General features: G+C 30.5%; 54 protein-coding genes and 1 pseudogene (1 of these 55 running past the window's edge). 1 reads left to right on the forward strand and 54 read right to left on the reverse strand.

Annotated elements, in window-relative coordinates:
• Window positions 1–277 precede the first annotated feature (277 nt).
• The 12 genes from JHL18_RS02325 to JHL18_RS02380 all read right to left on the reverse strand — a co-directional run bounded on the left by JHL18_RS02325 (window position 278) and on the right by JHL18_RS02380 (window position 16,039).
• The gene (locus tag JHL18_RS02325) at window positions 278–1,150 is read right to left on the reverse strand and encodes an SDR family oxidoreductase (RefSeq protein ID WP_200266031.1); all 873 of its coding nucleotides are present in this window, start codon (window positions 1,148–1,150) and stop codon (window positions 278–280) included.
• Window positions 1,151–1,325: 175 nt separating this feature from the next.
• A complete protein-coding gene (locus JHL18_RS02330) occupies window positions 1,326–1,943 on the reverse strand; it encodes a lactate utilization protein (RefSeq protein WP_200266032.1) in 618 nt (205 codons plus the stop codon).
• Between the two features lie 954 nt (window positions 1,944–2,897).
• Window positions 2,898–3,617, reverse strand: a complete 720-nt coding sequence (locus tag JHL18_RS02335) for a geobacillin-26 family protein (RefSeq protein WP_200266033.1) — start codon at window positions 3,615–3,617, stop codon at window positions 2,898–2,900.
• A gap of 308 nt (window positions 3,618–3,925) precedes the next feature.
• Window positions 3,926–4,078, reverse strand: a complete 153-nt coding sequence (locus tag JHL18_RS02340; protein ID WP_200266034.1) for a hypothetical protein — start codon at window positions 4,076–4,078, stop codon at window positions 3,926–3,928.
• 186 nt (window positions 4,079–4,264) lie between these two features.
• Entirely contained in the window at window positions 4,265–4,396 is a 132-nt protein-coding gene (locus JHL18_RS25765; RefSeq protein ID WP_243277764.1) for a C-terminal helicase domain-containing protein, read from the reverse strand.
• Window positions 4,397–4,538: 142 nt separating this feature from the next.
• Window positions 4,539–6,047, reverse strand: coding sequence for a GH39 family glycosyl hydrolase (locus tag JHL18_RS02345; RefSeq protein ID WP_200266035.1), 1,509 nt, complete (start codon window positions 6,045–6,047; stop codon window positions 4,539–4,541).
• 402 nt (window positions 6,048–6,449) lie between these two features.
• Window positions 6,450–7,286, reverse strand: a complete 837-nt coding sequence (locus tag JHL18_RS02350) for a DUF4351 domain-containing protein (RefSeq protein ID WP_200266036.1) — start codon at window positions 7,284–7,286, stop codon at window positions 6,450–6,452.
• A 405-nt stretch (window positions 7,287–7,691) separates the two neighbouring features.
• Complete coding sequence (locus tag JHL18_RS02360) at window positions 7,692–10,406, reverse strand: AAA domain-containing protein (protein ID WP_200266038.1); 2,715 nt, start codon at window positions 10,404–10,406, stop codon at window positions 7,692–7,694.
• Window positions 10,407–10,642: 236 nt separating this feature from the next.
• Entirely contained in the window at window positions 10,643–11,503 is an 861-nt protein-coding gene (locus JHL18_RS02365; RefSeq protein WP_200266039.1) for a DUF4351 domain-containing protein, read from the reverse strand.
• Window positions 11,504–11,719: 216 nt separating this feature from the next.
• Window positions 11,720–14,155: a transcriptional repressor LexA gene (lexA, locus tag JHL18_RS02370; RefSeq protein WP_200266040.1), complete on the reverse strand. Its 2,436-nt coding sequence runs from the start codon at window positions 14,153–14,155 to the stop codon at window positions 11,720–11,722.
• Between the two features lie 15 nt (window positions 14,156–14,170).
• Window positions 14,171–15,238 (reverse strand): HRDC domain-containing protein, encoded by a 1,068-nt coding sequence (locus JHL18_RS02375; RefSeq protein ID WP_200266041.1) that lies wholly within the window; start codon window positions 15,236–15,238, stop codon window positions 14,171–14,173.
• A gap of 465 nt (window positions 15,239–15,703) precedes the next feature.
• The gene (locus JHL18_RS02380; RefSeq protein WP_200266042.1) at window positions 15,704–16,039 is read right to left on the reverse strand and encodes a hypothetical protein; all 336 of its coding nucleotides are present in this window, start codon (window positions 16,037–16,039) and stop codon (window positions 15,704–15,706) included.
• 254 nt (window positions 16,040–16,293) lie between these two features.
• On the opposite strand from JHL18_RS02380, the pseudogene JHL18_RS02385 reads away from it, so the two are divergent.
• Window positions 16,294–16,520 (forward strand): annotated as a pseudogene (locus JHL18_RS02385) (helix-turn-helix domain-containing protein); the annotation flags it as partial.
• A gap of 144 nt (window positions 16,521–16,664) precedes the next feature.
• Here the strand turns inward: JHL18_RS02385 and JHL18_RS02390 are convergent.
• The 42 genes from JHL18_RS02390 to JHL18_RS02595 all read right to left on the reverse strand — a co-directional run.
• Entirely contained in the window at window positions 16,665–16,988 is a 324-nt protein-coding gene (locus tag JHL18_RS02390; protein WP_200266043.1) for a hypothetical protein, read from the reverse strand.
• Window positions 16,981–17,121 (reverse strand): hypothetical protein, encoded by a 141-nt coding sequence (locus JHL18_RS25710; RefSeq protein WP_207752949.1) that lies wholly within the window; start codon window positions 17,119–17,121, stop codon window positions 16,981–16,983. Before JHL18_RS25710 ends, JHL18_RS02390 begins: the two co-directional genes overlap by 8 nt.
• 14 nt (window positions 17,122–17,135) lie before the next feature.
• Window positions 17,136–17,273, reverse strand: coding sequence for a hypothetical protein (locus tag JHL18_RS02395; protein WP_200266044.1), 138 nt, complete (start codon window positions 17,271–17,273; stop codon window positions 17,136–17,138).
• Window positions 17,274–17,290: 17 nt separating this feature from the next.
• Window positions 17,291–17,473, reverse strand: coding sequence for a hypothetical protein (locus JHL18_RS02400; protein ID WP_200266045.1), 183 nt, complete (start codon window positions 17,471–17,473; stop codon window positions 17,291–17,293).
• Window positions 17,439–17,675: a hypothetical protein gene (locus JHL18_RS02405; protein ID WP_200266046.1), complete on the reverse strand. Its 237-nt coding sequence runs from the start codon at window positions 17,673–17,675 to the stop codon at window positions 17,439–17,441. The genes JHL18_RS02400 and JHL18_RS02405 overlap by 35 nt, the downstream gene beginning before the upstream one ends.
• 34 nt (window positions 17,676–17,709) lie before the next feature.
• Window positions 17,710–18,105 (reverse strand): DUF4268 domain-containing protein, encoded by a 396-nt coding sequence (locus JHL18_RS02410; protein WP_200266047.1) that lies wholly within the window; start codon window positions 18,103–18,105, stop codon window positions 17,710–17,712.
• Window positions 18,056–18,271 (reverse strand): hypothetical protein, encoded by a 216-nt coding sequence (locus JHL18_RS02415; RefSeq protein WP_200266048.1) that lies wholly within the window; start codon window positions 18,269–18,271, stop codon window positions 18,056–18,058. The genes JHL18_RS02410 and JHL18_RS02415 overlap by 50 nt, the downstream gene beginning before the upstream one ends.
• 385 nt (window positions 18,272–18,656) lie before the next feature.
• The gene (locus JHL18_RS02420; RefSeq protein ID WP_200266049.1) at window positions 18,657–18,848 is read right to left on the reverse strand and encodes a hypothetical protein; all 192 of its coding nucleotides are present in this window, start codon (window positions 18,846–18,848) and stop codon (window positions 18,657–18,659) included.
• Window positions 18,849–18,876: 28 nt separating this feature from the next.
• A complete protein-coding gene (locus tag JHL18_RS02425) occupies window positions 18,877–19,119 on the reverse strand; it encodes a hypothetical protein (RefSeq protein WP_243277765.1) in 243 nt (80 codons plus the stop codon).
• Between the two features lie 168 nt (window positions 19,120–19,287).
• Window positions 19,288–19,539: a hypothetical protein gene (locus tag JHL18_RS02430; protein WP_200266050.1), complete on the reverse strand. Its 252-nt coding sequence runs from the start codon at window positions 19,537–19,539 to the stop codon at window positions 19,288–19,290.
• Window positions 19,540–19,721: 182 nt separating this feature from the next.
• Window positions 19,722–20,699: a PD-(D/E)XK nuclease family protein gene (locus tag JHL18_RS02435; protein ID WP_200266051.1), complete on the reverse strand. Its 978-nt coding sequence runs from the start codon at window positions 20,697–20,699 to the stop codon at window positions 19,722–19,724.
• A 218-nt stretch (window positions 20,700–20,917) separates the two neighbouring features.
• A complete protein-coding gene (locus tag JHL18_RS26415; RefSeq protein WP_200266052.1) occupies window positions 20,918–22,189 on the reverse strand; it encodes a DUF429 domain-containing protein in 1,272 nt (423 codons plus the stop codon).
• Window positions 22,190–22,895: 706 nt separating this feature from the next.
• Window positions 22,896–23,399, reverse strand: coding sequence for a hypothetical protein (locus JHL18_RS02450; RefSeq protein ID WP_200266053.1), 504 nt, complete (start codon window positions 23,397–23,399; stop codon window positions 22,896–22,898).
• Window positions 23,400–23,431: 32 nt separating this feature from the next.
• Window positions 23,432–24,973: a hypothetical protein gene (locus JHL18_RS02455; protein ID WP_338025435.1), complete on the reverse strand. Its 1,542-nt coding sequence runs from the start codon at window positions 24,971–24,973 to the stop codon at window positions 23,432–23,434.
• A 34-nt stretch (window positions 24,974–25,007) separates the two neighbouring features.
• Window positions 25,008–25,172, reverse strand: a complete 165-nt coding sequence (locus tag JHL18_RS02460) for a hypothetical protein (protein WP_200266054.1) — start codon at window positions 25,170–25,172, stop codon at window positions 25,008–25,010.
• A gap of 98 nt (window positions 25,173–25,270) precedes the next feature.
• Window positions 25,271–25,630, reverse strand: coding sequence for a hypothetical protein (locus JHL18_RS02465; RefSeq protein ID WP_200266055.1), 360 nt, complete (start codon window positions 25,628–25,630; stop codon window positions 25,271–25,273).
• A gap of 53 nt (window positions 25,631–25,683) precedes the next feature.
• On the reverse strand, window positions 25,684–25,980 hold the full coding sequence (locus JHL18_RS26560) for a GIY-YIG nuclease family protein (protein WP_200266102.1): 297 nt from the start codon (window positions 25,978–25,980) through the stop codon (window positions 25,684–25,686).
• Between the two features lie 163 nt (window positions 25,981–26,143).
• Window positions 26,144–27,049 (reverse strand): hypothetical protein, encoded by a 906-nt coding sequence (locus tag JHL18_RS02475; RefSeq protein WP_338025436.1) that lies wholly within the window; start codon window positions 27,047–27,049, stop codon window positions 26,144–26,146.
• Window positions 27,050–27,246: 197 nt separating this feature from the next.
• A complete protein-coding gene (locus JHL18_RS02480) occupies window positions 27,247–28,674 on the reverse strand; it encodes a hypothetical protein (RefSeq protein WP_200266057.1) in 1,428 nt (475 codons plus the stop codon).
• A 386-nt stretch (window positions 28,675–29,060) separates the two neighbouring features.
• Complete coding sequence (locus tag JHL18_RS02485) at window positions 29,061–29,663, reverse strand: hypothetical protein (RefSeq protein ID WP_200266058.1); 603 nt, start codon at window positions 29,661–29,663, stop codon at window positions 29,061–29,063.
• On the reverse strand, window positions 29,660–29,833 hold the full coding sequence (locus JHL18_RS02490) for a hypothetical protein (protein ID WP_200266059.1): 174 nt from the start codon (window positions 29,831–29,833) through the stop codon (window positions 29,660–29,662). Before JHL18_RS02490 ends, JHL18_RS02485 begins: the two co-directional genes overlap by 4 nt.
• 187 nt (window positions 29,834–30,020) lie before the next feature.
• Window positions 30,021–30,212, reverse strand: coding sequence for a hypothetical protein (locus tag JHL18_RS02495; protein WP_200266060.1), 192 nt, complete (start codon window positions 30,210–30,212; stop codon window positions 30,021–30,023).
• Between the two features lie 162 nt (window positions 30,213–30,374).
• On the reverse strand, window positions 30,375–32,195 hold the full coding sequence (locus tag JHL18_RS02500; RefSeq protein ID WP_200266061.1) for an HNH endonuclease family protein: 1,821 nt from the start codon (window positions 32,193–32,195) through the stop codon (window positions 30,375–30,377).
• A 332-nt stretch (window positions 32,196–32,527) separates the two neighbouring features.
• A complete protein-coding gene (locus JHL18_RS02505; protein WP_200266062.1) occupies window positions 32,528–35,011 on the reverse strand; it encodes a hypothetical protein in 2,484 nt (827 codons plus the stop codon).
• A 275-nt stretch (window positions 35,012–35,286) separates the two neighbouring features.
• The gene (locus JHL18_RS02510) at window positions 35,287–35,901 is read right to left on the reverse strand and encodes a hypothetical protein (protein ID WP_207752950.1); all 615 of its coding nucleotides are present in this window, start codon (window positions 35,899–35,901) and stop codon (window positions 35,287–35,289) included.
• 74 nt (window positions 35,902–35,975) lie between these two features.
• Window positions 35,976–36,218, reverse strand: coding sequence for a hypothetical protein (locus tag JHL18_RS02515; protein ID WP_200266064.1), 243 nt, complete (start codon window positions 36,216–36,218; stop codon window positions 35,976–35,978).
• 103 nt (window positions 36,219–36,321) lie between these two features.
• Entirely contained in the window at window positions 36,322–36,915 is a 594-nt protein-coding gene (locus tag JHL18_RS02520) for a hypothetical protein (protein ID WP_200266065.1), read from the reverse strand.
• Window positions 36,916–36,990: 75 nt separating this feature from the next.
• A complete protein-coding gene (locus JHL18_RS02525) occupies window positions 36,991–38,235 on the reverse strand; it encodes a hypothetical protein (RefSeq protein ID WP_200266066.1) in 1,245 nt (414 codons plus the stop codon).
• A gap of 191 nt (window positions 38,236–38,426) precedes the next feature.
• Window positions 38,427–38,777: a hypothetical protein gene (locus tag JHL18_RS02530; RefSeq protein ID WP_200266067.1), complete on the reverse strand. Its 351-nt coding sequence runs from the start codon at window positions 38,775–38,777 to the stop codon at window positions 38,427–38,429.
• Window positions 38,778–38,814: 37 nt separating this feature from the next.
• Entirely contained in the window at window positions 38,815–41,817 is a 3,003-nt protein-coding gene (locus JHL18_RS02535; RefSeq protein WP_200266068.1) for a type I restriction endonuclease subunit R, read from the reverse strand.
• 149 nt (window positions 41,818–41,966) lie between these two features.
• Window positions 41,967–42,194 carry a hypothetical protein gene (locus JHL18_RS02540; protein WP_200266069.1) on the reverse strand — a complete coding sequence of 76 codons (228 nt, stop codon included), beginning with the start codon at window positions 42,192–42,194 and terminating at the stop codon, window positions 41,967–41,969.
• 1 nt (window position 42,195) lies between these two features.
• Window positions 42,196–42,681: a DUF3990 domain-containing protein gene (locus JHL18_RS02545; protein WP_200266070.1), complete on the reverse strand. Its 486-nt coding sequence runs from the start codon at window positions 42,679–42,681 to the stop codon at window positions 42,196–42,198.
• 40 nt (window positions 42,682–42,721) lie between these two features.
• A complete protein-coding gene (locus JHL18_RS02550; protein WP_200266103.1) occupies window positions 42,722–42,949 on the reverse strand; it encodes a DUF3791 domain-containing protein in 228 nt (75 codons plus the stop codon).
• 182 nt (window positions 42,950–43,131) lie between these two features.
• Entirely contained in the window at window positions 43,132–44,406 is a 1,275-nt protein-coding gene (locus JHL18_RS02555) for a restriction endonuclease subunit S (protein WP_200266071.1), read from the reverse strand.
• Complete coding sequence (locus tag JHL18_RS02560) at window positions 44,399–46,114, reverse strand: type I restriction-modification system subunit M (RefSeq protein WP_200266072.1); 1,716 nt, start codon at window positions 46,112–46,114, stop codon at window positions 44,399–44,401. The genes JHL18_RS02555 and JHL18_RS02560 overlap by 8 nt, the downstream gene beginning before the upstream one ends.
• A gap of 481 nt (window positions 46,115–46,595) precedes the next feature.
• The gene (locus JHL18_RS02565; RefSeq protein ID WP_200266073.1) at window positions 46,596–49,019 is read right to left on the reverse strand and encodes a DUF2357 domain-containing protein; all 2,424 of its coding nucleotides are present in this window, start codon (window positions 49,017–49,019) and stop codon (window positions 46,596–46,598) included.
• A complete protein-coding gene (locus JHL18_RS02570; RefSeq protein ID WP_200266074.1) occupies window positions 48,997–50,685 on the reverse strand; it encodes an McrB family protein in 1,689 nt (562 codons plus the stop codon). The genes JHL18_RS02565 and JHL18_RS02570 overlap by 23 nt, the downstream gene beginning before the upstream one ends.
• A gap of 84 nt (window positions 50,686–50,769) precedes the next feature.
• Window positions 50,770–52,344, reverse strand: coding sequence for a hypothetical protein (locus JHL18_RS02575; protein ID WP_200266075.1), 1,575 nt, complete (start codon window positions 52,342–52,344; stop codon window positions 50,770–50,772).
• A 98-nt stretch (window positions 52,345–52,442) separates the two neighbouring features.
• Window positions 52,443–55,610 (reverse strand): DEAD/DEAH box helicase, encoded by a 3,168-nt coding sequence (locus JHL18_RS02580; protein ID WP_200266076.1) that lies wholly within the window; start codon window positions 55,608–55,610, stop codon window positions 52,443–52,445.
• A gap of 405 nt (window positions 55,611–56,015) precedes the next feature.
• On the reverse strand, window positions 56,016–56,453 hold the full coding sequence (hepT, locus tag JHL18_RS02585) for a type VII toxin-antitoxin system HepT family RNase toxin (protein WP_200266077.1): 438 nt from the start codon (window positions 56,451–56,453) through the stop codon (window positions 56,016–56,018).
• Complete coding sequence (mntA, locus tag JHL18_RS02590; protein WP_200266078.1) at window positions 56,443–56,871, reverse strand: type VII toxin-antitoxin system MntA family adenylyltransferase antitoxin; 429 nt, start codon at window positions 56,869–56,871, stop codon at window positions 56,443–56,445. Before mntA ends, hepT begins: the two co-directional genes overlap by 11 nt.
• A 444-nt stretch (window positions 56,872–57,315) precedes the next feature.
• On the reverse strand, window positions 57,316–57,671 hold the 3' portion of the coding sequence (locus JHL18_RS02595; RefSeq protein ID WP_200266079.1) for a metallophosphoesterase. The gene runs 163 nt beyond the window's last position; 356 of the gene's 519 nt are visible here — the last part of the coding sequence; its start codon lies off the right edge, out of view — the gene reads right to left on this strand; it ends in the stop codon at window positions 57,316–57,318.

A 57,671-nucleotide genomic window follows, 5' to 3' on the forward strand; every position in this document is an offset into this window, starting at 1 on the left:
TTAAAAGGATTGGTAGCGAAAGCGGCCGCATATTCTTGGCATATTGTCAAGTGATAATCTGAAAATTAAAAAAAGACCCACACCACGTATTTGTGATGCAAGTCTTTTCTTAACTTAATGACATTGAGATGGTCACTTCAACAACTTTTTTATACCTATGCCTTTCCCAATGTATATTAGGAAAATCCGGCAGACAAATATGATTTATTTTTTTACTTCTTGCCTTAAACAGCTTTTCTAACCCGTATTGATTACTAGATTTAGCTAGCAAAAAGATTTATCCTTTCATATGCAGTGAAAAATCATTAATGCATCTTTTAACTGCTTCTTCAGTATTTGCAAAGCATATATCCTGATCTTTAAGCTTATTATTACATATTCTAAGGTCCCTATTATTTTCCTTATATCTTTCTGTATCCTTTATTAAAAGTTCCTCTATCCTATATTCTAGCCCCATATTTTCTAAGATCACTTTACCAACTTCGTATGTGCTTAGATTACTTTCACTTCCAGCATTGTATATTCCCTTTGGCAGATTAATAATCTTACCAAAATTACTTATTAGATCATAAACATAGGTTATCCCTCTATATTCATTGGCAGGAAGGGTTATTTGTTCATTCTTTAGTGCAGCTTTTACTAAGTTCCAAATTATATTAGAATTTATCTTAACCTTTCTTTCTGGTAAACTAAACAACCAGGTAAGTCTTAATATAACTGGGTCCTCTAGAGTGCCACATATAGCATTTTCAGCTTCAAGCTTATGTCTACCATAAACTGTGTTTGGTAATACTGTGCAGTCTTCCTTATATGGGCCTGCTTCAACATTGCCATTATAAACTTGGTCAGAACTTAAATATATTAACTTTGTGCCAGCTTTAGCGCAGCCCTTAGCAATATTAACTGTACCCTTAACATTTACAGCATAAGATAATTCAGGATTACTTTCGCATTTGCCTGTATCAGATATTGCTGCAGAGTGAATAAGGTATTTAGGTTTAATATTAATAATTTTTTCTATAGTTTTTTCTTGGTCACAAATATCTAAATCCTTATGATTTAGAGCAATTATGTTATATTTATCTTTATAATATTGAATAAATCTGGACGCAAAAAAACCCTCTGCTCCAGTAATTAGTATTGTATCCATTTATAATCCTCACTTTATCTTGTTATTCCAAATGATTTGTCTATTTGTTACTATCTTAATCTATTACTTTCTAATATGTTATAGAATTCCTAGCTGAGCTGCTAATTTATACATGCTAAATTCATAGCGAGTGATTTTCGAGCAAATATAAATTAAGTTTCGCCACATCAACTCTTTAAAAACCGCACTCTTCATTAACTATATATAGTTTCATTCTATTTTTATCATTTTGCCCTTCTATTATTGATAGGCTATTACACACTCTTTCTTTTGACAGGCAATCAACACATCTATTTAAGGTTACACAGGGAGGGTTGAAACCTGCTCTTTTTGCATTCTGTGGGCAAGCTACATTCTTTACTCTTTTTATAGCCTCATCTAAGGTAGCTACAACCTTATTTTTTCCTACTACAATGATTACATGGTCTGGTCCATAGTTAATTGCAGCTACTCTATTTCCACTATGGTCTACATTAACGATTCTCCCATCAAGAGATATTGCATTGGAACCAGTGATATAGTAATCAGAAAGAAGTGCCTTTTTCTTTAACGACTTACACTGTTCTTTATCCTTCCCAAGCTCTTTGTCGTATACAATATTACCCCTTTTTAATAGAGAATCTGTAATATCCATCTTGCCAAGGGTAGCTGAATGTCCTATTCCAACAGTACCTTCAATAGGTACAGTATTTAATATATATGATTTAACATCCTCTAAGGTTTCAAAATACTGAACTTCTATATTTCTAAGTTTAAAGTTTTCTTTCAATTTATTAATGGTTTCACTATTCATATATATCCTCAATCCACCTTATAATTGATTATAAAATACAATGGTTGTTTACTAGTTTTTATATGAAAATTATAACATTTTATTAAGTGTATTGTATAATGTCTTTTTCCGTTTCCTTAGCCACTTCCATATTAGCTTGTACTATTACTAACTGAACAAAAGTGTTAGATCATTGCTTTATTCCTTCTTCCTATTTCATGTTACTGTCTACCTAAGTAAATTGGATCTCACTTAAGAATTCTATAAATTTCTCTATGACAACAATTAATTAAACAAACCGTCAACTTTTTAAACTTGTATCCACAATTATTTATATACTGGCATCATATGTGTAAACTGTAAAAAACACTCATGGAGGTACTTTTTAATTCATTCAATTAACTTTGTACGTCTGAGGCTTATAAGAATTTATAGATAGTTTAGTTGCAAATATTAATAGACTACTTTGCTAATCACCTCCCAGTGGCCTAATTCAAACATCACAATATTTTATTTATCATTTACTTTAAAATTATTTCTCTTCCAATAAGAAAAAGACTAGATTTTGAAATAAAGATTAATCAAAATTTAGTCTTTTTTTGTTTTTGTGAGTTATTTATTTTATATTCAATTCCTATGATTTTAAGCATTTCAAAATCTTTTGTTTATCTGCTTTTCTACCTATTTTGTATATTCAAGAGGCACAACCACATTTTTATAAATTTAGTAATCGTCTAAGCTCAGTTTAAAAACTATTCTACTATAAAAAAACATTAATTGTTTTCATTTACTTCTTAATATAAATCAAATATGATAAAACACATGTTATGATTAGAAGTAATACAAATACTAGAATATACGTATTTTTATATATTTTTTTAAATCTATAGGCTATAAATAAAGCAATAGAGCCACCAACAAATAAAAATATAGGAAATAAATGTATAAACCTCCTGATAATGTCCCTTAAATCCATTACACTCTTGACCAATAAAAATCAGCGTTATCTCTTTGTTTATATGCATTCCATAGTGTAACACCTGCCGAAATTGCCGCTCCTATAGCTACAAGAACGCCTACAATTGCTCCTACCCCTGTTGGAGCTGTTAATACTCCTACAACTGTTGCACATGCCGCAGTACCAACTGACGCGATTGCTGCAAGTTCATACCCAACTTGACTATCTACTGAATTTTTAAAACCTAATAAGTCACTACTGTTAGAGGATGTCTCATATGTTGAATAATAGCTATTACTTGAGTTCCATATAGCCCAACGTTTATCAGAATAATATAAATAAGCATCATCCCATAAAATACTAAATTCAGAATTTACTAAATAAGTTGAAGCTGCTGAAATAGAGTTACTTTTTAGTTGGTTAAGTTTATTAGCAGAACTTTTAATTTTGTTTTCATCAACTTTTTTATCAGTCAAAGTAACTTTTTTTGTTAACTTATCAGTTTGTTTAACATTGATAGTGTTGTTTTTCTTATCATAAGTCGTTAATGTAATAGCCTTGCTATCCTCAGATTGAACAACTTTAGAATCTTTTGTATCAGATAGAACAGAAACCGTAACTTTCTCGCCATCAACATTCAATGTCTGAACATTAAGTGTTGAAGCTTGTACATTAACATTAACAAATATCATAACTGCCAATATACATAAAAATACTCTTGCAATTGAATTTTTCATTAATTCCCCATCCCTTCGAACAAATTGTTATATATTTGAATTGAATATAGTTATATTTTAACATTAAATTCATAACTTGCAACATATTTCTTTAACTAATTTCCAATTTGTTCTATATATTTACATCGATTCATCAATTTCAATGACATGTGCAATGTTATTGCAATAAAGTTTAAACACGCATCATGTATTCTTGTTAATAAAATCAAGTAGAATCTGATTTCTTTATACATATTTTTTATACTCTACTTCATTAAATTTTGAGGTATCACGAAATAGCATTTTAAGTGGCTGATGCATAACTTTATCTAAAGACTTAAACTTATCATCTGATAAGACTTTTCTATTACTGCATTCATAAGATTTTCAGAGGTATGTTCTGAAACCTTTTTATTTCTATTTAATACTTCAAGCAATTTATCTGAGTAGCTGCTATAAAACAGGTCAAAGACAAAATACATATTGCTATCAATAATCTCAAAGTTATTGTAATCTATGTATCTTATTAACTCGCTAATATTTTTACTTCAATTTACTATAACACTATCAGATACTATAAGGATCATTTTTTCCTCAGCACGGGAAACAGCTAAAGGAGCGTAGTTTTCTTCTCCATTTGTTAATATTATTAATTCATCATCGTAAAACTACTTATTACAAAAATCTATTATCTTAGGATGACATCTATAGTGTTCTTTAAGTAGTGTTTTAGGAACATCTTCATATAGACTTTTACATAGAAGAAAGTAAGCTATTCTTTGAGTAATTATAGGCTTCATTTATTAGTTATCCTTGCAAAATTCACAGTTGATTTTTATTCCTACTATAGATAATCCAGTTCTATCTAATAAAACTAAGAGATACTTCTATTAACTATTAATGTAATAGGATTATCAAATATAGATTCTATTTGGAACTGGTTTATCTATATCTTATCAACTTAATAAAATAAACATCATTTTCCTTCATTTGCAACTCTTTTTCAAAGCTTTTATTTTTTTCTATATAACATTCTTCTTCAAAAACTGGTTGTCCAGAAGCTTTCAGCTTTAATTCTTCTACTTGACACTTATTTAAGTATTTAGGTGAACCCATATTAATGTATTCTGTATAAGCGTCATTGCAGGAATATCCTACCCTAAAAACTTGGACTTTGTATTTTCCTTCTGGTATCCCATCAATACCAATATGCACACACTCACCTTTATTTGAAGGCAAATCTTTAGCAAAATAGATCTCATCGCAAGAATCCTGTTCTGGTTTAGTGTAATCCCATAAGAGCAGCTGTATTCCTGTATCATCCATACAAGCCCAGCTGTCAGCATCATTATTCTCAAGTTCAACATCTCCAAGTTCAGCGAGAAATTTATACGAATAAAATGCTGGCTTCTTGATCCCTTGTAGATTTATAAGCCCAAAGCTACCACTAAATGGAGTATCAGGTGGTCCAGATTCTTCAAATATATCTGTAAAGGTCCAGTAGCACATGGAGTCAACAGTTCCCTCCAAGTTTTTTAGATTATATAGTATACATGGTGCCTGTATATAAGATTCATGTATATAATCTTTGTTATACCAAGATGTATTCCATTCTGAATAATGTATTTCAAGATTTGGTTTAGAAGAGGTTCTTACTTGTTCACATATTCTCTTAACATCGTCTATAATAAAATCCTTGTTTCTACCCAAATATAGTAAGTCTTCACCATTTTCCGAAATAGTCTCTATACCATATGTATGAGTAGACACAAAATCTATTGGAACCTCTTTCTCAGCACAGTAATTAATCATCTCTTTTATCCACCCATTACCCGCCGTAGCTGGTCCTCCAACCCGATACCCTTTGCAGACATCTTTTACAGCCTTTACAGTAACCGCATATAGCTTGAAGTATCCATCAATATTTTCTAGATCATTAAACTGCTTTGTTGGTGAGAAAAAACCAGGGTGATTAGGCTCATTCCATACCTCAAAATACCAAGTAAGGACTTCCTCTCTTCCATATCTCTCTTCAAGATGTATTACAAAGTTACTAACCAGTGAGTACCACTTATCATAATCCTTCGGAGGAGTAATATTAGCATTCCACCAAAAAACAGTTTCCTCACCACTTGCCAAAGCCTTCGGCATGAAACTTAACTCTACAAAAGGCTTAATCCCTTTATCAATAAGACTGTCATACACAACATCCACATACTGCCAGTTGTAATTTGCAGACCCATCAGAATTCTCTTTATATACACCCATTTCATCATGGAAAATCCCATGAAATCTCAAATACTTAAACTTACACGCTTCCTTTACAATATCAAGCTGATCTTGAAAATCTTTTCTAAGCACTTCTCCTGCTCGTCCTGCTCCTACGCATAAAGAAAAATACTTGTTGTGCTTACCCTTTACTTTATTATAATTCAAGTTAATATTTCTCACAGTTACCTCTCCTCCTCATTAATCCTCACTAATCTACCATAACGATTTCACCCAAATTAGTTTAATAAAATTATTTTGTTATAGACTTAATTTCATCTACATTTCGTAGCACTTTTTATTCCATAAGAACATTAAACGCTTACAAATGCCAATTTATTTTTCTTTTATTTTAGAATATGATAATATTTTACCATATTATTCTACGCAATACATATTATCTACGACATGTAAAAAGGTAGTTAAATAGAAATTCTTTAACTACCTTATATACTAATATATTTGATTAATTGCATTTATACTTTAGATTAACTGTATTACATATATATTGGTCTTGGTTTAATAGAAATATAAAATCAAAAAATCACTAAATATTATACATTTATAAAAATCAAATCTATGTTATTAAAAATACTTTTCTAAATCCTCTACTTTTTCTAAATCAAATATATCATTCGCTATTAACTCTATATTTTCTGAAGGTAGATTCTTTATCTTTTCCTCATATTCTTCAGAAAGTTTCTTAAACTTTTTATTTAATAACTTTATGAGAATTTCAGCTTTTCCTTCATCTCTTATCATCTTTCCTATTTCTGTCACACTAAATACCTCCTTAAATCTCTTTTTAGATATTTTATCTCCAAATTTATCAAACAACGCATACAGCAAAGTTAAGCATTTCAGTTTAACTTCACTATCTTGAATTGAGTTTGCTAGTTCTATTCCTTCTAGAGTTCTTTCACTTTTACTAATATTACTACTCATTAATGGAATAAAACTCAGTGTTAATATATCTTCACTTGTTAGCTTTTCATTATTTCTAATTTTATTTTTTAACATTTCAAGCTTTTTATCACCATCTAAATTTTTCATGTAAAAAGCTTCAATGTTATAATTAATACTTCCTGCATCAATATGTATTTCAGCATCTTCAATGTCTGCTGAATATATAACCACTGTCCTTATCTTGCGCTTATCTTTATAAAATAATGAAGCATCGTAATATAAAAACCGCTTAATGTCTTCCTTTTTGTCTGTAGTCTGAAACTCAAAATGAAGATAATTACCATCCGCTGTGTAAAACAAATAGTCTGTATAATTGGTTTTGATATCGACATTTTTTATTTCTGTTTCTGCTGGAGCAACTATCTTTGTATCAATACCAAAGAACTGTACTGCATTATCTTTAAAAAACTCCATAGCCTTTTTAAAGACTGCATCTTCTATTTTATTATAATCCATACTATGCCTTCCTTTCCACTGCTTTATATATGATATTATTTCCAGTAGAAAGAAAAGTATGCGAACAAAAGTTCTTATATTCCTATTCATTAATTTATCTATAACTAATTTTATATTATATATCATTAGCAATAAACTTCATTCAAAGTTTATCCTATTTCTTAAACTATAGGAACATTAGGTGCTTTACATTCAATAATCGCTTGAGGTATAAGAACTTCATTTTTGTCTTACTATTTCCTCAGGTGTTTCCATAACAAGCATTTTCCTTATTGGATCAAATATATACCTCTTTCCATTCCTTAAATAATTTTTACCTAAATAGTATTTAAGAAAATCTATATCTAAAGAATAGTCCATAATCATATCTGTCCTTTTAACAAACTTTATGATGATATAATTTTTCTAATTCAATACCTCCAAAAGCTTATCATAAATCCTCTTCTCTTCCCCACTTTCATTTGTTTTTAACCTCAATATAGGAATATTGTACTTATCTAATATTTCATCCTTCATCCTATCTCTTTCAAGTTGCCTCGGATTATTTGCATGATACTGATATCCATCTACTTCAACCACAAGCACTGGCATTTTGTCTATCTTTCTATAGATTAAGAAATCCGTGTGGGTTAATATATTCATTGCAAATTTATACTCTGCTTCATTTAGCTTTGAGGTATCACGAATAAGCATTTTAAGTGGCTGATGCATAACTTTATCTAAGGACTTAAACTTATCATCTGATAAGACCTTTTCTATTACTGCATTCATTAGATTTTCAGAGGTGTGTTCTGAAACCTTTTTATTTCTATTTAACATTTCAAGTAATTTCTCAGAATAGCTGCTATAAAGCAGGTCAAAAACAGAATATATATTGCTATTAATAATCTCAAAGTTATTGTAATCTATGTATCTTATTAAATCGCTGATATTGTTATTTCCATTTACTATATCACTATCAGATACTATAAGGATCAGTTTATCCTCAGCACGGGAAACAGCTACATTTATAAGATTAGGATCTTCAATAAAATCATTGGATTCATTGGCTACGGTACTTAGTATAATAGTCTTCTTTTCTCTACCTTGGTATTTATGTACAGTATCTATTTCAACATTTTCATCTTCTATTACTTTTTGTAATGCTGCAATTTGATCTCTGTAGGGTGATATTATACCTATGGATTTCTTTGATTTTAGATTTGGAAGTATTTCCTCTAGTATTACATCTATCTGTCTTTGGTTGTAGTTACCCCTTGCATGATTACCTTTAACAGTTTTGTAAACAGCTAAAGGAGCGTCGTTTTCTTCTCCATTTGTCAATATTATTAATTCATCATCATAAAACTTCTTATTACAAAAATCTATTATCTTAGGATGACATCTATAGTGTTCCTTAAGTAAGGTTTTTGGAACATCATCATATAGACTTACAATAGAAGAAAGTAGGCTATGCTTTGAGTAATTATAAGCTTCATTTAAATGATAGTGATTGAAAATATTATTAGTTATAACCTCAATTTCAGATGATACGATATTAGGTAGCTGCTTTAAGTCCCCAACAATAACTGCATTTTTTGCAGAGGAAAAAGCCAGTGCTCCAGTTACTACATCAACCTGAGAAGCTTCATCTATAATCACATAATCAAATAAATAATTCTTAGCTGCAGAGTTTCTTAAGGAATGAGTGGTGCTTAATATCACTGGATATTCATATATAAAGGATTCAAAGTTTTTCCATAGTGCTTCTTCAGAAAAGTTAACTCTACTGTGCTTTTCACCATATTTTTTAGCTAATTTAGCTTTTAATAATCTCATAGACTTTTCACTATAAGCCTTCATTTGTTCTTTAAAACTATAGCTATTAAGCAGAGCTTCTATGGTGCTAATCTCTTTTGTTATTTCTTTAAACCTAAGCTCATAATAAAGCTTTCTGAGATGCTCAACTATATCCTCTTGGCTGTTCTTATAAAACTTGAAGCTGAATATTCCATATTTAAATAGATTCCTAAACTTATATTTAATATCAAAGGCTTGATTATTATCTAATCTAAGATGGTAATCCACCATTAAAGACATAACTAAATTAGAGTTATTATTAAAGAAGGTTTTATAAGACTTTATTGTGCTTTTATTAGTGTTACTATAGCTATTAAAATATTCTATCTCTGTGTTTAGACTCGAAAGTTCTTGCTTAAGTCTAGCAACAGTATTTTGTTTCTCTAGCATTTCTTCCAAAGTCTTTTGAGAAGCTAACAGCTCTCTTTGAATTTCTTCATATTCTTCAGCTTCTACTTTCCACTGACTAAACTCTGGATAATCACTCTGGTGACTTTCAAAAAACTTCTTCCTATTTTCACTTTTTCCTAAATAAGCTGCAATAAAATCAACATCATACTTTTCAAGCTTTTCTAAAACATTAGCTGTGGCAGAATTATTATTAGAAACAACAGCAACAGTTTTATCATTTATAATAGCATTAGCAATAATGTTTAGTATAGTCTGAGTCTTACCTGTTCCTGGAGGCCCCTCTATTACACTTATCTGACTGCTAAGAGCATTTTCAGTTGCAGACTTTTGACTGATATTAAATCCAAAAGGAAATATAACTTGCTGATGTTTTTCTATTTTATTTATCTTCTTAGGATTTAAATAATTAGCAAGAACACTACTTGGGCTAATATTAGTAAGCTTTTCATACTGCTTACTTAAAAAGGTTCTATCTTCATCTAAGGAAACATTTATATAACTCGCCAGCATCTTTAAATATTTAAAACAATCATTTGATAAGTTATCGTTTAAGCAGTTTTCTTCTATAACTATCTGAGATTTATGATATAGCTTATTGAAGCCACTCTTAAAGATTAATCTAAAATAATCTTCGAACTTAAATATCTTTATAATTCCAGTTATGCACTGTTTATTTTCATATATCAATATACGCTCTGGATTTAGCTCCTCAGGCTTTGAAAGCCATCTTACATTGTTATAATTATAGCTATATGCTCTTGAGTTTCCACTGAAAGTAACATCATACTTACCGTTATTATATTTGCAATATGTAATCTTTTCTGTTTTGTCTTCACTTTTTATGAAGATTAGATTTCTTTCTATGTTCAACTTTTTGAGTCTCCTCTTTTAATTTGGAATATGATAACATTTTACCATATTATGAAATATAGTGTTGTTTTTGTTATTTCACATATAAAAAAGCAGCTAAAGATTACTTCTTTAACTGCTTTTAATGCTAACATATTTAACCAACTGTATTATATGTATATTGACCTGGCATAATAAAAGTATAAGATTTGAAAATTGCTTAATCTTATACTCTTATAAAAATCAAATCTATGTTATTAAAAATACTTTTCTAAATCCTCTACTTTTTCTAAATCAAATATATCATTCGCTATTAACTCTATATTTTCTGAAGGTAGATTCTTTATCCTTTCCTCATACTCTTGAGAAAGTTTCTTAAACTTCTTATTTAATAACTTTATGAGAATTTCAGTTTTTCCTTCAGCTTTTCCTTCACTTTTTCCATCATCTCTTATCATCTTTCCTATTTCTGTCACACTAAATACCTCCTTAAATCTCTTTTTAGATATTTTATCTCCAAATTTATCAAACAACGCATACAGCAAAGTTAAGCATTTCAGTTTAACTTCACTATCTTCAATTGAGTTTGCTAGTTCTATTCCTTCTAGAGTTCTTTCACTTTTACTAAGCTTACTACTCATTAATGGAATAAAACTCAGTGTTAATATATCTTCACTCGTTAGCTTTTCGTTATTTCTAATTTTATTTTTTAACATTTCAAGCTTTTCATCACCATTCAAATTTTTCATGTAAAAAGCTTCAATTTTATAATTAACGCTTCCTGCATCAATATGTATTTCAGCATCTTCAATGTCTGCTGAATATATAACCACTGTCCTTATTTTGCGCCTATCTTTATAAAATAATGAAGCATCATAATACAAAAACCGCTTTATATCTTCCTTTTTGTCTGTAGTCTGAAACTCAAAATGAAGATAATTACCATCCACTGTATAAAACAAATAGTCTGTATAATTGGTTTTAATATCAACATTTTTTATTTCTGTTTCCGCAGGTGCAACTATTTTTGTATCAATGCCAAAGAATTCTACTGCATTGTCTTTAAAGAATTCCATAGCCTTCTTGAAGACTGCATCTTCTATTTTATTATAATCCATACTATGCCTTCCTTTCCACTGCTTTATATATGATATTATTTCCAGTAGAAAGAAAAATATACGAACAAAAGTTCGTATACTGCTATTCATTACTTTATTTATAACTAATTTTATATTATATATATCATTAGTAATCAACTTTATTCAAAGTTTATCCTATTTTTTAAGCAAAACTTACTAATAGCATTCCAAGAAATGGCTAATAGTAGTTACCAGCTAAAGCTTCTTCAACACTCCCACAGCCACTCCCAATATACTCATCTGCCCCTCACTAACCTGTATAGGTTCATAACTAGGATTTTCCGGCATTAAAAGTATGGTATCTCCCATCTTAACAAACCTTTTCAATGTAGTATTTCCATCTAAATCCACTGCAGCAATCTCATAATTATTCGCGGTGTTTTGTTGCCTTATAACTACTATATCTCCATTGCATATATTAGCATTTATCATACTGTCACCCTTTACCTTAACCATATAGGTATTATTAGAACTTCCAACCCACTTTTGTGGAAGGTAGAATTCTTCTTCAACAGAGGAATTAATAAGTATTGGATTGCCTGCTGCTATAGAGCTGAAAACATTCATTCTTTTTATCTCATTTTCAGGGAATATATAAGAGTTATCAATTATGATTTCTTTGATACTATTACAGTCTCTTGTAAACTTTGAAGCTTGATTACTCTTTAAATCTACATAAGTATACTCCTCCAAGGATGATGGAAGCATTGAGGTTTGAAAAACTTCTATGTCATCTACTATCTCAAGATTTCTATTGATGATAATTATATCAACTCCATCAGTAGCTATACCATACTGACAGGTTGGTGATGCACTTATATAACTTTTAAGCTGCTCGAGGCAGTTTACAAGTCCAAAACCTTTTCTTTTTACTTCAACAAATATGTATTGAGTCTTAACATTGTTTTTATATACATTAACAGCTACATCAACAAAACCTACCTTAGAAAATAAATTCACTTGATGTTCTATATTTATTAAGTTCAGAGGATATTTGTAGCTTTCCTTTAGCTCGTTTATAACCCATTGTCTTATCTTTTCTTCATATGAATATACATCTTTAACTCTTTCCTTAAAGTTATAGTTTTCCTGTCTTATATGATAAAAGCTTCTCATTAAGGTGTTATCTGAATACTTCAAAAATCTTGGGTCTATATCTAATATGAACTTAGAAGGTATTCCATCACAGGTTAAGTATAGTCTTTCTGTGGCTCTGGTCATACCAACATACATAAGCTTTCTTTCTCTGGATTCAAGAAGATCTTCGTCATCTATTGTTACACTTCTTAGAGGCATATACTTAGAATTAAGTCCTATTATAATGACAACCTTAAACTCTAACCCCTTAATAGAATGCATGGTTAATAGCTTTATTTTGTCATCACCAAATTCATAACCATCGGATTTAGCCATAAGCTTAGTAGGTATTTTCTTATCTTCTAGGAAATTCTTAAACTCACTTACCTGCTCATTTGTCCTTGCTACGACGGCAATATCACCGTAATTATATTTATCCTTAAGCTCTGCTAAAAGCTTTACAACATAGTTTTCTTCCTGTTTTTTATCTTCAAAAACTCTAAACACTGGGTAATACCCCTGTTTATCAAGCAGTGAAGGTTTAACAAAGTTTTCATCTTCAATTATCTGAGTATCCTTTTCTAGTAATGAATAAGCCGCTTCAGCTATTTGTGTTGTGGTTCTATAGTTCTTTGATAAAGAATTACTTCTTCCTTTAACATCAAATCCAACAGATGCAAAGCTTCTTCCCTTTACCAGCCATGACTGAGGATATATACTCTGTGCTGTATCTGCCACAAAGGTTATTGAGGAATATTCTTTGTTATTAATTATATTGTTCAAAAATTCTAACTGAACTCTAGTAAGATCCTGACTTTCATCTACGATTATATGGGCATATTTTTTATAAAAGGATTTCTTAGATTGCTCCAAAGCAAAAAGAGACATGTCATGAAAATCAACTTTATTTTCTGCTCTTAAAGATTTGTTGTAGGCTTCCATAACCTTAAAGATAGCAGCTCTTGATTTAGAATTCTTCTGAAGCTTCTGAGGACCATCTGCCTTTTGAGCAGACATTCTTCCAAGTCTATCCGCTTCTTGATATTCTTCTATATGTAAATACTTGCAAGCCTTAATCCATCCAATCTCCTCCATTATAAAAGGAAGATAATTAGGCTCTAAAAACTTAACCTCCACAGCTTCTTTTTTCACTTCTGCCATGGCTTTTATAATATGATTAACTAGGTTGTTTCTCTTGCCTTCAACCTCTAAGTTTAACTTATTTGATTTACAATACTCCTTAAAATAAGCATACATCAAAGAGTCGATATTCTTTATATCAACCTTTTTATTATCTGACTGAAAAAGAGATAGCTGCTCTTCTTCCCTATCCTTTTGAACCTTTTCATATACATATTTTATATAGCTTATAAGACTCTTATTGTAAGTAACCATAAGTACCTTATCACTGTCATCTATACAATAATGCTCCATCAAAAAAGGTATTCTATTAACTGCCACTGTAGTCTTTCCAGAACCAGCTACACCTCTTATCAAAGAATGTCCTGCTGGCTTACTTTGCACAAGCTTCTTTTGTTCAACATTAAGCTGCATAATTAATACTCCTCACTAATCATTAATTATCTTTAATATATCTTCACCGTACTTGTCCACCTTCACTGGACCAAAACCCTTAACCTTTAAAAGCTCTTCCTTAGTTCTCGGCATTGCTTTTAATATTCTATCTAATTCCTCATTATTAAACACATAATATGGAGGAATCTTACTGCTAGTTGCAATTGTAGTTCTATAAGTCTTTAATGCATTTGAGATATACTCTATATCAACCTTATTTGAAGTTTCTTTAGCTTCCACTGTTTTTAAACTTGCTGCTGCTTCACTTTTAGCTTCTTCTACTTTTTCTGATTCAGTTATATTAAACTTTGAAGCATAATCAGTTTCTTGGGGAATATGGAGCTGTTTAAATCTTTCAGCTATAACTAAAGTTAACTTCTCATCTATTCCCTGATAAGTTGTCTTCTCAATGATTTCCTTAAGCTTTGTATTCATTAGATCAAACTTAAATACCTTATCTAATATGTCCTCACTACACTCTTTAAAATTCAAGGTAGCCTTAGGATTAGTAAATACAACCATTGAGTATATAGGCATATTAGCTATGTTAAACTCATCTTTCAGAACACTTTTTATAAAGGTTTCAGACTTTCTATTTTGCTCTAAAGGACTATAAATACCTTCCTTATGCCACTTGTCCCCTTTTTTCATCCACCTTGAAAAGCTTCCTTGTTTATCTATCTCAATATTACCTTGCATGCTCTTAACTTTAATTACACATAAAAATCTGTTGGTTAAGCATAAAAAATCTATATTAGTTCCTTGATCCTTTACCTTAAGCTTTAAATCATATAGTCCATAAAAAGGCACAGATGAATTCTTAAGCTCATAATAAACCTTGCTTAAACCATCATGAACATACTTTTGAAGATTAAGCTCATTTTCAAGCTTCTTTCTGGTATTTTCGTTACTTGTATTATCTAAAAGCCTCTTAAGCTCTTTAATTTCACTACTTTCTATATCAAAATCTTTAAGAAATATTGGTGAATTTATAGTCTTCATAAGTTTATCTTCCGATGTTTCACCAAATAACCCCTTTTTAAGTGAATCAAGAATCCCCATGATGCCCTCCAAATTTAGAAATTTTATTAAATTATAACATATTTATATATAATTTTACAATTAGTGTATGTGAGGTGTGGCATATAAAAAACACTGGCTTTTTCGCCAGTGTTCACCTCTATCGAACTTATTTATTTTGTTTAGCTTTAGGACTGAATTTTCCTTATCCTTAAAATCCATAAATTAATAAACTACATTCATCTGTTTTAAAATATCAAAGGGATAAATTTGATGCTGAGTGATTGGAAAATACACAGCTACTTTATGAATTACTTCCTTCTTTTCTGCTATCCAAAGTTCAACTGATTATATTTCATCTTCATTTTTTCTAAAATACTTTCTTAAAATTTATAAGCATAAACCATTTGCATAAACAATCCTCTGCTATCCTTCATTGGATTTTTTGGTATCGTTTTAAATCCATTTTTATATTTTTGAAAATTTGCTACCTATATAACTTTAAATTTATAGTGTAAAAATATCCTTTTCGCTTAGTCTCAACCTTTCTAATATATCTGATACATCAATTTCAGTACCATCTGAAATTTCTACTATATCATCATCTGTTAAGTTTGAAATATCAACTCTTTCAACTTCATAATAATCTCCATCAAATCCTGCTTGGAAATCAGCTTCTCCTATATCTTCATCTGATGGATCATCATTCCCCCATTCGTCTAATACTCTTTCCCTAGCTTCGTAACCTTGATTGTCAGCATATGCTTCTGCCAATTTTTTATCCTCTGATGCATATACAACTTCACCTTCATTCATAACAATATACACAATACTAAACTTCATCTTTTACACCTCCTATTTTTGATATCTATATTATACTACAATAAAACAAAATAATTATTCATTGCTTGGAGCATTTATTCAAAACTAAAGAGATGAGCCAAAAGATAGTTTCTGCACAAAGAAGTTAGCTTCTGCTTTTTTTCTTTTTGAAGACCTGTTGTAAAATGAAATTTAACTAATAAAAAAATCCATAGTGGATCATTCTGTGTTATGCTTTAATCGCCAAACCAAAACATACACGAAGGATAATCACTATGGACTATAAAAATAATAACACAGAATCACGTAAAAATAAATATTTGAATTTCAAAGAGCGTATGTTTATCGAGCTTCGTTTAGAAGATGACTTTTCAGCTTATAGGATATAGCCAAAGAGCTAGGTCGCCCTATCAACACTATTTTAAATGAACTTCGTCGTGGAACTACCACTCAAATTAAGCAAGGAAAGAGCATTGAAATATACCTGGATCAAATTTATAAACTCTAAGTAAATGCAAGTGTTTAGATCATAAATAGAAATTAGTTCAATTTGTTATTGCAATTAGTCTAATATTAATTTTTCTGTTGTATGCAAATTATTTCTCTAAAAATAAAAAACCTGTGTTTACTTCACAGGCTCAGTAGCTTACCTTTCCATCTCCTTTAATCTTTTAGCTTTCTGCTTTATTTTTTCAGTTACTTTATGATTCTTTGATTTTATTGCTTTATTTAATACATCAATATTCAAACCTTCCTCAAATATTTTAATAGCACTATTAATTCTTGTTATTTGTGCTTGTAGTGAATCTGCTTCTTCATTTTCATTTAAAAGGCGTTTAGCAAATGTGTGTTTTTCTTCCGCTATCAATTTATCACCTTTTAAATACACTTCTTTATACTCCTCATAATAATCAACAAAGCTTGATAGTCCAACAGATGCTACTATTCGCTTAAATTTATCATTATCCATACTCAATCCCCATTTCATTTTTAATAATAATTATTTGAATTAATTTATATATAATTTGCTCATATTTAGCATCTATTCTCCCTGTTTTTTCATTATCACAAATAGCTTTGAAGTCTATAACAGTTTTATTCACTAAGCTAGTATCATTTATAAAACTCCATATTCAAGATTTCTTTTAAACCCTGAAGGTGTTAAATTGGAAGATGTAATAATGGAATACTTCTCATTATCAAACCGTTCTTCAGCAACAATAAATTTTTCATTCAACTCACAATAGAATTTCACTTATAATACCTCTATTATTATTCGAAAGGCTTTTCTATAAGCTCTGAAATAGTACTACAAAACTTATTCCACTGAGAAGGATATTTATTGCTGCTATTTATTCTTATAGTGTTGCTATTTGTTTCAATTTCAACAAACCACTGAGTACCATCACATATTTCAGGTTCAATATATTCTCTTTTCCAATTTAAAACTTTCATTATCAATAATTTCTTCTTTATTCCATTCATACTCACATTCACAACAATAATACTCTGGTGTTGGAATAGGAACACAACAGCCACCAAGTCTTACATTTCCTTTTTCAGATTCTTCAAACAAATCTATAGTTGGTTCACCATATATTATTTTTAAATTTCGTTTTGATCCACATTTGGGACATACTTTATAATTTATTGACATAACATCTCCCCCAAAAACACCAATAGATATACACCTACTTAAAATACTTTTTAGCTACTTCTCTCATTATTTTCATGTTATTACTTATCCAAGTAAATAATTTATTTCGAGCTTCAGTGTCAGTTTCTACTAACTCTTTTTGATATGGACAGTATACCGCTACCCTTGAGCTTTTAGCATCGTCTAAGGGTTCCCAACTTACTTGTTCATTTATAAATACAGAATCAATATCACCTTTATTACCAATCAACAATTTATACCATTCGGTATTTTTTTCTTGTTCAGGATGGCCTAAATAAATTTCTACTCTTATTCTAGCACCTTGTGCCATTGATACATTAACACTAATACCTGATTTACCAATTGAAGATGAAATCCAACTATCTTTTGTAGCTCTTCTTCCCTCTGCCCAAGCATATGTCAAGTTCATAATTTCCTACTCGCTTTTCTATCTGTTCCACTGCTATTGGAATACCGATTGTATTAGATACTAAATCTATATTTTCTGCTAACCAAGGCGTAAAGTCTCTTTCTTCGTTATTCCATACTTCCCTTGGATTAACTACAATAATCTCACCTAATTTAACTTTTCCCATGCTCTCACCCCAAAAATAAAATAAAGATAGATTACCCTAATTAATAAGGATATCTACCCACTATTATACAACAAAATTCATGCAATTCCTTTATTTTCCTCATAATATTTCCTTAACCCTCAACCCATATTTAAACTGAAACTCCACCTCCACTATGGAAAGTACCGTTATCCTCTCAATCACTTCTCTAAATAACTCCTCATCAAATCCCTTTACTAATTCCTGCTTCTTTATAATATCTGCTATCTGTTCCGCTCTATTTTTCCTTATAGTATCATCAAGCTTTGCTTACTGATTTAAAGCACACCTATATCAAATTTATGAAACATAAGTAAATACAAGTGTTTAGATTATAAATAGAAATTATTTCAATTTGTTATTGCAATTAGTCTTTTTTATTTTTTGCTCCAGGTTCAAAATTATCTTTACACCATTTTATGAAATTATCTGAGTGTAACAAATAAGTTTTAGCAGTATTTTCTTTAAGATATCCATCTCTTAAAGCCTCATTTACTTCTTTCTCATATCTTTCATAAAGAATTTCTAATTCTTTCATAAATTCATCGCTTGCCTTCATAAATAATCACCTATCCTTTATTTGCTACTTAAAATAATAAGTTCCTATCAAAAAATCTTACTTTCTTTGCTCCCTGTACTAATTGTACAGCACCATAAAGACTATCTGGTGCATCATCATGTTTTGCACCCTTGCTATAGAGCTTTACTTGATTATTATAGACTATATTGGAAAAATTGAACAGTATATGTCCTTTTTTAATATCGAGCTCTACGGTCATTATTCTTTCTTTATCGAATAATTTATCTCCCATAGCTTGTTTCTTGGACATTAGCTAGTAATAATCCAAATATTCAGACCATAAAATTTCTGTACCTTCCATATTTCACTACTGATATCTATATAGCTACACTCCCTTCTTTACTTTTATAAATAAAAAACACCTTCAACTGAAGGTGTAAATATTAAAATTATATGCATAAAAGAGTATTTTCATTATTTACTTCACGTGCCCAATAAGCCACACTATAACGAAAAACATAGTCTGTATCTTCTTTAAGCTGTTGATTAAAAACAGATATAAGACTTTTGATATTTTCCTCAGTGTGCCAAGTATTTGAGCTGTGCTATATGTATAAAGTAATTCATTATTATCTGCAAATACTTGCATAGAAATAACATCAATAATTTCATCTTCTTCATTTTTAGCTTTATTGTTTAATATCTTAAAAGTGTACCCATCCTTCCCCATACAATAATCTTCATTTAATTTTTTTCAATCCTGATTTTATAGTCATTAATTGCTCCTCCATTTATTTATACTTTGAAAATATAAAAACTGCCTACTCTTATTTGAATAGACAGTTTGTTAACCTTAATATGTTTTGTCTTTTTCCGCTCAATGCCAGCTTCCATGGCGTTGATGTCTTTTGATTAATTCCACATTATATTTATGGATTGTTTCAATTCATTTATAATATTAATTTTTTCCGTAAACCACTTACATATTTCTTCATTTTGATTTTCACTTGAAATAAAGTCTGATACTGGCTTTTCAAAAGAATAATATATATATGTTTCATCATAATCATAACAATCAAAAACATTTTCTAATTTTTCAGTATGCATTTTTTTTATTTTTTCAAACTCACTATTGTCATTTTCAATGCTAATAAATACTATCATAACTGGTATTTTATTATCATTAAATCGGAATCCAACTGTGATTTCTGAATATCCATTCTCCCCAACAATATTTCTGCTCCACATAACATATTGGTTATTCTTACTTACCTGTTTTAATCTTTCATAATCATACTCATATGGCTTTCCAAATGCTTCCGTCAATCTTGGCTTAACCATATCTAAACATTCATCCATTTTTGCTATTGTAGCATTAACTTCACTCATAACAATTAAATCCTGAAAGTTAAAATCTCCTGCACTCTCCATACCTTCACTCCTCAAAAACTCTAAATACTCTTCTACAATTTTATTTTTTTTATACTTTTCAAAAAATCTATATGTATCTCTCCATCTGTATTGTAAAAAATCAATATCAGAAATTTCTTTTTTATCATAATACTTAGTACAGTATCTTAAATATGCCTTTGTACCCTGACCTTTTTTTATATTATTCAATACCTTTGAATAACGATCAAGCTGTCTTTCACCTTCGGAAGAATCAATTTTATTTTCAATAAAACAAATATTACCTTCATTTTTAACAACTATATCTATAATGCAATTTGTATCTTCCTCAAGGTAATATTTTACTTGTGAACTAATAGAAAATCCTTGCCCATCTATTAAAAGGACATTATTAACAAATTCGTCTAACAGCTCATTGTCAGTTTCCAAAGTACCCACAAGTAGCTCCGTTGTAAAATCTTCTAGTGGAGTTTTATTCATATCTCTATTTTTTCTATATAAAGATAATAGCCTATTATAAATACTAATTAAAATCACCCTCTTCAATAAATAACACATTTTCATCTTATTATAGACTATTTTATTAGCTTTCATATAATTGGTTGCATATGAATTATCTACAATTCTATATACAGTAACTAGCTTGAATTTTGATAGCTTCTTCTGATTTGTTATTGCAATTAGTCTAAAATATTTTCTTAAAATTTATCAGCATAAACCATTTGCATAAACAATCCTCTGCTATCCTTCATTGGATTTTTGGGTATCGTTTTAAATCCATTTTTATATCCAAGCATTCCAGTAATAGCAAGACATAGTGCATCTATGATATCATCTTTAATAGCTTTAAACTTCACATCAGAGTATAGTACTTCTCTAATTTCATCAATCTTCCCATAATAACGGCTTAATACTTCTAATCTTCTTTCTATTCCTTCTTGTGTTTTCTTGTTTTCAAAAATATGCATTGCCCTTGTTCCGTCAAAATTAAGCATTGCAAAACAGATTTCTGGATGGCTTTCTAAAAGTCTATTTTTAAACTCTGGTGCATTATTAAAAAATTCATCTATCTCTTTTATTTTCCTGCAAATAGAAAAAGATTGTTTGCTTAAACCCTTTCCCAATACATTTCTGTTTATTTCATTAGCTTTACAATAATCATCTTCATATACAGCTTGTCTACACGGTACTGTAAATATACAGGATGCTCTAGAAGATAATATTTTTCTTCCTTCTGTTTCAGGTCTTATATAATATGTATTTTCAGGAAGTCCAATAGGCATGTCTATTAAAATAGTATTACTATCACTATATTTTGAACATATTTCTTCTATATTTTTAAAAACATTAATTTCAAAATCATTTTCTGTTATATTTACTGCTACATAACCATGTTTGCAGCCATCAACACCCACAAAACTATTCTTACTATCATATTTGTTTATGTTTTCAAAGGCATATATAAATTCACTTTCAATAGTTTTAAAATCTCTTTGTGAAAAGTTATGTTTCATAGCTATAAAAGGCTTTTCATCAAATATTTTTTCATCCATAAGCTCTATAAATTCATAATAAAGCATTGCATCATCAATTTCTCTTATTTTATCAATTTCATCTTCTGTTAAATTATCAAGTCCAAATTTCTCGTATATTACCTTTTGAAGTTTTTCTTCTATAACAAAATACTGTGATAAATTCTTTTTAACAGGTCTTGTTAAATCTGAAATATAGCTTTCACTGGCATCATGTAAAAGACAGCCCAGCTGAACTCGCTTTGAATATCCTCTAATTTTTGCTTCCTTATAACAATTAACGCAGTGCTGAGCTACGGAATAAAAGTGCTTAAAATGCCCGTTTGCTCTTGTCATCAAAGAAAGAGCATGGGCTATATCTTCAAGCTTTATATCTTCCATTATTGGTTCTAAAGGATAAAGTTTAGTTTTTGTATAGGTTAAAATGTAGTCGGACATAATTTGTTCTCCTTAACTAAATCAGCAACTTCATAGTCTTTTTCTATTTAATATTAAATTAGCACTAACATATGCTCTCACACCATATCAACTCCCCACTCTAACCTTAACCTCCTGAATAACCTCTTTATTTCTAAAATCATCACCATTTGTGTTAAAGTTATAAAAGTGTGCAAAGTGTGTAAATTCAATTATTGTATCAAATACTTGCAACTTATTCCTACTAGGCACTCCACGTGGCTCGATAGGATAGGAAGTACGTCTTTATCTCACTATACCAGCCTTTCGTTTGTGGGAACATATCCACTGCCATTTCGTGTATCCGCGGAAACATATCCACTACTTATCAGCAGAATCCGATATCTGTCTTAAAATAACATTGTAATATGTTTTCATCAAATTTCTTTCTATATCATCAACATAGCTGTTATGTGCAATTTTATTTCGGCATTCTGCCATATCATTCAATTTTGGCAGTATAAAATCTTGACTCGGAAAATAATCTTTAAAGATATCCCAATTGTTGTTTATTACCGCCCCTAAATCTTTATTTTCTTTTGTGTCTAATATCTCTAGATATTCTGGATTTACAAAAAGTGTAACATATGCTGCTAAAGCATTGCTACGCCCCCACTTACCATCATAATATGCCTTTCATGAGTTTATCATTTGAAAAAGGTAACTCATATTAATAAATCACTCATAATCATTCATCTCCTTTTTTTGCGCCTTCAATCCAATTATATGTTTCGCCTTTATATCTATTGTAAAACTCATCTCTGTCATTGTAATGATGCCCTATCAAATTAGGTCGAATATTATCCCTAACCGAAATAATTAATTCTTTTTCTGCATCATTATCTACTAATGCCATCATAGCAAGGAAATAACCCGCATATAACCCATCTAAATATCCAGTCTGATGTAAATTAGCAATTAAAAGTTTATCTGGCAAACCAATATAACCTTTTGGAATAAGTCCTTTTTCACAAAGCTGGTTAGACCACAAAGTGACTATTTCTTTCTGTGCATCAGTACTGCTAAGTAACTTTTCAATCCCCTTTGGAATATCTTTTATTTTATCTTTTATGTAATCAAAAGCAATATTTGATAACATTGTCAAAGCATCCGACATATTTTCGTTAATATTTTCTTTAACCTTATCAGGCACTCCATCACCGAGACGTACAGATTTTTCATTTTCTATCATTTTTCTATATCCTCCATTCATTAAAAAATGTATTATTCTGATTCAGGCAAATCAAAATCTTCATCCGTGCATTTGCGGATGATTCGCTTTGTCTTTTCAACAGGCAATGGAACATTTTCTTCACTAAAGTATTCGATGTTCACTACCTCTACAACTGCCTCATGATTATCCTTTCCTGCCGGAACAAGAACAAAATCACCGACCTCAATACTGTCATCGTCTGTAAGATAATAATAACTCTTGTATCCCTGATCAAAGGTAACGCTGCAGAAGATGTATTCCGATTTGCGGCGTTTTGCCTTGCTATAAACCGATGGGGCAAGGATTTCTCCCATACCATAAAAATGAATGAAGTCAAACACCGTTTCTGCAAAATCCGCAAAGTCCTCTGGTAGACCATTTTTATCGTAACTGCCCTCGATGACACGCTGCGGATTCTTTTTGTAATCGATAGTGATTTTATAATCCTTTGTTTCATTTGGAGTATCAATCACATCATCGAGATTGCCTTCAATATGTAAAAACAAATCTTCCTCATCAAAATTTTCAAGCAGGCTTTCAATTCCGCCTTCAATTTCATACTTACGGGAAACCTTGCAGCCTGTTCCGATGTTCTGGATGTGTTCAAGAGTTTCTGTTTCTCTGTCGATAATCAGATGTTCCGTATAATCCCATATTACATACTCCCAAGTAGCACCCTCCGGCACTTCCTTTGGCTTGATTTTTGTCAGCCTATGGTAATCTAACGTAATTCTGTTTATTACATCTGGTTTACGGTTTCCATCAAATACATACAAATCATCCATACCAACGGTATAACGCATAAGGTCAGATAAGTCGATGCCTTCATAATCAAAATCTGCGCACAGCGAACCTCGAAATTTATAGGTAGTTCCCTCGGTATTGGTCAGTTCCATGACCCAATTACCAATATCTGTAGCAAAAATCTCAACATACTCATTTCCGAAATAGGCCGCGAGAACATTCAGCAGTTTATCCGCTGATGCTTTTTCTATCTTAAAATTCTTTGTTCTTGCTTCTTCGTATCGTTCTCCTGCATTTCCGAAGTTATAACCTGAAAACCATACACGCCCTTCATCGTTGATGGTAAGGTGTTGTTCTACTTCATCGTCTGGTTCTGGCATAGGACCATAACAGATATTGTTTGACACTATACGCACTTTTTTCAGTGTTCCTTGGAATATAAAAGGATTTGCCCCGGAAAGCAATGCCAATCGACTAAGAGCCAAAATAAACCACGCTCTGTTCTGCGGTTCCAAAATCTCTGCTCCGGTATATGCCCAATGGTTAAAATATCGCCATTGAGAATAAATCGCAGACCCAAGCAGGGGGATGTCTTTGACATCATCAATGATTCTGTCCAGAGCCTCGTAATTGTTCGCTGCCTTTCCGTATTTTTCGAAAAAAGCGTGACCACCGTCCATCTCAAAGCCGAGAACAGCACAGTCATCAGCCATCCAATGGTCAACCAGTTCTATATAATTGATGTTCTGATCACGAAACTTATCGCACCATTTAACAGCAAAATCATAGATTTGTTTCATATCAGCCACTGTGGTACACCTCCAATCGTTTGATTATTCTTCTTTAATAAACTGATAATTTACAAAGTAATTCTATTTTCTTTTTTATCCCAAAATCTTGGATGGCTTGTTTTATAGCCTCCCAATCAGTATCATTCCAAATAATTGCTGCTTGATATCGTTCACATACTCGTGCTGGAAATTCATACACTGAGCTTTTTAGCCTCATTTTTTTCTAAACCTTCTATTTCTTTCTAAATGTATTACCTTATGTTTCTTCTCCAATGAATAAAAAGCATTGTATATGTTGTTATTTTCTTTCATGTATCATTCCCATGTCACACAATCAGTCAGTATGACAAAAGTTACTTTCTCTAAATATTCTTTTACTTCTGATTCTGCGTGTTCTCTGTCTGCTGCCTTAAGAGTTTTTACTTCTAATAATGATTTATATTCCACGGTATCTTTTTCTGTTTTTTTCAATTTCCATTTCGATGCAATCAATAAATCTGGCGTGTATCCGACAGCGAATGCTTCACGGTCAATGCCACGTTTATCCCATTCTTTTGTGAGCATAGATGTATCTACAACATCTAAATCTTCACATAGTTCTTCAAAAAAAGGAATCAATATACGATTCTGATAATTTTCTTCTCTATTATCATTCTCGAAAAACCAAGTAACCAACTTAGCATATTTATCAAAATCTATTACATATCCTCCTTCCAGAAGTCAGAATCTTAATTATCGTTGTATCCGTTTCTGATAGTGTCCAAGCATTTCTTCCAGTATTGCTCACGCTCCAGTATTTTTATCGGATCATAAGATAAGCCGAAATATTCAAGCAGTATATATGTAAAATACTTTTCAAAATACTCAGCACCTTTTTGCTCATACAGAGCAATCAGTTTCTTGTTTCCGCCATGCTTGCAATCAAGGTAGTTACCCCATCTTTGAGCAACGCCTTCTTCACCTGTGGCAGAACCTATATAAAGTTTTCCGGTGTGAGTGTCTGTTAGACAGTAACCCCCGGTTATTTTCTATAATGACTCATAATATGTAGGCAGTATTCTTCCGTTGAAAATATCAGCCAAACGATGATACGGCAAATGTACTCTATCATATGCTTCAAAGTTCTCACCGCTATATAAACACGGTAATATTTATTTTACAGTAGCCTAATCAATGTATTTACTTCGGTTATGCATTTCCGTTGAAATATTTATAATTTAATGCCTTACTAACCGTTTCAAATACAGAAGCATCCAGCTCCTTTTTAGAGATTTCCAAAGCAGCTAAAAACTTTTTATTCTTCTTAAATGATTTTAGCAACAATTTTTCATCCTTCTGATCCACATCAATCCTATAAAGAAGATTTGATAATGTAAGAATTATTTTCCGTTGTCCATAAGTCCAGGTCTTCTCTGTATCTATATTCAAGAAGTCTTCCAGGTCAGATTCACTGTATTTTGATTGTAGTCCTAATATTGGATTAACAAGCAACTGTGTAGATGATGACATCAAATTGACATATGAACCTAAAGCATATTGCTGTACCTCAGTCATCTTACTGTAGTCCAACCCAAATGTATGGATCTCTTTTATTGCATCTTCAAGGAGTTCTGATTCATCAGAAATCCTTTTAATACGCTCATTCAATTCTACAATTGCAAGTTCGTATGACTTTATGTCTCTTTCACTGATGAGCGTAAATATATCTTCAAGTCTTTTTCTTTCGCTTTTTGCTTTCCAGAATAATAACCCACTGCTTAACAATGCCACACCCGCAATGGCCCAACCAACAGGTCCAGCAAGAGCTAAAAATGCATTGCCTGCTGCCATTCCACCGCCTCCAGCGGCCAGTGCTCCACCACCTAACCAGGCAAGAGCTGCGTTTGTAGCTGCAGCGCCGCTAAGGGTAGATATGGCAGTTCCTGTTGAGGCTACTCCAAATGTCGTGGCAATTCCCATAGCTGCTGTTGGCCCTAAAGTTACAACACCAACACCTAATGTTGCCCCCGCTACTCCAGCACCTGCATTTTTTATTATTGCCTTATGATAGTCTGTCTCTATCTTTTCAGCCTGTTGCTTCCAGTTCAAACGCACTTTTTTTAATCTTTCATATTCTAACTTACTTTCACTTGGAATATTTCTAATTGCATCAAATTGCTCTTGTATCTGATTTAAAGCGTCATATAGTTTTTCTGTATGTTTTCCTAGTTCATCTATTTTATTGTTTGTCTCATTAATAGATTCTTCAGCTTTCTCCTGAGCTATTTGAAGTTTCGATTTTTTCTTACTCATTAGTTTCCACATCCTTTTATCTGAAAATATGCATCAATGTCACTCTTGGCTTTTAGAATGTTCTCTTGAGGAACATTTCTCAATTCTGCTAACTTTACAGTTTTCTGAAAAGCTGCTGCATATGCATCGCTATCTTTCAAATACCGTACAAACAACAGAAGGTCCTTATCATCATATATTTCGGCTAGCGACTTCAATCCTTCTATATAATTTTCAACGATAGTCTTTTCTCTGGCTGCAAATTTAGCCTGAGCATCTACTCGATGGTAAATAACTGCTCGGTGCCCTTCTCCATATAATGAAATAGCAAACCGACCTACACCAGCAATGTTTAATCTTAAAAAGAATTCTATTGGATTAAATGTGCCACCACCTGCAATAAACCCTCGAATAGTCGCATCTCCTATATCCAATAAACAAAATGTGCCATGTGCAACCATAAGCATTCTCTTAACAGATAAATTTGAGAAAGGCTCGCAGCTTTTCCATAACAGCTTGAAAGACCGATTTTCTTTCGGCACAGTAGAAAAATATCTTACTAAACGTCTTATCGAATATATCAGCCTCACAAGCAATTCATTAAGGAATACAGGTATCATTTGCGCTGTTTGAAATCTTTCATCAAATCCTTCTTTATAAATATTAAGTGCTATCTCATTTATTGATAAATCAAACTCCAACACAGGAATCTTAAGCTGTCTCTTTAAAGCAATAATGTCACTTGTCCAGCTCCAAATAGGTGAAGGAATACCCATTCCACGACTCTTGCTACCTGATGAGCCAGACATATCAGAAACAAGATGTCCAAACCAATTCACAAATCCACAAAACAACTTGCTCGGTACATCATTGCCCTTTAATTCAAACTTTCCATCAGCGTCTGATAATGAAATAAGCTCTCCGCCAGAAACAAAATGCGATGAATTTGTAAACTGATCTAATATTGAGAAGAACAATCCAAATATCGTCGGATTGTGTCCTAATGACTTAAAATGATGATTCTTTGGATTCAAATCAAATATGAAACTCGCTGCATCACCGGCGCCTCGTTGATCATATGGAATCTTGAATTTCTTTTCTAGAAATTTAATCGCAGACGATGCTTCACCATCTGCACCTTCCCAGCCACATATTTTTGCAAAATCTACAGTTCTATTCTCAAACCACTTATCAGTAATATCTCCAATCGTTGATTCGACTGGCTTTCCAACAAGAAAAATATCTATTAATCCACATATAGCACCCGAACTAGCGGCTAATGCATAATCAAGTTTATCACATTCCGACTTCAATCCTTTAATTGTCTCAATTGTCTCATTAAGAGCTTCTAACTCTAGTTCTGCCTGATGTAATGCTAACGAGATGGATGAGTCGAATTCGAATTCATCATCTCCTATATTTATTGAAATTAATGTTCTATCTGGCATACGTTCAACTCTCCTGCTTCATTAATAATATGTCACCATACCTAATTGGTTACATAATCTAGTGTCCTATTCCTCAATGTATGCATTTCTATGATGATAACATCCTATCAACTCAAGTCTTATCCTAATAACCATTCTATCAGCTTAACCCTATCTGCATTTCAAATAGCAGTAGATATGTTTCCGCATACTATAAAACCGCACTTTAGATCGTGTTGGCAAGATTGTTATCATTTGAAACCTCCGTAAAATCAATGGTTTTGGCATGGCATCAATTCTACGCACTCGACGTGCGTCGGTTCAATCTATAAGCTTGAAATAGACTTATGTCGATATTTCGGATATCCTTCCATACTAAACTCTACTGTATTGCAATGATACTATATTTATAATCTTATATCCTTTAAAACATCTAATAATCTCTTAGCAGGCAATATATTACTTCCAGTAACTAAGGATATAACTTTCATTTTTTTATTACTTGTATCTATTATGCACGAAACAGAACCCCCGCCACCTTCAGAGTACTTTAAAGGATAATGTTTAGCATTTTCTAATGACATTCCTATAATCTCACTCTGAAATCTTATCCAGTCATTAAGCTTTTCATTAGTATGATATTTTGTAGCACAAATAGCAACAACATCTTTATCACAACAATATTCCTTAAGCAAAGTAATGTATTTATTTATGAAATTACCTTCCTTTTTACTTAATTCTACAATTTCTTTTTTATATTTTTGAGGTAAATTGCCACTATGAAATGGAAAACCTTCAGCCTGAATAAACATATTACGGTTTAACCCATTTGCAACCTTTTCCATATCTTTTATTCTATTAGCTGATGTACCCTCTAAAATTTGCTTATAATGTGATCCTAATACATTAGCATTATATTTGTAACTTTCATCATATTTAATAACTGAATCATCATTAACTATATTATCCTTCTTTTGAAAATCAGCTCCTTGTCCAGGATTTGTTGTCAAGAAAAGTAATTCATTTTCTTTCTCTTCATTATTGCCAAAAAGGAGATATGGTTCTGGGCAATGGGCCTCTTCAATAAATTCAAAAAACTTTTCGAAATATCACCCTTTATTAATTCACTATTTGTTTTCCAGTTTGTCCATAATTCTTCACAAAATTCAATGTAATTCATAAGTTTCCTTCTCCTTTAAACTTTTATGTATTTTTTGATAATGCTTTTTATTTTGTTATCAGTTAAGTAAAGAACTAACCCGCATTATCTGACCTTACTATAAAGAGCCAATCTTATAAACTCGTAGATTTTCACTTATTTTCTATTCATTTAAGTTTATTATAAATAATCGTTTTTCTACTTTATCTTATTTAAATTTTATAAAAATCCCTTTATCATCAGTTCCCCATCTTTCAATCGCATATTCATTGAACAATGTTCCTGCAGCTTGCCTAATAAATACTCTAGGTTTTAAATTTTTATGATCTTCGTAAAACTCCTTTCCATACTCTGGAACGTCTCTAGATACTCTTTCAAAACTTTCTCTAAAGTTGATCACGTTAACTATCTCACCATTTTGCTTATTTCTTTCCTATTCATTAATTAATAGTAAAACTTCATCATTATCTAGTTTTCTCTCAAACCAATGCATTTGACCTCTATATCCTACTATGTCTTCTCTTTTTAAATTTCTTGATAAAATCTTCATACTATCTCTCCACTACCAAGCCAAATATGTTATAGCATATTTATCAATTAATACTTCAAGATTATATAAGTTTATAAAACATTCTAATTTTTTTATTATATTTATGATTAGGTTTCTATCTAATTTTAAGTCTCGATCTCTCAACAGTGAAATTATCGCTCTTAAAATTACATCTATATCAAATCCCAAAATTGTTTTATCCTCAGACTCTAACGCTATTTTCTTGACTTCTAGTAGTATTGCCTCCTTTGTATTACATTGTTTAATTCTTAACTTATCACAAAGATAGAAAGAATCAATATTATCTGATATATCTATTAAAATTGTTATTATAGAGTATATATCTAAATAATCTTCTTGTTTTAACCTATACAATTTCCTAGGCCTAACATAAAAATGTCTCTGTAATAACTCAATAGCCTCTATAATGTCTTCTTTCACAATAATATTAGTTGGCTTAATATATTTGATAAAATCAATTTTATTAGTATCCAAAAGTTCTTCTAATTCATATTTACTTTTATTGAAAAAACTTTTCCTTTTACTAGCGATACCTACCTTCGGCATTAATTCTTGAGTAAACCAAGTGTAAGCATACTCTGCATCCCAGTTTTCTCTTTCATTTAAGAACTCAATCCCCCTTTTATCAATATCTTCAATGAAACTCCACGAAATAGTTAGTTTACTTGAAGCTAAAGATGGATAGTAAACACTTTCTTCATCTTTTTCAACTGAGAAGAAACTATGAAAACCTAATTCATACTTTTTATGAGTCTTATTTGTATAAACTTTGATTTTCGATGAACAATTAACACTATCAAATATATGCCAAGCAGAATTTCCTAAGTCTACATCATGCTTTCTTACAAAATCAATTATCTTATACCACTCATCAGTAGTTACAGTTAAAAACTTATAAGTATTTTTTCTCTTAGAAAGAGGAAACCTTTGTATATTCAATGTTTTCTCTACTTTCTTTATTTGTTCAATATAAACTTTTGCATAGGCATCAATAACTTCACATAATAATAGTACATCCTCATAGTTGAGCTTCAGCCTATTATTCCCTAATTTGACATCAACAAGTGTTTCACAATCCATAATAGCTGATTTCGTTTGAATAAAACTCCTTATACCAAACTTTGGATCAGTGAATAAACCTCCAAATAATTCTTTTAGAATGAATTCATTTTCTAATGTAACCTTACAATCACGTATCTTTAAAGTTTTAAAGTAAAGTACACACTTTGTTTCGGTATCATTATAAGTAGGTAAAAATGCCTCTAATCCTATTCTCTTTGTATAATTCTTATATACAATTTGATTTTCAAACTCATATGTTCCTTCACTCTTTGAAAACTCAGTTTCTTCGTCATTAATAAAATCAAAAAGTTTTTCTATAGTAACAGCTCTTTTTCTACTTTCTTTTATACCATCATAATAATCCTTTATGCTTACAAGTTCATCTTGGGAAGCACTCTTCTTTTTTAAGTCAATTATCTGCTCTTCAATCTTAGGTACTAGTTTCGTTGCTAGCTCAAGGAAATTCATTATTGTTGTATCACTATAAATCTGATTACTTTTCCTTAAATTCTCATGTTTATTAGTAGGCACAAAATTATACAAACTATTTATTTCAAAATCACTTCTTAATCCACATCTCTTTATTAATTCTTCGAGTATTTTCTTATCATCTTTTATACTCTCAGGTATGATATGATCAATTTGCATATCAACAAATTCAAGTGGCTTACCCGTGTAAAAACACTTTCCACCGTAAACATCAAATATAGCTTGTCTTACATGACTATCAATTTTATTCACTTTTTTCATACTCTACCATTCCTATTTAATATTTAGACTAATATATAAGTATTTCTAACGTTAATAACTAATTCTAATATTATACAAATTATATCATAATTTTACATTTTGAAAAATCTATTAAAATCAGTTATCCTTAAAGTCATTGTTAAATTTCGCACTTATTAAATAATATCAAAAAAAATAATACATACCCTGAAGGTCGTATTATTATAAAAAGTGTCATTTCATTAAATACATTTTTATTTTTCTAATCTAAGCAATAGCTTAATCATAACACCTATTTTACTTATCATTCAGCATATCTTAATAAGGAATACTGTCACCATAAATATATAATATTAACCTCTTAAAAACCCCAGTTCATACACCAATGGCCTCATCTTATTTTCAAGTATTTCATAACACTCATCAAATTTTAAAAGCTCGTCCCTCAAATAATAGTTTAAAAGTTTATTTATTTGATACCAACCAGCATCCCAGGTATTTATATGATATTTAGGAAATTCATCATTGAATAAATTTCTATACTTAAAACTTTCTTTAGTTAGTTCAATTGCCATGTTCAAGACTTGCTTTCCTTCATTTGAAAGCTTTAACTTTCCCAATAGATAATACATATATCTTTCTTTATTAAATTGTTTTGCATCAATATACACTTCGTTATTGTTAGTCTCATTTGCTAGTTCCAAAATAGATTTATTAGACATGAAAAATAATTCGTTAAATATATTAAATAACTTACCCTGAATTTTTATATTTCTCATGGAGCTTTGATTTGATGACTGATTAAACAAAGAATATATTACACTGTCACTTACCCATTCTTTATATCTTGGGTGATTTTTATTTGGCTCTGAATATTCATCTTTTTGATTTATCCAGTTGGACTTTATTAAGTTTCTTGCTGCAAAAAGAGACATGCAATTCACTATATTGTCAGAATAAATCGGTATTGTTCTCACATGCCTTGTTACCTTACTGGACATAATATATACACCTTGAGTATTGGCATACACATTATTACAATCATTTATAAAATAAGCTAATGCTTTCTCATCAGTATTTAATACTTTCCCGTCTATACTAACTGCTGACTTTAAGGCTGGTATTTCTATATTCTGAGTTAATTTCTTCTGTTTGAAACAATCTGAGGCACTAACTGTGTCATCAAGATTATATATTATTTTCTCTCCCAAAGTTACTATGGTATTATTACCTGAAATATCTTTTATTTTATATTTAAAATTGCACTTATCACCAGTCTCTCCATCGTCCCAAACTGAGAAACTTATTCCCCAGTCACTTGAAGTATCATAAAAATGTGAAGCATTAAAAAGTATTCCTTCTCTATATTTGAAGTTTACTAAGAATCTTTTTCTAAAGGTCTTATATGAAGGACCACTTAAGAGTAATGGTGGAGAAAATATTGCTAATTTGATATTAGAGAGCTTGTATCTTTCTTTAATCATAAGAATTTTATATATAAATTGTGCGTATATTTGTTCACTACACTTACCCAATTTATTTTTTTGCATTACCTTTTGTACTGCTGTTATTGAATTTCCTTTCTTGCTTTTTTTGTTCTTTGTTTTTCCATTAGAAGGTGTAGCAAAAGGAGGGTTTATAAAAAATATAATAGGCCTATCACTTTTTAAACTATTTAGAAGTTCTTTAGGCATTTTAGCCATATTTTCAAGCAAGTCTGCTCCTTGCAATAAGTCTACATCATCATTTAAAAAATCATATTGGAACTTTACAGCGTTAGTATTGTATTTATCTCCTATTACTAAATCACCTTTATATAATGTGGAGCAATATAATTCCTTAAAATTATAATCTCTTGTAAGATTTCCTGTTCCCCAAGCACAATCCCAAACTACATACTTATCTCTCCAATCTTCCCCATAAAGTTCAGATATATTCTTATTAGCTTCATCAGCCCAAACAGTAGGCGTATAAAATTCCCCTTTAAATCTTCTCTGTGTATCCTCAATCAACCTGTCTGAAATTGATGTTATCATTTCAATTTCTTTAGGAGAATATTTAAACTCATAATAATCAAAAAAAGAATTAAAGGCTGTCTCATTTATACTTACTTGTTTATTGTCCTTCAATACTAGAGTATTCTTTTTCTTTGGATGCAAGTAACTATCTATAGGATTAATTAGAAGATTTAAGAATATAAAAACTAGCTCATTTACACTATAATTTTCAGGAGATCTTACCACTTTTATTATAAAATAATCGTATATCTCTGCCATATTTTTTTCTGTTATCTTAACATAAGTTTTTATATTAAAGGCAAGTTCCTTAATCTTTTCTGTAACCACTTTAAAGTTAAACCTACTATCTACAGAGAAGATGAATGGATTTATATCATTATCCTCATTAAGTTTCATCAATAAACTAGGATTTTTGCTCGGTGCTTCTGAAGGAGATATGCCCCAGTTAATTTCTTCTGTTAAGTATTTAGATATCTTATCAGAGGTTAATACGAAGCATTCATTTTTATCACCAACAAGTATAATTTCAGGAAATATTGTGCTATATTCGGAAAACTTTTTTAAGTAATAAAGTACTTGTATTAAGACCTTTGACTGTTTTATCTTAGAGCTAAAATCTTCATCTAATTTAAATTCCATGATAAGTCTTAAAACTTTTGTTTCACTATTGAATACTATATTCCCCTCAAGATATCCATCACAATTGTAGTTGTGGCTAATATTGGAATTTAGGAAGCTCTTCTTTAGCTCATTTTTATATACAATCTCAACCTCTTTTTCGACCTTTGCATCCTTGATTTCATTATAAAAACTCTTCATGCTCACTCAACATGAGGCTTAAACTTATACTTTTCAATATACTTATCCTCTATTAATATAATTGCTATCGTTGATATTATATTAATTTGTTATGCTCAAATATGCTTTATAAAATTAGTCACTAAGAATATATCTATGAAAAGATTAACTATTTACAGATTAGTAAGAAGTAATATTTGGACAAAAATAAGATTGGAAATTATTGATATTTTCCAATCTTAATAAAACAGCATCTATACAAAAATATTTATAAATTCACTTTACTCAATTACACATCAAATTTTACCCATCTTTTTCATTTTCTCAACCAATAATGCTTCTTCTTCTGTAAAAGCAAACTCATCACTACACTCATCATAATCATTAGCATTTTTATCAGTACTAGATAAATTTGTGCTATCTAATCTAGGTGACATCAACAATTTTGATTCTGGAGCCATAAGCTTTTCAGGTGAAAACACACAATTATCATTCATCTCCGGAATAATTATTCCAGTCTTTAGTATACCATCGATACTTTTAGTTAAGCTTCTTTTTAGCAATTCTGCTTTTTCAGAAGATATTACTTTCTTGTCCTCAAGTTCTTTTATTTTTTCATATTCAGGTAAAGCCAATAATAAACTTTCTACATTTGCATTTACTTTATCATTTCTATAGTATATAATTTTGTCCCATATTTTCAATATCAAGTCTTTAACACATTCCACCACTTTAGTTAAACCTAGTAAGTCAAAGGATTTATCACTACCTGAATCAGCAGATATCAAAGTAAGCTCACTTTCATCCATTTGTTCTATTGAAACACATACTTCATAAAAATAAATTACAGATGATATAGCTTCAGTAACTCGTTTTGCACTTGATAACATGTTTTTTTCTTCAGGTAACACTATAGTAATAACATCATATTCTGAATTCGCATTTTCATTATTTGATAGCTTTATTGCTTCATTTTCAAGAAGTTTTAATATTTTAGGTAAGTTATCACATAAAAACTTATGGACCCATTTAATCTATTAATAAGTAAAACATCTTGAGTAAATAGAATCTTATTCCAAAATACTGGATTATGCAAATCTTCTAATCCCATACATGCTACTATATACTTCATCCCATCTGAAAAATTATTATATTCAATGCTATATTTATTGAAAACATCAAGGGTTGAAGAATAATCTATGTTATTATCCTGCTTTTTCCTCCTCATATCAATTAATGTATTGGTATGACTTCTAATATCTAAGTAATTAAATAAATCAATAATCTTTTTAGTTTCTACATATAAGGCTAATTATCTATTATTACATACTTTAACCTTTATTTAAATTATCTACTTTTATTACAGTATATGATTCCTTATATAATCCATCATGATCCTCCAATTGGTATTTTAATACATAATTATCATAATAATAGAGATTCGACTCTTCCGGTTTTATCAAATTAAAATATTGCATAATAAATGTCTTATAGTTATCAGCGAATTTAACTGTCTGTTCATCATCCACATTTTTAAAAACAGTTTTACTTTTCAATTTTTTTGAAGTGTCAAATTTAAAGCTATCCACTTTTCCATCTTTACCAATACTATAAGCTACGGAAAGATCAATTTCTAAATTTGTTGATTCAACTACCCAAGTATAATTAAAATTTTGATCTTTATCTGTCTCATTCTCTTTAAATTTTATTTCTGAACCATCTTTGAGTTTAATATTTTCATTAAGGAATTCATTCTTTAGCAAGTAGAACTTAGTTGGTGAATCGGCTATCTTAAATTCATCACAAGGGTATGATTTAATATCCAATGTTTTTAATGTAATTAATCTTCTTTCAGGAAACTTTGATATAAAGTATATATTGTCAGTTTGAGCAACTATACTTCCAAAAATTATTTTAGACTTCACTTTGTCATCTATATTACTACATATTATTTTATCTTTTGAATTAACTGGAGTTAATTGCTGTATTAACTTTCCTGTTTATGCAGTAGCATTAATGAAAAAAGAACATAAACATGTAATTGCCATTACACATGCAAGAGTAGCTGATAATAAGATATTATCTCTTTTTTTATTTGACTTATCATTATCTTTCTTCTGACTTTTAGTATGTTCAAACTTAAATTTAAAATTTGAACTACTAAAAAAAGATACAATAACTGCTGCTATTATGGTATATATTAAACCATGTTCAAATTTTAATTTTGAATATATAATTGAAAATATAGTTACTGAAAATGGGAAGTAAAGTATCATATGTACTATCCACTTTATAATCCTATTATTTGCTAAAAGTTTAAACCTATCTTTTATACTTTTCCCAAACCCAATACATGCATTTATCGCCATAACGCCCAAAAACATACATATCATAAGAATAAAAGACTGATTCTCCTTTTTTGACATATTAATTATGATTACAGATAATAAACCAATATATAGAATTCCACTCATAAGTAATAGAGGCTTTTCAATTGATGCTCTAAATAAACATACTACCCATATTATCATTAATGGAATAATTGTCAAAAATAACAGTAAAAAAGATCCCTTTTCAAAAATTTTATCATCAAATCCAAATAGAAACACCCCTATTCCAAAGAAGAACATCAACATAATAAATATATGAATTATGAAGCTAAAAATTTTTTCTTTAAGTCTCTCTTCACGTATAAATAATAACAGCGAAAATAAGTATGAACTTGAAGCAAGCAATAATAAAGCTCCAATGGCAGATATTGATTTAAAATTAAAAGGAACTGGATTAACTACCATATCTATGATAGGTATACTGTTATTATCACTTCCTCCAAAATAAAATCCATACAAAAATGCATATCCTAATTGATAAAAAAAATAAAGTATTGATAACCCTAAAATTGGCAAGATAATTCCAATAAATTTATAATTATCTGCAACACGTAATATATTTTTCAATGTTAGCTGCTTTTTTAGATTATAATACCTATTCTCACTTTTGTTTTCTTGAATCATTATTTCACTAAATGACACTATTTTTGTTTTTCCAATATGATTGTTTTGAACATACCGATCGACAAGTATATTAAACTTATCTTTATTGATATTCTCGAATTCATTTTTATTATCATGGATATCAACTACCAAAACCTTATTATTTAAGTTAAATTGCCCCCATTCATCAGCAGCGCCTATTCCATCTTTAATAATTACTATATAGTCATTTGCACTAGTTATCTGATTCATTTATTCACCTCAATTATTTTATTAATGTGCTTAATCTTAATATAGTGATTTGATTTAAATAATTGAAATATTGTTCATTTTTGCATATTTATAACTGCTCATAACTCCACATTTCTATTTAATAAATCACACAAGTTATTAAATACTGAATGCTTTATTTAACAGTTATCTATAAATTATTATTTTATTAGTTATTTATATAACATAATTTCAATATCGTCTAAATATTCTTCATATTCTTCTTTAAACTTTTGAAAAAATAGGCCATCTGTAAAAATCAAAAGTTTTTTAGTTGTTTTTGATAAAGATAGCCAGTAACATTTTTCAAAAATCGATGCTCTTTGTCCTGCTTTTATTTTTCCTTCCTGCAATTCATTGGTACATACAAACAAGCTTATTTCCTTATCAGATGAAACACCATGAAATTTCCTACTGTCTTTGTTTTGAAGTATAGTTGCTTCATAAAATTCCTTGCCGAGCTCATTACCTAGGCGCTTTACTATATTCCTTATATCTAACTTAACCTGTGAAGTATCTGCCATTTTTACACCCCTCATAAAATATTAAAATATAAATTACCTACCCTTTTAACTCCTTAAATATAACCTCAGCCATCATATCCATGATAAACTTCATTTTAGCTTCATCACTAAAGAGGCTCATAAAGAAGTTATCATTTTCTTCGTAGCGATTAACGGCAACATCTTTGAACTTTTGTTCATATAGATATTTAAATAAAGATTTATCGTTGGCTTTTGCTGCATTAACAATCTTTTCATCCTTAGCAAAGTCTAGCTTCATTTGCTCTAGAACCTTGTCTTGTTCTGAGAATTCTGTTCCAAAACGTTCATTCATCTTATTAATAATTACCGATAGTGGATCATTCTTTTTTTCTCTTCCACCTACTCCACCTTTTATATTAGGTAAATAGTCATCTGTGCTTTCCATAGCAATGCTTCCATCAAAGGTCTTAGATAGCTTATAGTATTCCAGCATGATTTTATCTGAAATTTCTACTGGTCCATCTTCCCCAGATGGAGGTAGACATTTAGCTAATAGTTTTGCATATACAAAGAACTTTTGCATATCTTTATCATACATACGGCATACTTGGATGATGAAGGAATATATACGTATGAACCTTGATAAGTATGATTTAAAATCTTCTCTCTCATGATCTTCTTTAGCCTTATACCGATCTAAGGCTGGTTTAATGCATGCTGTAAGAGTAGCTTGTACATTTTTATCACTCTTTGAATAATAAGCTTCTGCAAATCTATCTACTTCTAATTGCTGATATATTTGATACTCATCTAATTTATTTTTCAAATCATAAATAACATTAGGATCTGTTTCTTCTTCTAATACAGTTGCTTCATAATAAGGCTGGAAGGAATTCTGTATTTCCTCTGCTGTATTTACAAAATCAAGAACAAAGGTATCTTCCTTTCCTCTCATGGTTCTATTAAGTCTTGAGAGTGTCTGTACAGCTTTTACCCCTGATAGCTTTTTATCTACAAACATAGTGTGTAGTAATGGCTCATCAAAACCTGTTTGGTACTTTTCAGCAACTATTAACATATTAAAAGCATCCGTATGGAATTGAGATTTAAGTTGATTTTCTTTAATGTTTTTTCCGTCCTTATCATGATTTAGCTTTTCCTCTGTAAAGTCTTCATCATCATCCTTCACAGTGCCGGAAAATGCAACTAACACATCTAAATTAGTATAACCTTGTTCTTTTATATATCTTCTAAACTCCAAAAGATATCGTACTGCATGAAGACGAGATGAAGTAACTATCATTGCTTTAGCATGTCCATCTATTTTATTCTTTGTAATACTTCTAAAATGCTCTACCATAATAGCAGTTTTTTGTGCCAAATTATGTGGATGCAAGGACTCATATTTGGAGATTTCCTTGCTCGCCTTGCTACTATCAATGCTTGGATCATCAGCTATCTTCTTGGCAATCTTATAATACATCTTATAGGTAGTATAATTTTTCAATACATCTAAGATGAAATGTTCTTCAATAGCTTGCCTCATTGAATAAATATGAAAAGCTCTAAAGGTTCCATCTGTTTGTTTCTCCCCAAACATCTGCAAAGTCTTTTCCTTTGGAGTTGCAGTGAAGGCGAAGAATGATAGATTGCTTAATCTCCCATGGGATAAAAGTTCATCAACTAATTCATCCTGAAAATCAGAAGTACTTTCCTCCGACTCACTTTCCATCTGCCTATATTCTTCTAATACATCCTCAGTATCGCCTAGTGCTTTCTTTAACTTTTTAGCTGCTTCTCCAGTTTGACTTGAATGAGCTTCGTCTACGATAATAGCAAAGTTACTTCCATCCTTTTTAACCTGATCGTAGATCACAGGGAACTTTTGCAGTGTAGTAATTATGATTCGTTTTCCTGAATTTATAGCATCTCTTAAATCGATAGCACGTTTTTTATTATCAATACATTCAACTACTCCAAGTACATGGTCAAACTGGTAGATTGTTTCTTGGAGCTGACTATCTAGTACTCTTCTGTCTGTAACCACTATGATGGATTGAAATATCTTTTCATCCTCATCATTATGAAGGCCAGCAAGTCTATGAGCAAGCCAAGCTATAGAGTTAGACTTACCACTTCCTGCACTGTGCTGAATCAAGTAATTCCTTCCAGCACCATTTTCTTTAACATCTGCAAGAAGCTTAGTTACTACATCAAGCTGATGATAACGAGGAAATATTAGAGTTTCTTCAGTGTACTTCTTTCCTTCCTTATCTTCTTTTTCTTCCTTATTAAGATGAATATATTTATGAAGTATCTCCATTAATCTATCTTTACAAAGTACCTTTTCCCAAAGATATGCTGTTTGATAACCATCTTGATTAAGAGGATTTCCGGCTCCCCCTACATTGCCAGCGCCGTTAGATCCTTGATTGAAAGGAAGGAAATAAGTGTTTTTACCACTTAATTTTGTGGCCATATACACTTCATATAAGTCCACAGCAAAATGCACTAATACCCTATTTCTAAATTCAAATATAGCCTCTTTACCTGATCTATCAAGCTTATATTGGTCAATAGCATTAGATATTGTCTGACCTGTAAACTGGCACTTAAGCTCCATAGATACCACTGGAATACCATTTAAAAATAATACTATATCAATACTATTTTCATTTAAGAGAGAGTAATGAAGCTGCCTTGTACAATGAAGTATATTATTATTGTACAGTTCTACAGTTTCATAATTCATCGAAGTCTCAGGTTTAAAATAACAAACTTTAAACTCAATGCCTCTATCCTTAAAACCTTTTCTTAATATCTTTAATAATCCATTAGTGCTAACTTCTTTGCAAAACCTCTTAATAAAACTATCCTCTGCAGAAGCTCCATAAACAGTACAATATCTCTCCCACTTTTTAGGCTGGGTTGATTTTATAAAGTTAATAAGAGTTTCTTTGTCTAAAGCTAACTCTCTATCAAAATTTTTAGGATTACCTTTTTCATACCCACCATTTGTTATAAGATATTCTTCAATAGCCTCTTCAAAATTCTTTTCCTTAATCAATTCATCCGTCATCTTCTATACCATCCCCTACTACTCTAACTCTTTTAATGCAAAGTTAACTCTAGCTATTTCTACTGCTTTAGATAATTTTTATTGAAATAATTCTTAGATAATAGCTGAGTTAAAAATACCAAGTAAATTTTATTAACTCTTAATTATGGCTATGATTTTTCCTCATCTTCAAGCTCTTTATATAAATAAGTAGGACCTTCATACCACAGCTTAGTTTCTTCTTTCTCCAGCACACTATATACCTTAGAATTATAGACTTCAAGTAAAGCCTCTTCCCAAGTTATTTTTTTATCCTTTGATAACATCTCAGTTACCTTTGCAACTTTTAATGGAATGAATATATGAACATTGTCCTGTGTTATCTCTGGTAATGGCATACTAAATCACCTCACATTCAACAAAATCTAAAAAGCTAAGAGCCTCTATAGAATGAAACGATATTTGATCTGCTAGTTTATATGTCCTAAGTTCTTTTATTGCAGTTTCAATATCCATAAACTTGTTTTCAAAAGCATTAAGACATGCGTAAACTCTGTCATCTGCTACCGGTCCTCTTATAATATCGTAGTCATGAGTGTACCCAACATTCATCCTATTATCTATTACAAAATTAAGCCACTTCTCATTTGCTTCATCAAAAACTATAGTTTTTATAGCTTTATCATTAAAAATATCTTCATCAAATTTATATATACTTATAAAACCTTGAGTAGAATTTTCTCTAGCCTGCTTTATCTTTGCCCATTTATAGGCTTGCTCTTTATTTGAAGTAGTGTAAAAGCCATTTCCGAAATCTAGAGTTCTATTGGCTTTTAATATGGCAGGCTTCTCAACCTTAACATTACTACCATGGTATAGTATCAATATTTATCCCTCCTGTATTATTTTAAACACACAGCAATTATTAAAAGTTATGTCCCCTATTTCTTAGGAATATCTCAATTTCCTGAATTATATACTCCTTACCTTGCGTGTGTAATATATCATAGTTTTCAGCTAAAAAATGAATTGCATTGCTTTCCTTAAATAGGTTAGCTACATCCTTTCCCTTCATGTTGTGATTCACTTTAAAATTTTCTATACAAAAAGAAACAAACTCTATTACCTGTTCCTCCCTATTTAACTCATTCATCAAAGACCTCAACACCTTCTTAAAATTAATATTTTTTATGAAATCATGATTACCTAATGATGCTAACTTACTATATATTCTGCACCAAAACTACAATTTTAGCATTAAGCAAATCTTATACACCACTATATGTACTTAAATATATAGCAGTGTATATATCTTAGATTTATCTTATATGCCATCTATACTTCTCTTTTACCAGTGACACATTCGTAGATTAGGCTTTTTTTGTATTCGGTTAATTTTTGGATTATTTCTTCTTTCTGTTGTATTGAATTATCAATCACTGTACATTTTCTGTCTAGATAACTTATAATTTCTAACTGTTCACTTATATCGGTATTCACAATAGTTAATTTTCCATTATTAGCTACAGAAACTCTTTTAAGCCCTGTACCTTTCATATAACTATTTAATTGTTCTTGAACGCAGTTACTTTGCAATAAGTAGTTTAAAAAGTAAGGATTTATAACTTCTGATGGGGTTAGAATTACGAATGATGAAGCAACTACAAAATCTCTATCAAAATCTATTACTAATGACTTTCCAACAGTTCCATCTTTGCTAATTAGAACATCATTAATTTGGGGCTTGCACCCTGATCTTACCATCCCTATATAACTTTCTTCTGAAGTTTTTAAACAATTGCTAAAATCAAGTACTCCTTTATTAAGATTTACAACTGAAATAAAATCATATTTCCCATTTTCAGTGTCAGGAGAAATATGTGCTCCATCTGTTATGTTTTTACAAACATTCTTAACTTTACAAGTATTCCAATGTTCAGGAATCTCTCCAATCCACTCAACTCCACTATCCTTCATAGGCACATTAGGATTTAATCCCTTTGTTACTGCTTCTGTAATAACTGATTGCCTATATTCTCTTAGCTTTTCAATTACTTGTTTTTGTTTTTCTATTGTTTCGTCTATCTTGGTGCATTTATTATCAAGGTAATCAGCAATACATTTTTGCTCATATAACGTTGGAACTGGAACGCTTATTTCTCCTAATTGACTTTCGGTTAATGAATGCCGTAAGTTCTTTGCTAAATGTAAAAGTTCTTTTGTATAATCTAGATTTAGATAATAATAATAGTAATAATTTATATCAGCGTTAGTATTTAAAGTAAATTGACTATATGCTGGACTTGTAACGCCATCATTTTTTATAACCCCAACACAGCGTGGAGTTACATCTATATCAAATAAACACATTAGTAAATTATTTCTTTTTACATACTGATATCCATCAAACGTTAACGGCATCTTTCCACTTGGATTTTCTAGGTCTCTAACAATCACTCCATTCATGGTTAAAGATAATACATTTTCACCTTCATATTTTTCGCATATGCTTTTTTCTTTTTTCATCACTCGTTTATTTGGGTGAACCTCCCAATCCTCAGGTATCTCCCCAATCCATTCAATTCCACTATCCTTCATCTTCCTAGTCATTGAATATTTCCTCCAAAGCTCCTGATAGTTCCATCTCTATTTCCATTATCTCAGCCATTAGCTCCATAGCTGGCTTTTGCGGGATGTATTTGTAGAAGTAACGTGTAAATGGAATCTCATATCCTATCTTTGTCTTGCTTCTATCTATCCATGCATCTGGTGCAAAAGGTAGTACTTCTCTTTTAAAATATTCATCTATATCTTCTTTTAGCGGTACATTTTCTGTATCACGAAGTGATGTATCAGCTACTGGTTTTCCTTTTTTAAGTACAATTTCTCCATTTTCATCAAGCTGAGGTCTTTCTACAACAATCTTTGCATAGCCGAAATCTTCATTGTCAAATACTTTGCTTATTTCTGTTTCTTTAAACTCTCCATATAGTTTTGTTATCTCATCTATATAATGCTTAGGAATGTCATTCCTCTTATTTCCTAAGGACTTTCTACGTTTTTCATAAAGTTCACTTGCATTGATAAGCTGCACTTTTCCTTTACGATAGGATGGCTTCTTGTTGGATATTACCCATATATAAGTTGCGATCCCTGTATTATAGAAAATATCGTTTGGTAAGGCTATAATAGCTTCCAACAAATCATTCTCTAATAAATATCTTCTTATTTCAGAAGGTCCACTTCCAGCATCTCCTGTAAATAGTGGCGAACCATTATGGATAATAGCAATTTTTGAGCCTTGTGGCTTCATTTTTGAAATAGCAGTTTGTAAGAATAGCATCTGCCCATCCCCTACCGCTGGCAGTCCTGCTCCAAAACGTCCTGCAAAACCTAGTTTAGCTTCCTTTTCAACTGCAGCTTTATCATTTTTCCATTCACGTCCAAAGGGAGGGTTGGAAAGGATATAGTCAAATTTATCTTCTTTAAATTGATCATCAGATAATGTATTACCATTCTTTATATTATCTGCATTTCCACCTTTAATAAGAATATCTGCTTTACAGATAGCAAAAGTCTGATCATTTATTTCTTGGCCAAAGCTTATAAGTTCAGCATTATTGTTAAGCTTTTTCAAATAATCGTCTGCAACAGAAAGCATACCGCCAGTTCCGCATGCAGGGTCATAAATTGTCTTAGCTATACCTCCAGTTAATAGATCACTATCATGATCAAAAAGAATATTAACCATAAGCTCTATAACTTCTCTTGGTGTATAGTGCTGTCCAGCATCCTCATTATGTGCTTCTGAGAATTTACGTATGATTTCTTCAAATATATATCCCATCTCAAGGTTTGTTATCTTATCTGGATGCAAATCAGCCTTAGATGTTGTAAACTCTTGAATAACTATATATAAAAGATTCTTTTCTGCAAGCCTTGTTATCTGACCATCAAAATTAAACTTCTCAATTATGCTGCGAACATTTGAAGAATATCCATTTAAATAAGCTCTAAAATTAGCTTCAATCCCATCAGGATCACTAAGTAGCTTTTCAAAATCATATTTGCTTGTGTTATAAAATGAATATCCTGATTCTCTAGTTAAAAATACATCCTTCATAGGAAGATGTCCAACGGATTCATTCTTTTTAAAAACCGCTTCTTTAGTATCTGCTAATATGCAGTCAAAACGTCTGATAACAGTAAGTGGAAGAATAACTTCACCATATTCATGTGGCTTATACACTCCTGTTAGTTTATCAGCTATTGCCCATATTAAATTTGCTTTTTCATTTATGTTGAAACTTATACTCATTTGTAATAATTCTCCCTATTTTTGATTTATTTGTTATATATAATTATAACACGAAATTTAAAAATCGAGACATAGAAACAATTTTCTAATAATTATTTAATATTTGTATATGTTTCGTAATTATAATATTAGTATCAAATATCACCTAATAATCGCTTTAAGAATTTAGTACTCTCTAAGAATGGTATATCTATAATAATCATTCACTTATCATACATATCAATAGCATATATACATTATGTGATACATACGTTTGATGCTCCTTCAGTATATCCAACTCAAATAAGCAGTAATGTTACATTGGAACATTAAAATCAAATAGTCCTAAGTTAAATTTCATTACTTTACCCTTACTACTATTTATACTGGTAGTCTTGTTCGCCTTATTCTAAATATTCAGAAACTTATTTTCATTTTACAAGTATTACCTCAAAATATATTATTATTTTACAAAAATAAAAAACTGCTAATACCATCCCCATTAGCAGTTCATCTTCATTATCCTTCCCATTACCTCTCTAGGTTTCCTATTAAATTCTTCCCTTGTAAACTCTTTAACAATATTATTAACCTCTACCCTAATATTGTTATTCTCTATCTCAATCTTAATTCCATCACCTTTAAACCCTTTAATGCTGCTATCGTTACTTAACTTTTCACCTACTTGAGTTTCAGTTAAAAAATTCATTCTCTTAAGTTCCTGCCATAACCTATATTCTTCTTTGGATCTTATACAAAGATCAGTTACAACTGAAGCATTGTTAAGTAAGAATTCAGTTGTATAAAGAACCTTTAGCACTTGATAACCCTTAACTTCAATTTTTTTATCAAGCTTTTTCCATTCCTCAATTTGAAAAACGTAGTAGTCATCTGCCGATTCACTTGGTAATTCCTTTATATCATTTCTTTTCATTATGTTTATATCTGAGACCTTACCATAATAGATTATCCCTGCTTCATCTCCAAATTGTCTCTTGGATTGAGCTAAAGCAATAAACTTAATGTTATGCTCAGCTATGTTTACATTACTACAGCTAGTGTGATAAAATTTACTTTCTAAGTTTACCTTCAGTTGCTCTTTGTTTCTTAATGCTCCTACAAGAACATTTCTATCTTTAAAGTATTCATCTTTGATATACTCTTCTCTTCCTGTTGAATCTAGAGACCTCTCAAAATTTGAGTAGCCTGATTCGTTTATCAGATTATCTAAAAACTCTTCCATCAATGCTGTAGTTGAAGGAAGAAATGGTATACCTCCAATATTTACTTCTTCAATACTTTTATAAAAATCATGATTTCTATATTCCTTCTCATCTTTATAAGGAAAAAGTACAAAAGCTCCAAAGACACTGTTATTAAGAGTTTCTGTTTTTTTATTTCTATATACTATGGCATCTCTGTATCTATGCATTGTATTTATGTCTTCTTCCTTTGGTCCTATTCCACCATATTTTTTTTGATATTCTTTCGATGTATCAATCTTATACTTAGCATCAAAGATAAATTCATAAGCTTTCTCACTGCCCTGTTTATCTAGGATCAATATATTATCAGGCTTTTGAGTTACTGTTCTACTACCTTCATTATGAGAACCAGTTTTAATTGCTCTTGTTGATTTAATAGAATTGTAGCACACCTTAAAGGTTTCTTTAGTTTTAGGATTTTCATATTTTAAGCTAGATGTAGTCCCCTTTTTAAGTGAAACAAATATTCCTTCTCTATTGACTGTAATAAAGTCTGAGCTTATAAGTTTGTATTTCTTTCTAAGCAAAGAGTTTATCTTTATAAAACACCAGTACTCATAAAGCAAGCTCAGCTCTTTCATTGATAAAGAAAAAATGTTGCTATTAATGCTTAATCCTTTCTGGAGCATTAAATAGTACTTATAAATATCCTTATATCCATTTGCCATACTAAAAACCATTGATATTGATGTATTTCTATAATCACTATTTACATTATTTAAAAAGGATGTTTTAAGTCTCTTATTTATTCCCTTTTTCATAATTGTTAGTTTATCAATAATATCACTATCTTTATTCCAGTACGAAGATGAATAAGTCTTAATAAACATATCTATCTTTTCGATAATCTTTATAAGCATGAACTTTAAGTACTTATTTTCCTTTGTATCTAAAGTAACCTGCTTTGTAACCTGTAAAGCCTCAGTTGGTATATACTTTCCATTAATATTTTCTAATAAATGTGGTCTTTTCTCTATCCATTTTATTGTATCCATACTGATATTTTTCAAGCTTTGATATTTATAAACTCTTGCATCTTTTGTAAGCTCATGATGCGGATTATATATAACTATATCAATAGCTTTCATCAGCTTTTCATATACATAACTAAATATACTGTAAAACTCAGTATAGCTATTATCTACCTTATTATTTATTTCTGCACCTAAGTAGGTTCTACTTAAAAATCCATAAGCTAAATTATATATTTCTTCGTTAACATCTTGTAAAATAGTCTTATAATCTTCCTTATAATCAATTTTACTTGGAAGCACCTCAATAGTTACTTTCATATGGATATTTCCATTTACCTTTACATAGAGATCAGAATATCCTATATCACCTCTAAAGTTAATTATCCCACTTAATATATTTCCGCCTCTGCCTGTGGGCGTTACTTTATTTCTTATGCTTGGATTTTCATGATAAAACTCTATGGTAGCTTTATCTCTCCTTTCAATTACTATCTCATAGTTAGTGTATTCTTTAAAGCAAAGATACTTATTACTATCCACTTCATATTCCTTACCTTCTACTAAGACAGTAAGTGACTTTGAATCTCCATATTTCACACTATCATCATTTCCTTTAATAGAGAAATAGAGTTCATCAGTTTCTATAAATAAAAGCTCCGAACTATTACCAGAAGGTTGTGAATCCATCTCTCTGGAACCTCCTGATCATAAATATAATTTTTTCACTACTTAATTTATATTTACTGCTCTCACACTGTTTCTCCATAGCTTTTATCTGTGTATCATCTAAATACCCTTCACTTTCATAATCAGAGTCATTTAGATTATTAAATAACTTAATCAGTATATCCAATACTTCTCCTCCACTACCTCCTATCTTAGGTAGTATCTTTTGAACAATTGAAAAATCCATTGCTTTCTCAAAGGAAAATAAATCATCACTTACTGCATATATTACATAAAACACAATCTCATCTCTTACTCTATATGCAAAATGCTGTTGGTACTTTTCAAGTATATTATTTATCTCAATTAATTTGTCTATAACCTTTAATGCTATATCTTTTTCATCTTTACATTGTGATAGGTTTAAATACTCAGACTTTAAAAAATCATTATGAAATTTTTTAGCTGAAAGCTCTTGCAATTCTGTGTCTTCAAAACTATACATTAAATTAACCTTATTAAATTCTATAGTATTAGCCCTATCCAGCACCTTCTTACTAAAAGAAAATGTAGTTTCGTCCATATTTACAGTACCAACAATATATAGATTTTCTGGAATATGTACGTCTCCATAATCATTATAAGCAGCTTCATCTCTTCCAAACTGAGACCTATTTATAAGTTTCTGTGTAATAATACCTTCATCACTTATTTTCCTTGTCTCCATAGCTGATAGGATATCACTAAAGTAATACTCTACCCTCGCTAGGTTCATTTCATCAAGGCATAGGAAATAAGGGTTGTCCGGGTTTTTCATTGCCTTATTAGCAATATCAATAATAATGCCTGGTACAAATTTGTTTTCAATATTTCTATAACCTAATAAATCTGTTGCATCCGACCAATCTGGCCTAACAGATACTAATCTAAATCTTCCATTTTCCCTATTCGCACCAACTGCTTCTGCAAAGAGTTCTATTATTTTACTTTTACCAGTACCTGATATACCTGAGAGGATTGCAAATGGCTTAGTTTTTAGACTAAGATACAAATTTGTAATTAAGTCTTTTGAATAATAGAAGCCCTTGCTTGAAATATAATTATGAATAAAAGAAATCTCTGAATTGACATCAGTTATAGATGCAAACTCATCTTCTGATTCTAATTCTTCATCTAAATCGTCTTCAGGTTCTTCATCCTCTATAGCGCTATTATCCTTATTAATAAGTTTTATAATGAAATTATTAGGCTTATCTCCTTTAAAGAAATCTATATATTCAGCATACTCATCTGGTATATTGACCGGCTTCTTGCCAGTGTCTTTTAAATAATTCATTATGTAATCATAACTTACTCTTAGCTTATCTTGCAGCAAGTCCTTCAAAGCTTTGTTACTATATATTATCTGTATTGTGACTCCTTTTCTACCTTTTGAGTTAGGCCATCTAATACTAGCATTGTACTCTTTATCTTTAAAACGCAGTTTGATTTTTACTTGCTTACCTTTTGTAACATCTTCAGATAGATTATCTAGAAAAACCTTATGATACCTTTCTGGTATTGTAGTTCCTTTATCAAAAGTACTATAATCGACTCTTTTTCTTCCTAGAAAGCTTTTGTCATCACTATTTATATCAACCCATGAATCTGGCCTCTTCTTTCTTTTGTTAACAATATTATTGTCCATATATTTCACCACCTGTTATAGATTATACAATTAATTTATATATCAAGTCTGCTATACATAACTATCAAAATATGTTCATACTTTTTACTTATAATATCTCTCTATTAAACTAACTTCATTATCGCAATTATTCTCATTTAATAGTCTAATTAATTTTTCCCTATCATAATAAATATCTAATTTACTCGATTTAAATTTTTTCATTAAATTCATTTTCTCTCTGGCTGATTTCTCTATTTTACCTGTAGTTATATAGCAAGCTTTCGTTTTTCTATCAGAATCCTGTAATCTTTCTAAAGCCTTCTTCAGAGTGTATGAAAAAAACCACTTTATAGTATTATTTTCTGGCTTCTTTTTTTCTTCTATGAAATTCCCAAGCTTTATTATACTATCTTTCTTACGTCCCTTTAACTCACATATAATTTTTTCGTCATCTGTTTCTATTATATAATCGTATTCAAACGTATACCTTTCTCCATTTTCAGTATAATTCAATACGTAATTTTGCCTTATAATACTTCCTTTAAATATTTTAGCAAAAACCTTGTACATCAACGCCTCAAAGAATACACCTTTTAAATTTTGCAAATTTTCTTCCTGCCCTGTGCTAACTAATGTTTCTAATGAGTCTGCTATCCTTTCAGTTATATCATTGTAATCATCAATCTCTCCTCCATATATATTAGGAAATGATATTATTTTTAAATCATCTAAAATATGTACTATCTTATCTCCAAAAATCACCTTTATGTCAAAACATAATATATTCAATCTTTTAATATCTTTTTTTATTTTGCTAGGTATATTGGATGAAAAAATTATAGGTATTATTCTTCTCTTATTATTTTTAACACTGTTCCTGAAAATTTGAAGCCTATCATAGAATCCTTTTAAATCATCAATAGTATAATCCCTAGTAATACATATATCTATAAAAACAAATGATTTGCTATCTTTTTCTTTATTAACAATATTATCATTAAAGCCAGCAGTTCCAGTAAATGCGCATGCATCCCATACTAATTTGCTACTCACAATACCACTACACGGTGTTTTTTTATTTCTATATAAAACGTCTTCGCTATCTATAATATTATTTTTTTGTAACCATACCAAAACCATTGGAAGGAATGTACACTCTATTTTCATATTTGAATAATAGTTTTTCATGTAATTTATATTTCTACCTTCTGAATTTACTTCTGCAATATATTTAACCCCCTGGTCTTCGATTGTCTGTACATTCTTTAGCTTATTTAGTATTTCTAATATATCTCCAAGCTGAGTTATTTTTGAATTGGTTTTCTCAGTTGTGCACGCAGCTATTTTATATATCTCAAAGTACGAAATTATTCCTTTATTATCTTCAAACCTATTTAAAACCCTATATATATTAGGTCTAGTATCTCTAAATTTATCTCTAATTATATTTTCACTTATCTCATAGTTTTTTCCCCAATATAAATATTGTCCCTTACCGAATGTAATTTCTTTATTGGTTTGTATAATATATGATTTGACTGCTAATTCAATAAGTTTTCTAGCATAGCTATCTTTACAGTTAAACTTCTCCACAAGCTTGTCCTTAACTTCACCACCCAGAAGGTAATTCTTTTCGGTGTTAAATAATTCATTTAGATATACTTCATACTTATTCATGCTCTCTCCTATTAAAAATTCACACTGCCCTTATAAAACAATTAATATCTTTTATTAGGGACATCTCGATATTTATTTTTACTATTTTCGATTCATAATCACAATATACTCTTATTAGCCCCCACCACAAACCTAGGAGGCATCTCCTCCTTAAGCTTCCACACAATGCTCATTGGCTTTTCTCCATTATGACTTACATACTCGCAAGTTCCAAGGAATATAAATGGTGAAGTATATCCATTTGAAGTTTTGTATTCTCTTGCAAATAGTGCAATGGAGTTTCCTGTCCTTCTATGGTTTATATATCTTTGTCCTGTGGCACTTTTCTCTGCAGTTTTGCTTTGTGATTGCCAGTGAAAGAGTTTTTCGTTTATGGCATAATCCTCGTATAAAGTTGATGGTGAAAAATCTTTTTCTGATTTATTTAAGGTTACAAAGAATATATCTAGCTTTTTGTCTTCAAAGTACTTAGCCCCTTCTCTAAAGGAAGGACATTTTTCTTCATTAAAGTATCCTAAGGATGCTAATATCTGATTAGTGGTATAGCTGCAGTGAACATCTAATGGGCATGGAAAACTAAAATCATTTTCTATGTTCATCATGTCCACCTTAGATAGCTTATAGGTTAAGATATCTATAATTTCTTTCTTAAAGCTTTCGCAGTTCTTTATGCTGCTTAGTCCATCCTTAAAGCTATGAAAGCCTTCTTTATTTGGTTCATTACTGTAAAAAGTATAATAAAGCATTGAGATCATTAGCTTTTCTTCATTATTTAGCTCTTCTGTAAGTTCATGCTTTAGATATTTAATTATAAATCCAATAAACTTTAAGGAATCTATATGAAATAAACTTGGTAGTCTTTTTACTAGCTTAGTTTCATTTTCCAAGGTAAAAGCTTCAGCTAATCCTGCTTCTACTGCCATTCTCATAAAGCTTCTATCTCCACTTTTTCCGTAGAAATCGTATAGTGATAAATTATAGTGCTTTAAGAAGTTTGGTAAATTCAGCTCAAGTCCAGTATCCTCACTGAAGTATTTCATCTTTTCTATGAGGTTTCTCTTACTGTTAGTGGAGGCTTTTATATTCCTCAAAATATAGTCTTTAGCTTGTTTTTCTAGAGCTATAAAACATCCCTTAGGAACGTTTAGAAATCCATTTTCCACATAATGAGCTATTGAGTGCTTTGTCTTTCCTATCAAGGCTCTAAACTTTTCTTCAAAGTTATAATTTGCATGAGCCTGACCTACAAAGTCTAGAACTGTTAGACATTCCTTACCTTCACTTAGTCTTAAACCTCTACCTAGCTGCTGAAGAAATACTGTTAAACTTTCCGTAGGTCTTAAAAATAGAACTATATTAATTTCTGGTATATCTACCCCTTCATTATAAAGATCCACAACAAAGATAAAGTTTATTTCTCCATTTACAAGTCTATGCTTTGCTGTCTCTCTTTCCTCATCACTTACCCCTGAGTATAATGCTATAGAAGGTATATTTGCTTTATTAAAAGCCTCAGCCATGTACTTTGCATGATCTATTGAAACACAGAAACCAAGCCCTTTTACCTCTTCAATAGAGGTTACATAATCCTTTAGGCTTTTTAATATCTGATTAGTTCTTATATAGTTTGAGGTATACACTCCTTCAAGCTCTTTTATATCGTAGCCTTTCCTGCTCCATTTTAGCTTTGAAAGGTCTACGTTATCCGTAACGCAAAAATACTGAAAAGGAGTTAAAAGTTTTCTGTCTATAGCTTCTGTAAGTCTCATCTCTGCTGCAACTCTATCATCAAAATGCTCTAGAACATTTTTACCATCCATTCTCTCTGGAGTAGCAGTTAAGCCTAACAGTATCTTAGGTTTATAGCAATCTAATAAAGTTACATAAGAAGGCGCTGCTGCATGGTGAAATTCATCCACTATTATAAAATCATAAAAATCTCTTGAAGTATTTTCATATAACTTCTTAGAATTAAAGCTTTGAATACTTATAAATAAATGATCTAAGCTCTCTGCTCTGCTTCCACCAACCAATAATTGTCCAAAGTTAAAATCCTTTAAAACTGCTCTAAAGGTAGTTAAACTTTGCTCTAGTATTTCTTCTCTATGAGCAACAAAAAGTAGTCTTCCGCGGCCATTATTATTCTTTAAAAATCTCTTATAATCAAAAGCTGAAATTATGGTCTTTCCAACTCCTGTAGCTGCTACTAGAAGGTTTTTATTCCTACCAAATATCTCTCTTTCCACCTGAAGCTTCTCAAGGATTTCCTTTTGATAATGGTATGGGGTTATTTCTAAGTTAAAATTTATATTGTTCTGGGCAATGTCTTTTTTGCTACTAAGGGCTTTATGTAATCTTACTGCCTCCTGCTCATCTTCTCCGTTAAAGGATGCAAACTCCTTGTCGTTCCAATAGCTTTCAAAGGTTGCTTCAAACTTTTTAATGATGTCAAAGGAATCCTTTTCTGTGACCTTTAGATTCCACTCAAGTCCAGAAGTCAAGGCTGGGTTTGATATGTTGGAAGAACCTATATAAGCTGTTGAAAAGCCAGTTTCTCTTTTAAAAAGATAAGCCTTTGCATGAAGTCTTGTTCTTTCTACATCGTAACTAACCTTTATCTCAGTATTTTCAAGTTTACTAAGCTCCATAATAGCCTTAAAGTCTGTAGCTTCCATATAAGAGGTAGTTATTACTCTTAGCCTTGTACCTTCTCTCTCAGTAAATTCTCTTAACTGCTCAATGATACATCTAAGTCCACTCCATTTTATAAAAGAAACCAGCATATCAATACTATCTGAACTTAAAATCTCCTTTTGTAGCTCAGACATCATATTAGGTTCATAATGAGAACCGGTAAATAAGGAACTCTCAGATAGAGGCGTAGCTGGTCTTACATCCTCCACTTTTCTGAAAGCTCTAACACTATTAAGCTTAGAATAAATTGAAGTTAGAACTTCTCCTTCTTCAGAAAGCTTTAAAGTTTCAAACTCATCATCCTCTAGGTTCTGAGCTAAGATCTCAATAATCTCATTACAAGTTTTAATCTGCTTAAGCAAAGCTTCTTTGCTTTCATTTGCGCTAAAACCATCTCTTATATATCTCAAAGCTTTTCTAGTTACTGCTGATATATAACTAGAAAGACGCTTTCTTGCTTCTTCCACATCTATTTTTTCCTTAGAGATATCATACTTTTCCTTCTCTAAGACAGATAACTCACCTTCTAGCTTTTCGCTTATTAATTCTTCATAAAGACCTTCTTTTAGCATGGAGAGACCTCCTTATCTTTCTATATAAATGTATTACGTCCTAATAAAATCTATATTTATATTTAAACTTGGGAAGATAGTTAACAAATTTATCCTGTGAATCTTACCATATATAAATTAAACATATATTCTTCACAGCATTTATTTCCCTAACCCTTGTCCCAAAAATAAGTATTGTTCTAATTAAAGCATAATCTAACAGAGCTTTGAAAATATTATTATAATATGTATTTAACTTTACATACTTCTCTTATTTCAAACTGGTTATTTACTTATAACTTAATTTTAGCAAAATTAGACATAATATACCATAGTTATGGGATTTAAGTTTTTTGCATAAAAAAATCACTGGCTTTTATATACCAGTGATTGATCTTGGAATCTTAATATTGATTCATCTATTTTTTATAAGTCATCAGTGCTCTTTCCCAAAGTATTTACTATACTTGCTATAAATCTTTCAAAATCTACAATATTATTCTGAACAATATCATATATCATTTCATCACTTATATTAAAATACATATGTACTATTCTATTCCTAAACTTCGCCATATTAAAGTACACTAATACATCTTTAATATCTATGACTCCATTATCAGCTAATATTTGAAAATGGTCTTTATTATCCTTTGGCTTTCCCAATCTATTTCTTGCAATCAAATGACTAGAAATATCTAACATTGCTTCTATACCTACTTGTAATAGATATTTAGCACTATCTACTTTTGTGAAATCCTCTACAAATTCATCTTTATTAATTGATTTCAATTTTCTTAATTTATTTAAGCATGTATCCATAAATACTAATTTTTGATCTATCTTATTTTTATCAAATTCCATTAATCTCTTTACTCCTAACCCTATAACTTTCATAAAAATCCTTCATAAATCTATCTAAATAATATTTCTCATCTCTATACCTATTAAAAGTCTGCTCCATAAAATCACAGACTTTATAATAATCTTTTTCGTAAAGGCTTCTTCCTTCATCGATTACTTTAAATTGTAAAGTTATAGGCGCAGAAAGGAGGTTAATAGTATCGATATTATCAAACTCCACGATTTCACTGATCCTAGAGGAAATATCCATCTCATCCATGATTCCAATTTGCTTATCAAATAACAATGCTATATCAATATCACTGTCTTCTGTTTGTTTTTCTGTTCCATAAGACCCTATAAACCATGCAGCTAGAATATTCTCGTTATTCTTAAAGTAATCTTTTAGAGCGTCTAGTTTTGCATCGATATTAATCATAAAATTCTACTCCTTTCTAAAGATAATACCATTTTTTATATGCTTAAAATGTTTTACTTACATTAATTATACCCTATATCCAGATTTCTTAAAATATAGTTGCCCAACTGATGCTAAAAATTTTATTTTAAAGTTAATAATCAAGATAAAATTTCTTGGTTTACATATAGAAATTGATAGCAAAGAGAAAAAGCACCCATCCGCCAAAGATTAGTGCTTTCATTCTCTTAAATTCATATGTTTGATTTTATCCAATAGCCCTAAAACAAAATAAATGTTCTAAGGATTGGCTTAGTGTTTGCAACACTAAGCTTTTCTTAATTATATTATATCAAACTTTCTTGAAAAATAAACAATTTTATTTTTCTTTATCCTAGAATTTCATCTCTTATTCATCAAAATCATTATAATAGTCATAAAAAAGCAGATAAGTAATATCAATTTTTACCTAGTTAGTTCTTCCACACACTTTTTTATATACTCAAACTTGACTGGAGCATAATCCCATCGTTCCACACTAACACAGGCTGATTGTTTAGCCACAGTTGGATACATCTCAGTTCCATGGACATGTCCATATAGATAGAAAAATGGGGTTGCTGAATTAATATATTGTGGTGGCTGATGTTGCATTACTATAAACTCGTTATAGACAATTGGATATTTGTACACTTCATCAAAACCACATTCCATCCACTGGCTTATGGTTAGATGATTATCATGATTGCCCATAATAAGTATCTTTTTACCGTTTAGCTTATTGATTATCTCCTTCATTTTTGATAATGGATAGGAGCTCA

Origin of the sequence: Clostridium yunnanense (genome assembly GCF_016595795.1) — a bacterium.
GTDB lineage: Bacteria > Bacillota > Clostridia > Clostridiales > Clostridiaceae > Clostridium_AR > Clostridium_AR yunnanense.

Bases quoted from the DNA above. Each gene is read 5' to 3' on its own strand.
- JHL18_RS02550 (WP_200266103.1), bottom strand. From the start codon at position 42,949: ATGAATGAGTTAAATAGGGAGGAACAGGTAATAGAGTTTGTTTCTTTT.
- JHL18_RS02350 (WP_200266036.1), bottom strand. From the start codon at position 7,286: ATGGATTATAATAAAATAGAAGATGCAGTCTTTAAAAAGGCTATGGAG.
- JHL18_RS02410 (WP_200266047.1), bottom strand. From the start codon at position 18,105: ATGAACTTGACATATGCTTGGGCAGAGGGAAGAAGAGCTACAAAAGAT.
- JHL18_RS02375 (WP_200266041.1), bottom strand. From the start codon at position 15,238: ATGGGGATTCTTGATTCACTTAAAAAGGGGTTATTTGGTGAAACATCG.
- JHL18_RS02365 (WP_200266039.1), bottom strand. From the start codon at position 11,503: ATGGATTATAATAAAATAGAAGATGCAGTCTTCAAGAAGGCTATGGAA.
- JHL18_RS02480 (WP_200266057.1), bottom strand. From the start codon at position 28,674: ATGCCAGATAGAACATTAATTTCAATAAATATAGGAGATGATGAATTC.
- JHL18_RS02435 (WP_200266051.1), bottom strand. From the start codon at position 20,699: ATGAATAAAACTCCACTAGAAGATTTTACAACGGAGCTACTTGTGGGT.
- JHL18_RS02560 (WP_200266072.1), bottom strand. From the start codon at position 46,114: ATGAGTATAAGTTTCAACATAAATGAAAAAGCAAATTTAATATGGGCA.
- JHL18_RS02405 (WP_200266046.1), bottom strand. From the start codon at position 17,675: ATGTCAATAAATTATAAAGTATGTCCCAAATGTGGATCAAAACGAAAT.
- JHL18_RS02500 (WP_200266061.1), bottom strand. From the start codon at position 32,195: ATGAAAAAAGTGAATAAAATTGATAGTCATGTAAGACAAGCTATATTT.
- JHL18_RS02540 (WP_200266069.1), bottom strand. From the start codon at position 42,194: ATGCCATTACCAGAGATAACACAGGACAATGTTCATATATTCATTCCA.
- JHL18_RS02425 (WP_243277765.1), bottom strand. From the start codon at position 19,119: ATGTCCAAGAAACAAGCTATGGGAGATAAATTATTCGATAAAGAAAGA.
- JHL18_RS02340 (WP_200266034.1), bottom strand. From the start codon at position 4,078: ATGTATTTTGTCTTTGACCTGTTTTATAGCAGCTACTCAGATAAATTG.
- JHL18_RS02570 (WP_200266074.1), bottom strand. From the start codon at position 50,685: ATGGACAATAATATTGTTAACAAAAGAAAGAAGAGGCCAGATTCATGG.
- JHL18_RS02535 (WP_200266068.1), bottom strand. From the start codon at position 41,817: ATGACGGATGAATTGATTAAGGAAAAGAATTTTGAAGAGGCTATTGAA.
- JHL18_RS02330 (WP_200266032.1), bottom strand. From the start codon at position 1,943: ATGAATAGTGAAACCATTAATAAATTGAAAGAAAACTTTAAACTTAGA.
- JHL18_RS02580 (WP_200266076.1), bottom strand. From the start codon at position 55,610: ATGCTAAAAGAAGGTCTTTATGAAGAATTAATAAGCGAAAAGCTAGAA.
- JHL18_RS02415 (WP_200266048.1), bottom strand. From the start codon at position 18,271: ATGGGAAAAGTTAAATTAGGTGAGATTATTGTAGTTAATCCAAGGGAA.
- JHL18_RS25765 (WP_243277764.1), bottom strand. From the start codon at position 4,396: ATGAAGCCTATAATTACTCAAAGAATAGCTTACTTTCTTCTATGTAAA.
- JHL18_RS02450 (WP_200266053.1), bottom strand. From the start codon at position 23,399: ATGATAGAAAATGAAAAATCTGTACGTCTCGGTGATGGAGTGCCTGAT.
- JHL18_RS26415 (WP_200266052.1), bottom strand. From the start codon at position 22,189: ATGTCCGACTACATTTTAACCTATACAAAAACTAAACTTTATCCTTTA.
- JHL18_RS02430 (WP_200266050.1), bottom strand. From the start codon at position 19,539: ATGGGGAAGGATGGGTACACTTTTAAGATATTAAACAATAAAGCTAAA.
- JHL18_RS02325 (WP_200266031.1), bottom strand. From the start codon at position 1,150: ATGGATACAATACTAATTACTGGAGCAGAGGGTTTTTTTGCGTCCAGA.
- JHL18_RS02525 (WP_200266066.1), bottom strand. From the start codon at position 38,235: ATGAATCAGATAACTAGTGCAAATGACTATATAGTAATTATTAAAGAT.
- JHL18_RS02460 (WP_200266054.1), bottom strand. From the start codon at position 25,172: ATGAGGCTAAAAAGCTCAGTGTATGAATTTCCAGCACGAGTATGTGAA.
- JHL18_RS02530 (WP_200266067.1), bottom strand. From the start codon at position 38,777: ATGGCAGATACTTCACAGGTTAAGTTAGATATAAGGAATATAGTAAAG.
- JHL18_RS02515 (WP_200266064.1), bottom strand. From the start codon at position 36,218: ATGAGGAGGAAAAAGCAGGATAATAACATAGATTATTCTTCAACCCTT.
- JHL18_RS02555 (WP_200266071.1), bottom strand. From the start codon at position 44,406: ATGACTAGGAAGATGAAGGATAGTGGAATTGAATGGATTGGGGAGATA.
- JHL18_RS02420 (WP_200266049.1), bottom strand. From the start codon at position 18,848: ATGAAGGCAAGCGATGAATTTATGAAAGAATTAGAAATTCTTTATGAA.
- JHL18_RS02505 (WP_200266062.1), bottom strand. From the start codon at position 35,011: ATGAAGAGTTTTTATAATGAAATCAAGGATGCAAAGGTCGAAAAAGAG.
- hepT (WP_200266077.1), bottom strand. From the start codon at position 56,453: ATGGAATTTGATAAAAATAAGATAGATCAAAAATTAGTATTTATGGAT.
- JHL18_RS02335 (WP_200266033.1), bottom strand. From the start codon at position 3,617: ATGAAAAATTCAATTGCAAGAGTATTTTTATGTATATTGGCAGTTATG.
- JHL18_RS02400 (WP_200266045.1), bottom strand. From the start codon at position 17,473: ATGAAAGTTTTAAATTGGAAAAGAGAATATATTGAACCTGAAATATGT.
- JHL18_RS02380 (WP_200266042.1), bottom strand. From the start codon at position 16,039: ATGAAGTTTAGTATTGTGTATATTGTTATGAATGAAGGTGAAGTTGTA.
- JHL18_RS02490 (WP_200266059.1), bottom strand. From the start codon at position 29,833: ATGAATTACATTGAATTTTGTGAAGAATTATGGACAAACTGGAAAACA.
- JHL18_RS02575 (WP_200266075.1), bottom strand. From the start codon at position 52,344: ATGAATAAGTATGAAGTATATCTAAATGAATTATTTAACACCGAAAAG.
- JHL18_RS02565 (WP_200266073.1), bottom strand. From the start codon at position 49,019: ATGGATTCACAACCTTCTGGTAATAGTTCGGAGCTTTTATTTATAGAA.
- lexA (WP_200266040.1), bottom strand. From the start codon at position 14,155: ATGCAGCTTAATGTTGAACAAAAGAAGCTTGTGCAAAGTAAGCCAGCA.
- mntA (WP_200266078.1), bottom strand. From the start codon at position 56,871: ATGATTAATATCGATGCAAAACTAGACGCTCTAAAAGATTACTTTAAG.
- JHL18_RS02390 (WP_200266043.1), bottom strand. From the start codon at position 16,988: ATGGATAATGATAAATTTAAGCGAATAGTAGCATCTGTTGGACTATCA.